Source organism: Actinocrinis sp. (genome assembly GCF_035653575.1).
In the GTDB taxonomy this organism is placed as follows: Bacteria; Actinomycetota; Actinomycetes; order Streptomycetales; family Catenulisporaceae; genus Actinocrinis.
Genome location: NZ_DASRBQ010000161.1, coordinates 1 through 52,351 on the forward strand (window position 1 = coordinate 1; position 52,351 = coordinate 52,351).

42 protein-coding genes and 2 pseudogenes are annotated in these 52,351 nt (G+C 69.9%); 21 read left to right on the forward strand and 23 right to left on the reverse strand.

From position 1 onward, the window contains the following. From VFA06_RS21660 to VFA06_RS21675, 4 genes and pseudogenes are all read right to left on the reverse strand, one after another. Positions 1–277 (reverse strand): annotated as a pseudogene (locus VFA06_RS21660) (hypothetical protein); the annotation flags it as partial. Then, positions 274–1,716, reverse strand: coding sequence for an alkaline phosphatase family protein (locus VFA06_RS21665; protein ID WP_324842498.1), 1,443 nt, complete (start codon positions 1,714–1,716; stop codon positions 274–276). The pseudogene VFA06_RS21660 and the gene VFA06_RS21665, both read right to left, overlap by 4 nt. Continuing rightward, positions 1,713–3,428 carry an ArnT family glycosyltransferase gene (locus VFA06_RS21670; protein WP_324842499.1) on the reverse strand — a complete coding sequence of 572 codons (1,716 nt, stop codon included), beginning with the start codon at positions 3,426–3,428 and terminating at the stop codon, positions 1,713–1,715. Before VFA06_RS21670 ends, VFA06_RS21665 begins: the two co-directional genes overlap by 4 nt. Next, on the reverse strand, positions 3,425–5,950 hold the full coding sequence (locus VFA06_RS21675) for a glycosyltransferase (RefSeq protein ID WP_324842500.1): 2,526 nt from the start codon (positions 5,948–5,950) through the stop codon (positions 3,425–3,427). Before VFA06_RS21675 ends, VFA06_RS21670 begins: the two co-directional genes overlap by 4 nt. A 384-nt stretch (positions 5,951–6,334) precedes the next feature. On the opposite strand from VFA06_RS21675, the gene VFA06_RS21680 reads away from it, so the two are divergent. The 4 genes from VFA06_RS21680 to VFA06_RS21695 all read left to right on the forward strand — a co-directional run bounded on the left by VFA06_RS21680 (position 6,335) and on the right by VFA06_RS21695 (position 10,073). Continuing rightward, positions 6,335–6,769: an ANTAR domain-containing protein gene (locus tag VFA06_RS21680; RefSeq protein WP_324842501.1), complete on the forward strand. Its 435-nt coding sequence runs from the start codon at positions 6,335–6,337 to the stop codon at positions 6,767–6,769. A gap of 407 nt (positions 6,770–7,176) precedes the next feature. Beyond that, a complete protein-coding gene (locus tag VFA06_RS21685) occupies positions 7,177–7,569 on the forward strand; it encodes an FMN-binding protein (RefSeq protein ID WP_324842502.1) in 393 nt (130 codons plus the stop codon). A 99-nt stretch (positions 7,570–7,668) separates the two neighbouring features. Further along, positions 7,669–9,732 (forward strand): hypothetical protein, encoded by a 2,064-nt coding sequence (locus VFA06_RS21690; RefSeq protein WP_324842503.1) that lies wholly within the window; start codon positions 7,669–7,671, stop codon positions 9,730–9,732. A 128-nt stretch (positions 9,733–9,860) separates the two neighbouring features. Further along, complete coding sequence (locus tag VFA06_RS21695; RefSeq protein ID WP_324842504.1) at positions 9,861–10,073, forward strand: hypothetical protein; 213 nt, start codon at positions 9,861–9,863, stop codon at positions 10,071–10,073. 119 nt (positions 10,074–10,192) lie between these two features. Here the strand turns inward: VFA06_RS21695 and VFA06_RS21700 are convergent, their stop codons facing one another. From VFA06_RS21700 to VFA06_RS21710, 3 genes are all read right to left on the reverse strand, one after another. After that, complete coding sequence (locus tag VFA06_RS21700) at positions 10,193–10,720, reverse strand: hypothetical protein (protein ID WP_324842505.1); 528 nt, start codon at positions 10,718–10,720, stop codon at positions 10,193–10,195. A 262-nt stretch (positions 10,721–10,982) separates the two neighbouring features. Further along, positions 10,983–12,008, reverse strand: a complete 1,026-nt coding sequence (locus tag VFA06_RS21705) for a hypothetical protein (protein WP_324842506.1) — start codon at positions 12,006–12,008, stop codon at positions 10,983–10,985. Between the two features lie 40 nt (positions 12,009–12,048). After that, entirely contained in the window at positions 12,049–15,426 is a 3,378-nt protein-coding gene (locus VFA06_RS21710; protein ID WP_324842507.1) for a CHAP domain-containing protein, read from the reverse strand. Between the two features lie 175 nt (positions 15,427–15,601). Between VFA06_RS21710 and VFA06_RS21715 the strand changes: the two genes are divergently transcribed. Beyond that, positions 15,602–16,492: a helix-turn-helix domain-containing protein gene (locus VFA06_RS21715; RefSeq protein ID WP_324842508.1), complete on the forward strand. Its 891-nt coding sequence runs from the start codon at positions 15,602–15,604 to the stop codon at positions 16,490–16,492. Positions 16,493–16,642: 150 nt separating this feature from the next. Continuing rightward, complete coding sequence (locus VFA06_RS21720) at positions 16,643–17,107, forward strand: phage tail protein (RefSeq protein WP_324842509.1); 465 nt, start codon at positions 16,643–16,645, stop codon at positions 17,105–17,107. An 8-nt stretch (positions 17,108–17,115) separates the two neighbouring features. On the opposite strand, the gene VFA06_RS21725 is transcribed toward VFA06_RS21720, so the two are convergent. Both VFA06_RS21725 and VFA06_RS21730 read right to left on the reverse strand, forming a co-directional pair. Then, positions 17,116–17,451 (reverse strand): RNA polymerase-binding protein RbpA, encoded by a 336-nt coding sequence (locus VFA06_RS21725; RefSeq protein ID WP_324842510.1) that lies wholly within the window; start codon positions 17,449–17,451, stop codon positions 17,116–17,118. Between the two features lie 276 nt (positions 17,452–17,727). Further along, entirely contained in the window at positions 17,728–19,203 is a 1,476-nt protein-coding gene (locus VFA06_RS21730; protein ID WP_324842511.1) for a nitronate monooxygenase, read from the reverse strand. 351 nt (positions 19,204–19,554) lie between these two features. Here VFA06_RS21730 and VFA06_RS21735 point away from each other — a divergent pair, with 351 nt between their 5' ends. Beyond that, positions 19,555–19,737, forward strand: coding sequence for a hypothetical protein (locus tag VFA06_RS21735; RefSeq protein WP_324842512.1), 183 nt, complete (start codon positions 19,555–19,557; stop codon positions 19,735–19,737). 192 nt (positions 19,738–19,929) lie between these two features. Further along, entirely contained in the window at positions 19,930–20,994 is a 1,065-nt protein-coding gene (locus VFA06_RS21740) for a LacI family DNA-binding transcriptional regulator (protein WP_324842513.1), read from the forward strand. A 312-nt stretch (positions 20,995–21,306) separates the two neighbouring features. Here VFA06_RS21740 and VFA06_RS21745 read toward each other — a convergent pair whose 3' ends face one another. The 4 genes from VFA06_RS21745 to VFA06_RS21760 all read right to left on the reverse strand — a co-directional run bounded on the left by VFA06_RS21745 (position 21,307) and on the right by VFA06_RS21760 (position 25,914). Next, positions 21,307–22,941, reverse strand: coding sequence for an ABC-F family ATP-binding cassette domain-containing protein (locus tag VFA06_RS21745; RefSeq protein WP_324842514.1), 1,635 nt, complete (start codon positions 22,939–22,941; stop codon positions 21,307–21,309). Between the two features lie 206 nt (positions 22,942–23,147). After that, positions 23,148–24,341 carry a M20 metallopeptidase family protein gene (locus tag VFA06_RS21750; RefSeq protein ID WP_324842515.1) on the reverse strand — a complete coding sequence of 398 codons (1,194 nt, stop codon included), beginning with the start codon at positions 24,339–24,341 and terminating at the stop codon, positions 23,148–23,150. A 152-nt stretch (positions 24,342–24,493) separates the two neighbouring features. Further along, on the reverse strand, positions 24,494–25,258 hold the full coding sequence (locus tag VFA06_RS21755) for an SAM-dependent methyltransferase (protein ID WP_324842516.1): 765 nt from the start codon (positions 25,256–25,258) through the stop codon (positions 24,494–24,496). 86 nt (positions 25,259–25,344) lie between these two features. Continuing rightward, complete coding sequence (locus VFA06_RS21760; protein WP_324842517.1) at positions 25,345–25,914, reverse strand: serine protease; 570 nt, start codon at positions 25,912–25,914, stop codon at positions 25,345–25,347. A gap of 10 nt (positions 25,915–25,924) precedes the next feature. Here VFA06_RS21760 and VFA06_RS21765 point away from each other — a divergent pair, with 10 nt between their 5' ends. Then, positions 25,925–26,221, forward strand: a complete 297-nt coding sequence (locus tag VFA06_RS21765; RefSeq protein ID WP_324842518.1) for a hypothetical protein — start codon at positions 25,925–25,927, stop codon at positions 26,219–26,221. Positions 26,222–26,536: 315 nt separating this feature from the next. Here VFA06_RS21765 and VFA06_RS21770 read toward each other — a convergent pair. Continuing rightward, a pseudogene (locus VFA06_RS21770) lies at positions 26,537–26,917 on the reverse strand (DUF5997 family protein); the annotation flags it as partial. Positions 26,918–26,968: 51 nt separating this feature from the next. On the opposite strand from VFA06_RS21770, the gene VFA06_RS21775 reads away from it, so the two are divergent. The 8 genes from VFA06_RS21775 (at position 26,969) to VFA06_RS21810 (ending at position 35,528) form a co-directional block, all read left to right on the forward strand. Further along, positions 26,969–27,715: a LysR family substrate-binding domain-containing protein gene (locus tag VFA06_RS21775; RefSeq protein WP_414639944.1), complete on the forward strand. Its 747-nt coding sequence runs from the start codon at positions 26,969–26,971 to the stop codon at positions 27,713–27,715. Between the two features lie 164 nt (positions 27,716–27,879). Then, a complete protein-coding gene (locus VFA06_RS21780; protein ID WP_349260286.1) occupies positions 27,880–28,215 on the forward strand; it encodes a metalloregulator ArsR/SmtB family transcription factor in 336 nt (111 codons plus the stop codon). A 124-nt stretch (positions 28,216–28,339) separates the two neighbouring features. Then, positions 28,340–28,834 (forward strand): oxidoreductase, encoded by a 495-nt coding sequence (locus tag VFA06_RS21785; RefSeq protein WP_349260287.1) that lies wholly within the window; start codon positions 28,340–28,342, stop codon positions 28,832–28,834. Next, on the forward strand, positions 28,831–30,858 hold the full coding sequence (locus tag VFA06_RS21790; protein WP_324842522.1) for a proton-conducting transporter membrane subunit: 2,028 nt from the start codon (positions 28,831–28,833) through the stop codon (positions 30,856–30,858). The genes VFA06_RS21785 and VFA06_RS21790 overlap by 4 nt, the downstream gene beginning before the upstream one ends. Next, on the forward strand, positions 30,855–31,799 hold the full coding sequence (locus VFA06_RS21795) for a respiratory chain complex I subunit 1 family protein (RefSeq protein WP_324842523.1): 945 nt from the start codon (positions 30,855–30,857) through the stop codon (positions 31,797–31,799). Before VFA06_RS21790 ends, VFA06_RS21795 begins: the two co-directional genes overlap by 4 nt. 29 nt (positions 31,800–31,828) lie before the next feature. Beyond that, entirely contained in the window at positions 31,829–32,482 is a 654-nt protein-coding gene (locus VFA06_RS21800) for a hypothetical protein (protein ID WP_324842524.1), read from the forward strand. Further along, entirely contained in the window at positions 32,482–33,981 is a 1,500-nt protein-coding gene (locus tag VFA06_RS21805) for a proton-conducting transporter membrane subunit (RefSeq protein ID WP_324842525.1), read from the forward strand. Before VFA06_RS21800 ends, VFA06_RS21805 begins: the two co-directional genes overlap by 1 nt. Beyond that, positions 33,981–35,528 (forward strand): NADH-quinone oxidoreductase subunit C, encoded by a 1,548-nt coding sequence (locus tag VFA06_RS21810; RefSeq protein ID WP_324842526.1) that lies wholly within the window; start codon positions 33,981–33,983, stop codon positions 35,526–35,528. Before VFA06_RS21805 ends, VFA06_RS21810 begins: the two co-directional genes overlap by 1 nt. 54 nt (positions 35,529–35,582) lie before the next feature. Here VFA06_RS21810 and VFA06_RS21815 read toward each other — a convergent pair whose 3' ends face one another. Next, positions 35,583–35,978 carry an STAS domain-containing protein gene (locus VFA06_RS21815; protein ID WP_324842527.1) on the reverse strand — a complete coding sequence of 132 codons (396 nt, stop codon included), beginning with the start codon at positions 35,976–35,978 and terminating at the stop codon, positions 35,583–35,585. 110 nt (positions 35,979–36,088) lie between these two features. Then, complete coding sequence (locus VFA06_RS21820; protein WP_324842528.1) at positions 36,089–36,532, reverse strand: Hsp20/alpha crystallin family protein; 444 nt, start codon at positions 36,530–36,532, stop codon at positions 36,089–36,091. Positions 36,533–36,605: 73 nt separating this feature from the next. Here VFA06_RS21820 and VFA06_RS21825 point away from each other — a divergent pair, with 73 nt between their 5' ends. Next, the gene (locus VFA06_RS21825; RefSeq protein WP_324842529.1) at positions 36,606–37,304 is read left to right on the forward strand and encodes an HSP18 transcriptional regulator; all 699 of its coding nucleotides are present in this window, start codon (positions 36,606–36,608) and stop codon (positions 37,302–37,304) included. A gap of 612 nt (positions 37,305–37,916) precedes the next feature. Here VFA06_RS21825 and VFA06_RS21830 read toward each other — a convergent pair. Both VFA06_RS21830 and VFA06_RS21835 read right to left on the reverse strand, forming a co-directional pair. Then, a complete protein-coding gene (locus VFA06_RS21830) occupies positions 37,917–38,471 on the reverse strand; it encodes an NUDIX hydrolase (protein WP_324842530.1) in 555 nt (184 codons plus the stop codon). Between the two features lie 562 nt (positions 38,472–39,033). Next, positions 39,034–41,661, reverse strand: coding sequence for a glycosyl hydrolase (locus VFA06_RS21835; RefSeq protein ID WP_349260285.1), 2,628 nt, complete (start codon positions 41,659–41,661; stop codon positions 39,034–39,036). Between the two features lie 274 nt (positions 41,662–41,935). On the opposite strand from VFA06_RS21835, the gene VFA06_RS21840 reads away from it, so the two are divergent. Further along, positions 41,936–44,968 (forward strand): glycoside hydrolase family 2 TIM barrel-domain containing protein, encoded by a 3,033-nt coding sequence (locus VFA06_RS21840; RefSeq protein WP_324842532.1) that lies wholly within the window; start codon positions 41,936–41,938, stop codon positions 44,966–44,968. A 69-nt stretch (positions 44,969–45,037) separates the two neighbouring features. On the opposite strand, the gene VFA06_RS21845 is transcribed toward VFA06_RS21840, so the two are convergent. Genes VFA06_RS21845 through VFA06_RS21860 form a run of 4 tightly spaced genes read right to left on the reverse strand, consistent with a single transcriptional unit; the run spans position 45,038 to position 50,539 of the window. Beyond that, complete coding sequence (locus VFA06_RS21845) at positions 45,038–46,591, reverse strand: bifunctional 3-(3-hydroxy-phenyl)propionate/3-hydroxycinnamic acid hydroxylase (protein ID WP_324842533.1); 1,554 nt, start codon at positions 46,589–46,591, stop codon at positions 45,038–45,040. Further along, positions 46,588–48,474 (reverse strand): acyl-CoA synthetase, encoded by a 1,887-nt coding sequence (locus tag VFA06_RS21850; protein ID WP_324842534.1) that lies wholly within the window; start codon positions 48,472–48,474, stop codon positions 46,588–46,590. The genes VFA06_RS21845 and VFA06_RS21850 overlap by 4 nt, the downstream gene beginning before the upstream one ends. Further along, complete coding sequence (locus VFA06_RS21855; protein ID WP_324842535.1) at positions 48,471–49,409, reverse strand: fumarylacetoacetate hydrolase family protein; 939 nt, start codon at positions 49,407–49,409, stop codon at positions 48,471–48,473. The genes VFA06_RS21850 and VFA06_RS21855 overlap by 4 nt, the downstream gene beginning before the upstream one ends. Next, positions 49,406–50,539, reverse strand: coding sequence for a VOC family protein (locus VFA06_RS21860; protein ID WP_324842536.1), 1,134 nt, complete (start codon positions 50,537–50,539; stop codon positions 49,406–49,408). The genes VFA06_RS21855 and VFA06_RS21860 overlap by 4 nt, the downstream gene beginning before the upstream one ends. A gap of 97 nt (positions 50,540–50,636) precedes the next feature. Between VFA06_RS21860 and VFA06_RS21865 the strand changes: the two genes are divergently transcribed. After that, entirely contained in the window at positions 50,637–51,266 is a 630-nt protein-coding gene (locus tag VFA06_RS21865) for a TetR/AcrR family transcriptional regulator (RefSeq protein WP_324842537.1), read from the forward strand. Positions 51,267–51,360: 94 nt separating this feature from the next. On the opposite strand, the gene VFA06_RS21870 is transcribed toward VFA06_RS21865, so the two are convergent. Beyond that, positions 51,361–51,834: a GNAT family N-acetyltransferase gene (locus tag VFA06_RS21870; protein ID WP_414639945.1), complete on the reverse strand. Its 474-nt coding sequence runs from the start codon at positions 51,832–51,834 to the stop codon at positions 51,361–51,363. A gap of 103 nt (positions 51,835–51,937) precedes the next feature. Here VFA06_RS21870 and VFA06_RS21875 point away from each other — a divergent pair. Then, positions 51,938–52,351: TetR family transcriptional regulator C-terminal domain-containing protein (locus VFA06_RS21875; protein WP_324842539.1), on the forward strand; the 414-nt coding region annotated here is incomplete at its 3' end.

Below are 52,351 nucleotides of genomic sequence, written 5' to 3' on the forward strand. Positions count from 1 at the left end.
GCGGTGGTGGCGGAGGAGGAGGGGGTGGTGGGGGCGGAGGTGGTGGAGTCGGCGTGCTGGTTGCCGTATCGCTCGGGATCGGGCCCGGCGACGAGGTGTCGGTGACGGTCGGCGCCGGGCTGCTGGTGTCCAGCGGGATGACGATGCCGCCGCCGGACGCGGTCGCAGTCGCGGGCGCGGGCAGCAGCACCAGCAGCCCGCCGACCAGTGCGGCGACGCTGGGCACGATCGCGACAACGGTGCGTCGTCTGCGGCGAACGATGCTGCGGGGCGTCATGACTCGGCCCCCTCAGTAGTCTGCGATACGGAGGCGGGCACCGGCTCGGGTTCCGGCTCGGGGGCTCCGGCGGCGACGTGGCGGCGCCTGATGCCGGAGGCCGCCGCGGCGATGAGGGCCAACGCGGCCAGCAGCGCGGCGACGAGGTAGGCGATACGCGCCGCGCCCGTCCTCGGCTGCGCGGCCGGGGCTTTCGCCTGATTCACCGTCGGGCTGAACACGCCGGGCAGCAGCGCGGCCTTGCGCGGACCCGCGGAGAAGTCGAGGACGGCGCCGAGGTCCGCAGCGGACGCGTCGCGCGCGGCCAGCGGTTGCAGGCGCCAGTTGGCCTCGATGAACCGCAGCGCGCTGGTCGGATCCAGCTGCCTGTGGTCGATCCGGCCGACCGGGGCGTAGGCGCTGACCAGGACGGCGGGCACCCGAAGACCCAGCGTGCCGGTCGGCGTGCTCGGCGGAGGAATGTGGTCGTACCAGCCGCCGGACTGCTCGTACGACCACAGGAAGGCCGTCGAAGGCCAGTACCGGCTCACCATCAGCTGGTTGATCATGGTCTGCAGCAGCCGTTGCGCGGTCGGGATCGAGCGGGCAGAGCGTTCGTCCGCTCCGGAGGTTGCCACGTACGCGACCGCCGGCAGGGTGCCGCGCTCCAGGTCGCGGTAGTACTCGCTCAGATCGACGATGTGGCCGCGCAGCGCCGGATCGTCGACGTACCGGGCGTAGTCGAGCACTGGCACGCGGGTGGCCTGGTCGTCGGTGCGGCCGGCGACGATGGTGCGGAAGGTGTGCGCGGGGTTGTAGTCCTGCACGTAGAACTTCCAGCTCACCCCGGCGGCTTGCAGCCGGTCGAAGATCGTGGCCTGATTGCCGAAACCGGCCGCTGGGATCCGCTCCCCCGTCGTCGGCGCGCCCGCGCCGGAAATCCAGTAGGAGCGGTTGGTGACCGAGCCGAAAGCGGCGTCGGAGAAGAAGTGGTCGAACAGCACGTACTGGTCCGCCGCCGCCCATGAGGTCGGCAGGTCGGCGCGGTCGTAGTAGCCGACCGCGCTGGTGCCGTCGCGGTTCTGTTGTTCGTACGCTGAGACGAAGGCGTCCATCTTCCCGCCGTCGAGCTGAGTGGCGATCAGCTGGCGGCCCGCGGCCAGAACGGGAACCGCCTTGCCGTGCAGCGGGAAAGGCTTCACACACGCCGCGGTCGGTCCGGTCGTGCCCAGGCTCTGGCAGGTCCTGGCCGGCAGTCCGTCCGCACCGGGGTAGGTGCCGAAGTAGTTGTCGAAGGTCCGGCCGCCCTGCATCACGTAGACGAAGTGCTTGATCGGCGTGGTGGTGGATCCGGCGCTCGCAACGGTGCCGGCGGCTTGGGCCGCGGCGGCCGGCCCGCCAGTCCCGGCGAGCGCGATCGCCGCGGCGAGCAGCGGAATGAGGCCTCTACGACGCATCATGGATGCACCTCGTACACGATGATGACCGGTACCGCGCCCGGTCCGCTCTTGCCGCTGACCGGCACGGTCGCGGTGTACACCGCGACGCCGTGGTACTTGTCGATCAGCTTCTTGATTTCAGCCGCGTAGTAGGGGCTGCGCCCCGCGGTGAACGAGTCCCACACCAGGTATTGGTAATCGCCGCTGCGCACGGCGCGGTCCGGGTTGGCCACCGGTTGGTAGACGGGATTGCGGTTACGCGGGTCGGTCGACACGGACAGCGCGCTGACTTGATGGTGCCCGTAGAACTCGAGGACGTTGGCGATCGAGGGCCCGGCAGCCAGCAGCCGCGCGCCGATCGGGGTGTTGGCGCCGATCCACTGCCCCGTCGCGCGTCCTCCCGGCAGGCCGCCGGTACCGGCCAGAAACGCGGTCGAGCCGGAGGGCGTGATCCGCTGCCAGGTCGGCACCGCCAAGCTCACCGTGGCAGCGATCCCGCAGGCGATGGCGCCTGAGGTGAACGCGAGGCCCGAGCGCGACCGCAGGCCGCCGCGCGCCTTCAACGCCTTGGTCCACAGCGCCGCGATCGGCCGGCCGGCCAGCACGGCGAGCGCCGGGGTGGCCGGCAGCAGGTACTGGAAGCCCTTGACCGGCCAGATGGTGAAGAACGCCAGCGGGACGGCGACCCAGGTGACCAGCAATCGCTCCCGCCAGCTGCGTTGCGGCCACAGCCACACCAGGCCGGCCGCGGCCATGAGGAGCACCGCGGGCCCGATCACCCGGGGAAGGTCGGTGAAGTAGAACCACAGCGGATGGTTGGCACGCCGCAGCAACTGCCACAGCAGGAAGTCCTGTCCGGTACCGGAAGCCGCGGCCAGGCGCAGCGCGATCGGATACGTCGCGAAGACCACGACGAACACGCCGAGGCCGAGCGCGTGGTGGCGCAGCCGAAGCCGGCCCGCCGCGCCCATCGCCCCGAACGCGTAGACGCCGACGAGCAGCACCACCGCGGTCTCCTTGGCCAGCGCGGCCATTCCGAGCATCGCCCCGGCGGCGGCGATCCAGCGCCTCGGGTCGGAGTCGGCCGCGCGGACCACGCAGTACAGGCCGAGCACCGCGAAAGTGGTCATCGGTCCGTCGAGCAGCACCTGCCGGCTGACCATGACGTGATACGGCATGACCGCGAGGATCGCCGCGGCCGCGAGACCCGCCGTGGCGCCGTACAGCCGGGCGCCGAGCAGGTAGGTCAGCGCGACCGCGGCGACTCCGAACCCGGCGGCGACCGCACGCGCCGCCCAGTCCGTATCGCTGATCCGTAGCGCCTCTCCGACGAGGAACTGCACCAGGATCGGGTGTGCGCGGAAGACCGGGAACATCCCGATCAGCGCGTGGTTTCCAGCCAATGCCTCCGAGCTGCCGGTGTAGACGGCCTCATCGCTGTTGAGGCCGACGGCGGCGAGCGCGTCGAAACGAAGCAGCGCGGCGACCGCCAGCACGAGACAGAGCGGGAGCGCGCGCAGACCGAACCATCGCGCGCCGAGGCGGCGGCGCGCACGCGGCTGCGCGTGCTCCGGCCCGGGCCCGGACGGTCGGGGGGTTGAACCGTCCGGGTGCTCATGGCCGCCCTCCGGTGCCGTCTGGATCGGCGGCACCGGAGACGGACGGGGCAGGTCGAGCTCGCGGATCTCCCGTGCGCCGAGACCCGCGGAGAAGGCGACGCCGCGCCAGTTCACGCCGCGCTCCGGCTTGAGCCCGGTTCCGCCACCACCCAGCGCGGCCAGGCCTGCGTGCGCTGACGTTGCGGTTCGCCCTCGCCGCCGGCGACCGCGGCCAGTTGCGGCACCGGCACGGACCCCTCGCCGACCTGCGCGTCGTGAATCAGCGCCGGAATCTGGTCGGCCCACCCGAAGGTGTCGGAGGCGAGCACACGGGTGCGCACGTTGCTGAGGAAGGAGGCGAGGATCTCGCGCTCCATGGCCCGCAGCTCCTGATAGCCGTGGCCGCCGATGGTGATGGTCGGCGCGAGGTACCGGAACGGCGGGAACCCGTAGGCGTCGTCGGTGTTGGTGAGCATCTGCTCAAGCGCGTGTTCGCGGTCGAGGTCGGCGAGCTTGGGCGCGCCGCGTTCGATCACGAACAGCTCGCGCACGTGGGCCGTCGGCGCGAAGGTGCAGCGCACCAGTCGGTCGGCGGTGTACTTCGGCGGCGGCACCAACCGCTGAGTCAGTGCATTGATACCCATGATCGGCAGGTTGAACCGGCTGAGCGCGACCGCGAAGGAGCGGCCGGACTTCGAGTGCAGCCGGCTCTGCAGCTGCAGGTGGCGCCATTCCTTGCGGGTAAGGTCGTCGGCGTTGACCGCGCGCAGCGTGTGCGAGCTGATGGTCAGCGGCTTCGGGAAGCAGTGCGCGGTGCCGTCCGGGTCGATCACGGTCATGTCGTCGGACAGGAACCGGCCTCCGTGCTCGCGCAGCAGCCGCAGCACGGTCCCGGTCTTGCCGGTGTCGGTGAGCGCGGAGAGCATCACGCCGACACCGTCGATCTCGACGCAGGCCGAGTGCAGCAGCATGCGCCCGCGCGAGACCATGACGAACCGCAGCAGCGCCTCGAGGATGTTCGTGTAGACCACGTGCGGCGAGCGGGCCAGCAGCGGACCCACCTCGATCGCGATCGGATCGCCGAGGTCGATGCGGAAATTGGCCCCGGCCCGGCCCAGGTGCTCCTCGTAGTTGATCACCGTGGGGCCTGGTCGCTCGGTCATCTCCGCGCGCCGGCGCGGCGAACGCCCGCCGATGTGCCCGACCCGCACCGTGATGTCGAGGTCGTGCTCGCCGGTCCACTGCGCCCGGAAGAACTCCAGCTCCGGCAGCAGGATCTGCGAGCCGATGCGCACCAGGCCGGCCACGTCGTAGCGGTAGGCCAGGTAGCGCGAGTGCTTGCGCACGGCGTGCACGTGATCGTCGGACGCGGCCGGCTCGGCGCACTCGCGCGGCTCGCGCGGCGCCGCCAGGTCCACCAGCAGGTGCACCGGATCGCGGGTCTTCTCCGCGCCGCTGCCGTAGATCACCCGGTCGCTGATGAGGAACCGGAGCAGGAACAGGGCCACCAGCGTCACGGCGTTGGCCGTCAGCAGTCCCATGCCCCAGACGATGAGCAGCTGGAGCACCGGAAGGCGCCCGAGCAGCAGCAGGTTGTTCATCAGATAGAAGCGCACCGCGCGGCCCCCGAAGGTGCCCTGCCCGCGCCCGCGGTACACCAGCGCGTCGATCAGCAGGAAGTTCCACGTCGTCGAGCACTGCGTGGCGAGCGCGGCGGCGAGCAGGTGGTGAATTCCCAGCGTGTGGAAGCAGAACCAGAGCGCGGCGGTGTTCACCACGATGCCGCTCGCGCCGACCGCGCCGAATCCGGCCATGCGCGCCAGGGCGAGCCAGGTGGCGCGCCGGCCCGAGGGGCGCTGGCGCAGCTGCCCGGCCAGCCGGGCCTTGCGCAACCGCGCCAGGTGGCGCGCGAAGGCCAGGCCTTGCCGCAGCGTCGCCTTCGTCTGCCCCGCGTACCGGGGCTCGAAGCGGTACGACGCCTCCGCCACGCGGGCGCCGGGATGCCGGACCAGGATCTCTAGGAGGATCTTGAAGCCGAGCGGGTTGAGCCGGTCGAGGTCCACCGCGGTGCGGCGGAAGGCGAACAATCCGGAGAGCGGATCGCTGACCATGGCCAGCCGGCGCGGGAACACCGTCTTGGCGAGCCGGGTGGACGCGCCGGAGACCAGGCTGCGCAGCGGGCCGTGCAGACCGTCCCCGGCCGTTCCGGCCCCGGCGTAGCGGGTGCCGACCACGATGTCCGAGTCGTGCCGCAGCGCGGCCGCGACCAGCCCCGCGGCGGCCTGCGGCGGGTGCTGCAGGTCACCGTCCATGACCAGCACCCAGTCCCCGGTGGCGTGTCGCGCTCCCGCGATCACCGCGCCGGACAACCCACCACGGCGCTGCCCGAGCGGCCGGGTCAGCAGTTTGACGGCCACCGGACAGTCGGACGCGGACCGTGCTATCGCGGCGGCCGTCTCGTCGTCGCTGTCGTCCACGAACAGAATCTCGGCCCGCAGCCCGTTCAGAGCTCCACCGAGCCCGCCGAGCAGGGCGTCGATGTTGTCCTCCTCGTTACGTACCGGAATCACGACCGTTACCTGAAGGTCCTGATCCGGTACGACGGCGTTGACCGGAAGCGGCTGCGCGACTTCCGGAGCGAGCGGAGGGAACTGCAACAAGGCAGCAGAAGACGTCGGAAACACGTGGTACCCCCTCTTACGGCATCGACTGAATGCGTTGCCGGGATACCGACGTCAGGTTCCCGCGAACCACGCCTGGACGGGCACGCCAGGGGAAGGGACCGATCGCGTCGCGCCCAAACGCGGACGGCGCGCGGCACGTCTCCGGCGCCGGTCCGCCGCGAGGCAGCGGTCCTTGATACTTCCGACGGTAGCAGAGATGGACCAGTAGTGAACAAGGAGTGAACGGATCGCTCTCGAAATTTATCGTTGCGCTCCGTGACGCCCCTTGGCGAGCTAACCTGAACGAGCGAGAATCGTCACGCACCGTACTGACAAAGCCAGGGTGGGATGTGTCAACGGCGGATTAAGGGGGGCAACATGTACGGAATTGAACAATTCGACCATGCGCCCACGCAAGTGGACGAGATCGTCGCGGCGGCGCGAGCGGTGGCCTCCACCCTCGAGCAGCTGGCCAGGTCATTGGGAAGAGGCGCGGTGCCCGGCGCCGACGGACCCGACGGTTCGCCGGAACGCTGGGAGGCGCTGTGTGAGGAGAACCGGCAGCTACGCGAGGCGCTCGACAGTCGCAGCGCGATCGAGCGGGCCAAGGGCATCCTGATGGGCAGGTTCGGCTACGACGAGCAGGAGGCCTTCGCGCTCCTGGTCACCACCGCCCGGCGCCGGCACCGCAAGGTGCGCATGATCGCGAGCGAGCTGCTGATGGGGGCGTGTTTCCCCGAGATCGAGCAGTCCGTCGTCGCCCAGGCGGTGTACCGATCCGACCCTGCCGCGACGGTCTCCGACATCGTGTGACGCGCGGGTCGCATCCGCTGTCCGGCCGCTTCGGCGGACGGAGCGTGCCAGGCGCAGTTGCGGCGTGCGCGCACTCTTGCGGCGCGCATTCAAGCCAGCGCGCATTCTAGGCAGCGCACTGGCGGCGCACATTCAAATTCAAGTCGGCGCACAACTTAGGCAGCGCCCTTTCGAGGCGCCCCGCATCCCGCTCCCCGTTCGCGCGGCGGCGCGGCTGCCGGCCTGCGCCCTAGGGCCGATGGTCCCCGGCGGCTAGGGACCAAAGGCCTGAGAAATATCCCGGAACGTAAAGGCTCAATCAACACTCTTCCGTACTCGCCGAAGTCGCGAACCGGCGCGGGCATCGTGTCGTGCCCGACGGTGCCGCATCCGAGCCGCACCCGCGAACGAGAGTTGAGGGATCACCCGTGCGTCGTCTTGCCGCACTCGCCGCCGCCACCGCACTCGCCCTGCTTGTCGTCATCCTCGGCAAGGGCGAGGCCAAGCCCGCCGAGGCCGCCGCCGTGGTCCGCTCCGGCGACACCGTCACCGTGACCGGGCCGAAGATCGCGCTGACGCACGGCATCGTGCAGGTACGCGTCACCATCACCGGCGGGCGCATCACCGACGCCACGGCGCTGTCCCTCCCGCACGACAACCCGCACTCCTGGGCCGGCTCCAGCGGCGCCGCGGTCAAGCTGCGCGCCGAGGTCCTCACGATGCAGACCGGGAAGATCCACATGATCTCCGGCGCCACCTACACCTCCGGCGGCTACATCCGCTCGCTGCAGGCCGCGCTCGACGCCGCCGGGCACAACTGACCAGCACCGCAGAGCGCTGACACCCGCCCCGGCTGTTGAGTACGATGACTGCGGACCTCCACCGCGAGCGAATGTCCATTCACTGATGGAGGACGCAGCGTGCAACCCACAGAGTTCGGCGACTTGACCGAGTCCGAGTCGCTGCTCTGGAAGGCGTTCGCGCGCGGCGCCTGGGTTGATCTGCGCTCCGGAGATCCCGAGATCGACCCCGTGGCGAACGTCGAGGGCTGGGGCGCGCAGCGCGCGATTCGCGCCGAGGTGATCCGGGCGCTGCTCCTGGGCGCGGAGGAGACGAAGCCGGGTCACTTCCCGGCCCTGCGCCTGCGCGGCGCCCGGGTGATCGGCCGCCTTGACCTGATGGGCGCGACGGTGCCCTACGCCTTCGTGTGCGAATACTGCAGCTTCGACGACGAAGTGCGGCTGGTCGAAGCGAGCATGAAGACCGTGCGATTCGTGGACTGCGCGCTGCCTTATCTCAATGCCACGCGACTGAACGCTGAGGGCATCGTCAACCTCTACCGCTCGGCCGTGCGTGACGTGCTGCGCCTGGACGGAGCACGCATCGTCGGCGAATTGAGCCTGCGCGAGGCGGTGGTCGGACCCGGCACCGACGAGTTCTGCCTGTCCGCCGACGGGCTCATCGCCTACGGAGACGTCGCGTGCACCGACCTCGTGTGCCGTGGAGCCGGCCAGATGCGCGGCCTGCGGACCGACGGTTCGCTGGACCTGACTGGCGCGCGATTCGAACCGCGCTCCCCCGGCCTCGGCCTCACCCTCGGAAACGCAACGGTGAGCGGGCGCCTCAAAGCCGAAGGCCTTGACGTCGCGGGCGAGCTGCGGCTGCGGCACGCCAGGGTCGCCGGCAGCGTGAACTTGACCGGCGCACGGCTCGACAATCCCGGTGGCAGCGCGTTGGGCGCCGGCGGGCTCACCGTCGAAGGCGGCCTGTGGTGCACCGGTCTGCGCGCCAACGGCGAGGTGCGGCTGCCCGGCGCGCGGCTGAGCGCGAATGTGGCGCTCGCCGACGCCGAGTTGACGAATCCCGGCGGCCTCGCCCTCAATCTGGACCATGCGACCCTGGGAGCGCTCGAAGCGCGTCGGCTCACGGTCGCCGCCGGACAGATCAGCCTTGTCAGCACCCAGATAGCGGCGACGCTCGACCTGCAGGACGCCAGGCTGGATGGCGGATCAGGGGACACGCCCGCGTTCGTGGCCGACACCGCGAGCATCGGCGGCACGGTCAAGCTGGACCGAGTGCGCGTCACCGGCGAGATGGACATGCGCACCTGCAAGATCGGCGGGCGCGTGCTGATGGCGTCCGCGCGTTTATACAACCCGGGCGCCGTCGCGCTGCGCTTCACCCGCACCGAGGTCGCCGCCGACGTGTTCTGCGACGGCATGACCGCGACCGGACGGGTGCGCTTCACCGGCGCTCAGATCGGGCGCCGTCTCGAACTGCGCGGCGCTCGTTTATCCAACCCCGCCGGCACCGCGCTCGACGCGAGAGCGCTCACCGTGGCCGAGCTCTCCCTGCGCCCGGCGGAACCGGTGCAGGGAACGGTGAACCTGAGCCATGCACGCATCGAACGCCTCATCGACGACCCCCAGCTATGGCCGGAGCACCTCAATCTCGACGGCCTGACTTACCGGGCACTCGAACCACGCCTTCCCGCGCGCGAACGGCTCGACTGGCTCGCGCGTTACCCGCGGGAGTACCAGTCCCAGCCGTACGAGCAGTTGGCGGCGCACTACACGAGCACGGGGCAGTCCGCCGAGGCCAGCCACGTCCTCTACGCCCGAGAGCAGCGGCGGCGCAAGGCCAAATCGGGGCTCGGGCGTATCGGAAGCCTGATACAGGAGATCACCGTCGGCTACGGGTACCGGCCCTGGCGGGCGGTCGCCTGGCTGGCCTTCCTGCTCGCGGCCGGCAGCATCGTGTACGCCGTCACTCCCCCGCCCCCGCTCCAGGGCGGCGCCGCACCGCACTTCATCCCCGCCATCTACACCCTCGACCTTCTGCTGCCGGTCGTCGACCTCGGACAGAAGCACGCGTTCAACCCGTCCGGCTTCGGCCAGTGGTTCTCCTACGTTCTCATCGCCTGCGGATGGGTCCTGGCCACCACGATCGCCGCCGGCGTCGCCCGCGTGCTCAGCCGGCGATAGCGCCAAATGCGGCTTCAAGATGGCGTGACTTCCAGCGCGATGTCGAGCGCGCGGCCCGCGGCATGCGGCTTGCGCGCAAGGCGACCGTGCAGAATCCTGAGAAGCGTTCACCGATAAGGGAGGGACCTGTGGACAGAAAACCGAGCCGGCACCGCGCACGCCGCGTGGCGTCGTTGACCCTCATCGCAGCGGCGATCTCGCTCGCCGCTCCGGCAATGGCCTCCGCGGCCGTCCACTCGAACGGCATCCAGGGCTCCGGAAGGGCTGTCGTCAGCCCCGACGGCATTCAGGGCACCGGCCACGCCGTCCACATCGACGGCATCGAAGGCACCGGCAAGTAATCGGGTTCGCCGACTCCTGCGCACCGCGCATTCAGCCGCGAGCACGCGACACAGCGCCCGCCGACGCGACCACGTCGGCGGGCGCTGCCGCTCGTCAGCAGGTTGTCACTGGCACGAACTCAGCCGATGCCGGTGGTCTGCAGCGCGGTCGTCCAGTTCGTGCGTATGGCTGAGCGCGCGGCGGCCAGGGTGATGCGCCCTGAGCAGACGGCGTTCTTCAGCTTGGTCTCGATGCCGTCCTTGGTGTACGAGGTCTCGGTGCCGTAGTGCGGCTCAGGCCACAGGTTCGCCGGGTCGCGCGGAGACCCGCCCAGCTCCAGCGGCACGAAGTGATCCTCTTCGTAGTCGGACATGCTGGTGTCCGAGTATCCGTAGTCGATGATGCCCTGAGCCTTGAGGGAGTTGGTGTAGGAGGTGGGCGGCCGCACGGTCGCGGTCCAGCCGGACACGCAGATCGTGGAGTTGATGGTCGACTGGGTGACGTCCGGGTTGTAGGAACCGGGGGTGCAGACCGGATCGGGCAGCGGCAGGTATCCGGTCGAGCAGGTGCTGGCGTGGGCGGCGCCGGCGCCCGAGAAGATCAGGCCACTGACGCTCAGGGCGAGGGCGCAGCCGGTGGCCGTGGCGGTGCGGCTGAAAAAGCGCATGCAGTTCTCCCGCGAGTCGGGCCCGGCGTGGGTTACCGGGGCTCGCGTTCATGACACTGCGGCGCAGCCCGGACAGATAGGCGAGGCGGGTAAACTTTTGCCAGCATTCTGCGATCATCGCCGCGGCGGACACGGCGCGGCGCCCGCGAGTGTCCTTGCGTGGACCGTCGCAGGCGCCTTCCACAGTCACCTTCCGCAGTCACCTGGTCACGGGATCCGCCCGCCCCCGTGCGGCGGGCGGGTCCCGTGACGCAAGCGGATCTCAGATGCCTACATAGTCGAAGGTGGGCCGGCCGTTGGCGGTGGAGTCGGCGAAGGAGTCGTACATGCCGGAGGGGATGTTGCTGCCCGACGGCACGGCGGTGATGTCGACACCGGAGGTGGTGGCACCGTCATCCGTCTGGCCACCGGCCGAGACGGTGTTGCCGTTCATGGTGACCGAGACCACGTACACGCGGTTGTTGGTGCCGTGGTACGTCAGTCCGCCTCCTCCGCCCGGCTGGTTGTAGGAGAGCGTCAGGCCCACGTCGTCAGTGGACTTGTACTGGCAGAAGCAGGTGTGGTGGGTGAGGTTGCTCGAGCCGGTGTACTGGCCGGCCCACAGGTTCTGCCCGGAGCCCGTTCCCGGCCACGCGACGAAGATGTTCGAGCCGTCCGTGGTGAGCGCCGGTCCCGCGGTGGCGGTGTCGTTGAGCGTGACGGTTCCGCTCGTGGAGGTGGAGCAGAGGTTCGACGAGAGTTTCAGGATGTTGACGTGGCCGGCCGAGTCGAGGCCGGTCCAGGTCAGGTAGACCGTGGAGCCGATGGCGATCAGGTACGGCGAGTGGTGCGAGTACTGATTCAGCGCGATCTCGCAGGACAGCGTCTTGGTGCCGACGTAGTGGCCCAGGATCAGCCGGCCGTTGATGTCGGTCCAGGCCACCAGGATCTGGCTGCCCGAGTACCCCGGTACGCTCGCCGCGGTGACTGAGGGGCCGGTGTGCGCGTAGGTCTGCTCGCCACTGAACGTGTTGACGCTCGCCCAGCCGTTGAAGGCTCCTGACGAGTCGAAGGACAGGGCGCCGATGTTGAGGGTGTGGCCGGTGTCGGTGCCGGCCCAGCCCACGTACAGCGTGCCCCCGGCGTCGGCGATTCCCGGGCGGGCGTCCGTGGCCTCGCCGTCGGCGAAGGCCGAGGCCTTGGTCGAAGCGACGCCGACCAGGGCGAACGCGATCAGGAGCGCGGCCATCAGGGTGCTCATGGCGCTGCGGCCGCGTCGCGGTTCGGGGAGCGCGGGCGTGCGGATCATGTCTCTCTTTCCTCGTGCGGCGTGCTGCGGTTTCCCGGGATCAGCAGTTCCCGGTGGTCAGGCGGACGGCGTCGGCGGCGGTGTAGCTGGGGGCGCCGGCGGTGGTGGTCGGTCCGGTGTCGTCGAGGACGACGGTGAGCTTGCCGGAGGTGCCCGGGTTCAGCAGCCCGAGGTAGGTCCAGCCGGTGGTGGTGTTCTGGTTGATCAGGGAGCTGAAGGTCGCCGTGCTCGATGTGCCTTGGAAGCCCTGGTAGTGCGCCGCGGTGTTGTTGGCGTAGTTGTCCGGGATGTACGCGCAGGCGTGGTAGGTGGTGTTGGCGCTCAGCCCGCTGGTGAACGTCCAGGTGGCCTTGGACACCGCGGTGGTGCCGTTGGTGTGGGTCCACTTCTCGTAGCCCAGGTCGCCGTGGCCGAAGCGGTTGTACCAGTCGTTGGTCAGCGAGAACTGCGTCAGCGGCGAGCCGGGGCCGGCGGTCAGGGCCGGGTAGGTCGCGCCCAGCACGGGGACCGGCGGCGGGTTGGCCGGCGAGCACGAGGTCTGCACGAACGACATGGTGTCGGCGGCGACGTAGGCGTCCCCGCTGACGAGGCTGCGGTCGGTCAGGATGACCGTCAGGTGTCCGGAGCCGTCGGCGCGGTACACGCCCAGTCCGGCGAAGCCGTTGGTGTATCCGTTCTCGTCGACGCTGACGACCGGCGCGGAGCTGCTCGCCGAGCCGATCGCGTACTGGGCCTGATAGCTGTTGGAGTGGCCGTCCGGAACGTAGGCGTAGATCTCGTAGCACGCGTTGGGCGCGACCGTCGCGCTCCAGGTGGCCGAGGAGCTCGGCGTCATGCCGTTGGTGAACGTGTAGTACGAGGTGCCGAGCTGCCCGCGGCCCGGGTCGGCGGTCCAGCCGCTGGACAGTTGCGGGTTGCCGATGGTCTGCGAGGACCGCACCGCGCCGCTGCACGAGGACTGCAGAAGGAAGCGCATCGCGTCCGCGGCGACCTGGCCGTTGCCGCTGCCCTGATCGGTCAGCGTGACCGGAAGCGTCCCGTCGGAGCGGGCTTGGAAGACGCCCAGCTCCACGTAGGCGTTGGTCGCCGCGTTCTCGTCGACCGGCACGAGCGTGGTCCCGAACTTCTGGTCCGCCACGGTATAGAGCGCCGCGGCGTTGTTAGACCAGTTGTCCGGCACGAAGGCGTCGACCTCATAACAGGACCCTGACGTGAGCGGCGGCGACCAGGTGGCGGTCGAGTCGGCGGAACCCTTGTGCGTGTTGGTCCACCGCTCGTTGCCGATTTGTCCGTGCCCTGAGTCGAGGTACCAGCCGTCCACGGTGTTCTGGTAGTAGGACCCGGCGAGCGTGAAGCTGGAGCCGTTGCCGCCGCCGTCGGGGCCGTAGGTGTTGTGCGGGTAGTGGAATGTGGGCGACGGCGTCGGGTGCGGAGGATAGGTGACGTTCGAGGCGGGCTGGGCGAAGTGGATGTACCCGCTGGGCCACGGCACGTGGAAGGCGGGCAGGTTGAAGCTCGTGTCGTCGGCGCCGGCGCGGTTCATGTAGAGCGTGGAGTACCCGCCGTTGGAGCGCAGGTTGTAGTTCTCGATGGTCACCGAGCCGTCGAGGTAGACGTCGGTGACGAACCCGACGTGGCCGACCGGCATGGCGCTGCTGGCGGCCCACCAGGCGATCGCGCCGGGGGCCGGGTTGTCGTCCACGGTGATGCCCAGCGATCGCGCCTTGGTGCCCCAGTCCTTGGCGTCGCCCCAGTTGCTGCTCGGCGCTCCGGCTCCGGCGTAGCCGACCACGGGGCTGATCCCCTTGTCCGCCGGGCTGAATACGGCGTTGGGGATGCTGGCGGAGGACGCGCGCGCGGTTCCGCCGAGCGTCTCATAGACCTTCCACGCGGCGAACGAGTCGCACTGGCCGTCGTACTCGTGCCAGGGGTCCGTCAGCGCTTGGCGGTCGTACTGTCCGAGGCCGTCGAACGGGTAGTCGTTGCCCGCCATGACGGCGTGGCCGATGGAGTACGTGGTCGGTGTCGAGGTGAGCAACTGCGCTATCTCGGTCAGGGCCCGCGGCGTGGGCACGGCGGTGTTCGCGCCGAGGTTCATATCGCCGAGCGGGTTGTTGGACGGCGTGCTGGTGCACGACGCGGCGCACACGAAGGCCTTGGTCGTGCCGCTGCCGTCGTCGTTGAGGTAGAAGGGGCCAGGTACGTAGACCCCGACCGCTCCGGAGCCCCATTCGTGCCCGTACTGGGTGGCGGAGTCGGCGGTGTAGGTGACCTCCGTGTTGAGCACCTGCTTGTCCACCATGCCGTACAGCACCTTGATATCAGCCTTCATGCCGAGCTGGCTGCTGGACTGGATGATCCCGTCGCCGCTGGTGTACGGATTCGTGCCGCTGCCGCCTTCGGTGCAGCTGGGGTGGATCAGGTTGCCGAGGTTCCCGATCGCGGTCGAGTCGTTTCCCGCGGCCTGCGGATTGCAGCTCTGCGATCCGCCGACCAGGCCCCAGAAGGTGCCGGCCTGCGCGCCCTGCGGGTCCTGGTGCCCGTCCAGGTAGTTCATCAAGGCACTGCCGACAGCCATGTCCTCGACCTCGGTCGAGTCCTGAAACACGCGGGCGTTGGTCAGGTACCTTCCGTCCAGCCCGCCGTGCGGAGTGGCCACGGTCACCACCCGGTCGACCCACAGCGGCGTGGGCGGGAAGGCCGCGCTCGACCCGGACTCGGCGATCGCGTCCCGCACGACCAGACCGCCCATCGAGTGCGCCAGGATGCGCACCGGCAGCGACTTGGCGGTGAACGTGTCGTAGATGTACCAGGCCATGCGGCAGGCGACGTGGCGGATCGGATCGTTGGTCGTTCCGGTGTCGTCGACGGTCACCGTCGTCGTCACGCCGCCGGTCTCGTCGACGGTGACAGTGTGCGTATGCGGGATGGAAACGCACTTGTCTGACGGGGAGTCGGAGCCGTCAGCGGTGGAGCCCACGTCCGACGCGTCGGTCACCGCCCCGCCCTGCCCGTAGCTGGTCCCGACGCATCCGTAGTTTGACTCGCCGTTCTGCGAGACCTGGTTGGTCTCGTAGGTGTAGTAGCCGACGCTGCGCACGTCGGTGAAACCGCCGGTGGACGAGAGAAAGTTGCTCGCGCTCGCCAGCCCGTGCGGCCCCTGCGGAGGGTTCGTCGTGTCCGTACTGAGTGTCGGCGTCCACGCCGAGAAGCAGCTGTCGTTGTAGCCGTGGACCAGCAGCAGCGGCTCGCTGGACCCGCTCGCGGCCGGTTGCGCCACCGCGAGCGCGCCGGCCCCGGAGCGCGCGGCGGCGTGCGTCGAAGAGGTCGTCGACGAAGGCGACGCCGCCGTGGCGACGAGCACGGCGGCCGACCCCAGGACCACCGCGCGCCGAATCCACTCAATCGCCTGTCGCATGCTGATCCCCTCCACGTGGCCGGACAGTTCCACAGATGTACGCGTACTTACTCCTGAGCGTGAAGTGCTCGGTGCGACGGGGTGTGAACGGAGTCGTCCGAACGCGACCACCTGCGCGTTCGGCGAGCGTTCGGGATCTTGCGAACGTGGCAGAAACCTGAAACGGTATGCCGGTATGACGGTCTCTCCCGAGCCGCGGCCCCCGGCGGGCGCGGCGTCGGACACACCCGCGGACGCTCCGGCCGGCACTCCCGCCGCGCGCTTCGCGGCGGCGCTGCGCGAACTGCGCACCCGCGCCGGATCGCCGAGCTTCCGGGAGATGGGGCGCGCGGTCAACTACGCGCCGAGCACGCTCTCGGACGCCGTCTCGGGCAAGCGGCTGCCGACCCGCGCCGTCGTGGAGGCCTTCGCACGCGCTTGCGACGCCGATCCGCAGGAATGGGGCGAGCGCTGGGCCCGCGCGGTCGGCGAGAACGCCGGCCTGCCCGCGGCCGGGGAACAGCCCGAGGCCGTGATCGATCCGCCCGCGGCCGCGCCGGAGCCCCCATCCCGGCGCGGCCGGACCGTCCTGCGCGACGCCGCGCTCGTGGTGCTCACGGCGGCCATCGCGGCCACGGTGACCTGGTTCGCCTCGCCCCGAGACGCCGGCTCCACCCCCGCGGCGGCCACAGGCCTCACCGCGACCCCGTCAGCCTTCACCACTCCCGCCGACGGGCAGGACCCGGCCGCGGTCGGATGCGGCACGGACACCGTGGTCCTCGGCGAGAGCCAGGTCAAGATCGGACCGGCCGACTCCGGGACGCTGGAGCTGAAGTACTCGCCGCGCTGCCAGGCAGGCTGGGCCAGGTTCTACCTCAACCCGAACTCGACACCGGTGTTCGCCGAGGTCCGCGTGCAGGCCTCGGACGGCCGGGCCAGCGCCTTCGCCTATCTGGCTCAGGGCACCATGCCGGTGTACACCGACCTGCTGCACCCCGGCGGCGGCTGCCTGAAAGCCTCGGTGATCGTGCACCCGCAGAACCAGGATCCGATCACGGCCGCCACTCCCTGCCTCCAGGGCCGGTGACAAGAAGCCGCGCGATAGCGGAAGCGCCTAGGGCAATCGATCAGGATTCGAGAAGCCGGGCCGCGCGCCGGGACGTAGCGTGAAGTCAGCACAACCGCTGAAGCCACGCGAGCCGCACCGGCACGTGAAGACCGTTATCGGGAGGACGCAATGTCATACACCGTGGACTTCGAGAACGTATCCACCGTCGGCCTGGACTCATCCCCCGTCGCGAAGGCGCTCGCGGGTCTGCGCGCCAACGAGGCGCGCTACTTCCGCAACAAGTACGGTCACGTCTTCACCGTCAGCCCCGCGCAGGAGGAGCCAGAAGCGCTCGAATGGGTGAACGACATCCTGGCCAAGGAGCGTGACATCGTCATCTCCTCCCGCCCGCTCGAGGTGACCTCCTTCGAGGTGGACGGCATCAAGATGGCCTACGTCTTCTACGAGTCCGGTCTGTCCATCAACGTGATGTACGGCCTGGAGGACGGAGCGAAGCGCGCGGTGGGGTTCAAGCTCTCAGAGGGCATGGAAGTGCCCGAAGAACTCGTCTCGCGGTTCAAGTTCGCGCGCCAGAACTCGAAGCTGGCCGGCGTCATCCGCGGCTCGTTCTTCGTGATCAAGGGCGAGTACTGAGCCCGCGCTCAGGCGGTCGAACGCAGCCTCGCCAGCGCCTCCGCCAGCAGGATCTCCGCCTCGGCCTCGCTGCGCCGCTCGCGCACGTACTGCAGGTGCGTCTTGTACGGCGCGATCGGAGCCTGCACCGGAGGGTTGTCCTGATCCCGGCCCGCGGGCAGGCCGCAGATGGAGCACTCCCACACCTCCGGCACCTCCGCCGTGTCCGCGAACCGCAGCTGCGTCACATGGCCGACCTCGCACCAGTAGGTCACCGCGACGCGGGCGGCCACGTTGCCGCGCTCGCTCTCGCCCATCGGGCCGGAACCGACCCTGCTTCCGCGTACACCGCTACTTCGGGCCACAGCCGCGATCTCCTGTCACCGGGAACCGTCGAACACTGAACCTGCGCCGAACCGATCCGCATGATCACGCCGGTCCAGCCCCGAAACCCGGCCGCTTCGACCCGCACGCCGAAACCGCCGACCCGAGCACTGACAGCGGCCGATCTCCCGGCCGTCCGCAGCAGCCTACGCCCTCCTCGCGGTCGGCTGTCGAATGCGAGGGCGCCCGACGGCCGCCGAGACGGCTCCAGAAGATCCACAACAGGTCGCTGACCAGCGCTGTTTCTCGGCCGCGGGTCACGGCTTGGGCGTGACAGCCACTTGCCGTTTGTTTCCGAGAAGGTAGGCGACCGCGTCGCGGGCCGTGTAGGTCTGGCCGTCCGGAGCTTGTGAGAGCAGGGCGCGCACGCCGGTGTAGTCGGTTCCGGAGGTGACGATCGGCGGTTCGGTGTATCCGTCCGGACGTTGCTGGGCCAGGCCGGCGGTGGCCAGAAGGGCATTGCACAGGCAGCGGCGTGCAGCGGCGTTGGCCGATCGCCCGCCATGGCGTTCGGTGTAAATCGCGACCGGCTCTGATGGGCAGCGGTACCCCACGCTGCCGTCGGGCTTGCGATAGGCGCTGCGCAGGACGCCGAGATCGCACAGGCGAGGGCGTTGCTGGTAGGTCTGCTCGTCCGAGAGCGTGCCGGGCAGGTCGGCCACCTTGAACGGGAAGCCGGTGGGTGAGACACGGTCGTCGGTGCGTACTCGCTCCCGTCCCTCGGCCGCCAGGGCCAGCAGGCGCTGCTTGCAGTGCGGTGCCATCCCCGACTCTTGGCACAGAGCGAAGAGCGTCCCGACCTGGACGCCGCTGGCGCCGGCCGCCAGCGCTGCGGCCAGTGCGTTCGGAGTGCCGTACGAACCGGCCATCCAGTACGGCACACCGAGCGCGTGTAGGGCATCGGGCGCCACTTCGTCGCGTTCGTCGTAAAGCGGCTGTCCGCTCTCGTCGAAGCGGCGCGGTCCGCGCGGCGGGGCGTTGTGTCCTCCGGCGCGGTACCCCTCCACCACGAACCCGTCGGGTCGGGTGACCGGATTGGCGGCCAGCGCGGCGGCGAGGTCCACGGACGCGACGATCGCGTCCAGCCGAGGTCGGCGCAGCACCGGCGGAGACGGGCCGAACAGGTCGCGCGGATCGAAGCGGGCGGCGAATTCCCCGTCCTGCGTAGTGGCGCCCTGCACACGCACCGAGAGCGAAGCCGGCTCACCGGCGGCAAGCCGATCCAGCAGCCCGGGAAGCTCCGCCGGGTTGCCCGCGCCGACGAGCACGTGATCCACGCCCGCCAGCAGCGCGCCGTAGCAGGCGAACGGCAGCGGCATCTCGATCTTGCGCAGGTAGTTGATGCCCACGATGCCGTCGTGGCCCTCCTTGGCCAGGAACACCTCGACGAAGTTCGCGGCGATGGTCAGCTCCTGCAGCGCGCGGCCGGGCCGCAGCGTGAAACGCGGCGTCGGTCGAAAACCGCCGTCGTGCCCTGCGTCGGCGGGCCGGTAATAGGCACCGACGATGCGTTGCGCCGCCTGCGGAAGCGGAAAGTGTGCCAGCGCGCGCCGCACGTGCCCGCCGGGATCCCCGCGTTGCAGCCGGCGGGCGCAGACCACCTCCAGCGCGGTTCCCGACACCACACCGAGCTGACCGGTCATCGAGACCGCGCGGGCCAGCGGCCATCCGGAGACGGCCACACCCATACCACCCTGGATGATCTTCGGGCCGGCTGCGTTCCTAGTACTCACGGTCGTCCTCCTTCGGCCAACCTACGCAACCGTAGGTTCGGCTTGCCGGGAGTATTTCAGCAGGTCCGAGCGCGCAATAGGGTATTAAGCCTTCTGACGTTCCCGCCGCGCGGTGATGGTCTTCAGCCGCACGGCGGCGACCTCGTCGAGGCGCGCCCCGCGGGAGGCCTTGATGAGCACCACGTCTCCGGCGGCGAGGTGGCCCCGGATTCGCAGCAGCCTGATCTCGGACCTTGGCGAGTGTGTGACAGCGTTTCAGATCCGCGTGGCGCAGCCGGAGGCGCGCGGGACCGTGGGACGCGCGAGACCGCACGGCACGTCTCATCTGTCGTCACTCCGAGGGAGAGAACGATGGCTCTTCAGCTCCGGATCCGCACCGCCCTGCTCGTCATCGCCCTTGCCGCCGGCGCCGCGGTCGCGGGACTCGCTACCGCCACCGCCTCCGTCGCGCAGGTCACGGTCACCGCCGGCGGAATGGGCCCGCACGGCAACTTCGCCATCCAGCCCGACCCCGTCGTCATCGTCGACCGCTGACAAACCCGCGAAGTCTGCGCTCAGGCCCCGGCCGCACCGCCGGGGCCTGATACGTCCGCGCGCTCCAGCACGGCCCGGCGCGGACCGGCACCGCGCCCGCACACACGCAGACCGGCCGCGCTTGCAACTCCCGCCGAAAGGCGTACTGTATCGATACAGAAGCGCTGGATCGATACAGAAGGGCGGACGGCCGTGAAGCCGACACTGCAGACCGTCGCTGACGCCCTCGGCATCTCGCGCAGCACCGTCTCGAACGCGTACAGCCGGCCTGACCAGCTCTCGCCCCAACTGCGCGAGAGGATCCTGGAGACCGCGCGGCAGCTGGGCTACTCCGGGCCGAATCCGGCGGCGCGATCGCTGCGCAGCGGACGGGCCGGCGCGATCGGCGTGGTCTTCAGCGACGCGCTCTCCTATGCCTTCACCGATCCCTACGCCGTGCAGTTCCTGCGAGGGCTCGCGCAGACCGCCGAGCTTTACGACACCGGGCTGCTGCTCATCCCGGTCTCGAAGGACGGCGAGGCGGCGGCCGCCGTGGTGAACAACGCGGTGGTCGACGGCTTCTGCATCTACTGCCTGACGGACTGGCACCCGTCCCTTCAGGCGATCCGGGCGCGCGGACTGCCGATCGTCAGCGCCGAGCGACGCGACCCGGACAACCCCGACGCGCGCTACGTCGGGATCGACGAGGCCGCGGCGACACTGGCGGCCGGGCGGCACGTCACCGGGCTCGGCCACCGCCGCATCGCACTGATCGCGGACTGGATCATTCCAGAACGCGAGACCAGGCCGGTGACGGTGGCCGATCCCGAGAAGCTGCCCTACTACGTCACCCGAGAGCGCCTCCTCGGATACCGCGACGCGCTGGCCGAGGTGGGAGTCGGCTGGCCGCAGATCCAGACGGTCAACGCGGCGCAGAACAGCCGGGAGGCCGGGGCCGAAGCGGCCGGGCACGCGCTGGACCGCGCGCCGAGGCCGACGGCGATCCTGGCGGTCACCGACATCCTGGCACTCGGCGTCCTCGACGCGCTCAAGGCCCGGGGACTGCGGCCGGGCAAGGACGTGTCCGTCATCGGGTTCGACGACATCCCCGAGGCCGCCGCCTCGCGCCTGACCACGATCGCGCAGCCCGCGCTGGAGAAGGGCCGGCTCACCGGGACCCTGCTGCTCGATCCGCCCGCCGACCCGGCCGAGCGCCGGATCCTGCTGCCGACCCGGCTGCGGGTCCGCGCGTCCACCGGGCCGGCCCCCGATCAGTGAAAGTGACGAAGAGAGGAAGAGAGAAGGAGAGGCAAATGGACCCCATGGGCTTCATCCTCGCGACGCGCGCAGCACAGCGCGACTCGCACTCGGCCCGCCCGGACGCTCCGGTCATCGCCCCCAGGGCGAGGCGCCGGCGCGCTCACGCACCGCGCACCACCTCGGTACGCCGGGCCACCGCCGCGTCCCTGCGCAACCTCGCGGCGCGGATCGAGCCGCGCCGCGACGCTGAAACGTGCAGGCCAGCGACACCTTAGTCACCCGCTGGGCCGTCCGCCGCCGAGTCGGTCGGCCCGGTTCCGGCGAGATGTATCAACTCATTGGCAGCCCATCCAACCGCCCGGCCACAAGGTCGAGCCGCCGTTGGACCTTGATTTCCTTCAGGAACCGTTCGTCGTGGCTCACCACGACGAAAGCGCCCTGATATGCGTTCAACGCGTTCTCCAACTGGGCGACGCTGACCAGGTCAAGGTTGTTCGTCGGCTCGTCCAGCAGGAGCAGATGCGGCGCCGGATCGGCGTACAGCACACACGCCAGCGTCGCGCGAAGCCGCTCACCGCCGGACAGAACCCGCGCCGGCAGGTGGATGCGCGCGCCGCGGAACAGGAACCGAGCCAGAACGTTGAGCCGCTGTGCGTCGGGAAGTGACGGCGCGAACGCAGCGAAGTTCTCGGCGACGCTCTTGTCGTCATCGAGCAAGTCAAGCCGCTGCGACAGGTAGGCCACGCGCCCGTCGGCGCGGCGGATCGTCCCGCCGTCGGGCGCCAAGTCGCCGTGGATCAGTCGCATCAGCGTCGACTTGCCGGCGCCGTTCGCACCGGACAAGGCGATGCGCTCCGGCCCGCGGATGGTCAGGTCGACCCCGTCGCCCGCGAAGACCTCGGTGTCACCGAAGTGCTTGCGCAGGCCCTCCCCCACGAACAGGGTGCGCCCGGCCGGCACACGGGTGTCCGGCAGTTCAAGCGCAATGCTCTGATCCGAGCGCACGGCCTTGGCGGCCAAGTCAGCACGCTCCTTCGCCTCGCTGACCCGCGAGGCATGCATGGTCTGCGCGATGCCCGCGGCCTTCTGGGCACTGCGTTTCATGTTGCCGGCGACGATCTTCGGCAGGCCGGCGTTCTTGAGGTTCCTCGCCGCATTGCCGGCCCGGCGCTCCGCCCGTTCGCGGGCCTGTTGCATCTCCCGCTTCTCGCGCTTGAGCTCCTGCTCGGCGTTACGCAGTCCGCGCTCGGCCGCCTGCCGTTCTACGTCGACAGCCTCCTGATAGGCACTGAACCCGCCGCCGTAGAACCGGATCTCGTCGCCGTCGAGCTGCGCGATGCGGTCCATCCGGTCCAGCAGCTCACGGTCGTGGCTGACCACCAGGACGCAGCCGCGCCAACCGTCGAGCACGTCATAGAGCTTGCGGCGTGCGGCGAGGTCGAGGTTGTTGGTCGGCTCGTCGAGCAGCAGCACATCAGGGCGCCGCAACAGCTGCGCGGCGAGCCCGAGCGACACCACCTGGCCCCCGCTGAGCGCGCCGAGCGGTTCGCGGAGCGAGACCTGGCCCAGCCCGAGCCGCTCCAACTGCGCCCGGACTCTGTCCTCAAGGTCCCAGTCCTCGCCGATGGTGGCGAAATGCCGCTCGTCGGCGTCCCCGGACTCGATCGCGTCCAGCGCCGCGACCACCGCAGCGACGCCGAGCACGTCGGCGACCGTACGGTCCGCGATCAGCGGCAGATCCTGCGGAAGATAGCCGAGCGTCCCCTCGATGGTGATCGAGCCGGCGGCCGGGGTGAGCTCGCCGCTGATCAGCCGCAGCAGCGTGGACTTGCCGGCGCCGTTCGGGGCGACCAGGCCGACCCGCTCCGCCTCGAGGCTGAAGCTGAGGTCCCGGAAGACCGGGGTGTCGTCCGGCCAGGTGAACGACAGGCCGGAGACGACGACGGGAGATTGTGACTGTGACATGAGCGTGCCCTTGCGCGGATTCCCGCGCGGCGATGCGTCGAGCGCGGGGTGACAGACGGGAGGACGAAGCGGCGCCGAGCTGCGGATCGTCGATCAGAACGCGCTCGGGGCCCGGACATCTCAGCTGGAGATGTCGTCGTCACTCAGCATGTCGGACTCCTCGATCGGGGGCGCCCAGCACCGTAACACGACCTCAGGCGAGAGCGTTACGGGTTTTCCGCGGCTGCCAGCCGGTCGATCAGCAGGCTGGTCATGGCGCGCACGCCGTGGCCGATCGCCCGCTCGTCAGCGGCGAAATCAGGGGCGTGCGGTGCGCCGTTCATTCCCGTCTCCGCGTCCGCGACGCCGAGATAGAACTGTGCGCCCGGAGCCTCGTTGAGGAACAGCGCGAAATCCTCGCAGTTGAAGGGCCAGGATGCCCGAGCCCACAGGACGGACTGCGGCCCCAGCCGAGCGCTCAGAAACCGGCCCGCGGCCGTGCTCAGCTCCGCTGAGTTGACCATCGCGGGGAACGGATCGCCGGGGACCTCGACCTCTGCGCCCGCGGCCGCCGCGACCCGCTTTACCTGCGCACGAAGCTCCGCAAGCCGCTCCTGCGGCCAAACCCGCAGCAGCACATTAACGACTGGTTGGCCGTCGGGCGTCCGCCCAGTCCACTGAGCTACGGACACTGATTCCTGCATCGACGCGGCAAGCTCGGGTTCCAGCAGCGCACGGAAGCGCGCGTTGTACTCCGCGATGCTCTGCGGGAACCCGACATCGCCCAGCTGCTCCATCTCGGCGGAGAGGGCGGCAACGGCCGAGTCGTCGCCATTCGGCAGCGCGATCCGGATGTGGTCGAGCCCGGGCAGGCCGTATCCCGGGGATACGCCGATGGTGCCGCAGGGGAACGGGCTGCAGTGCAGTGCATAGAACTCACGCGGCCTGAGCCGTTGCACCAGGCCGGTTTTCAGCATCGCGCGTGCTCCCTGCAGCGGCTCCTCGGCCGGCTGGAAGACAAACACGAGCCGGCCGCGTATCGGCTCAGAGCCCTGAGCCAGCGTCCGGGCGACGCCCACGCCGATCGCGGTGTGCAGGTCGTGCCCGCACAGGTGCGCGACGCCGGGCACGCGTGAGGCGAAGCCCTCGTCGAATACCCGGTCCGACACCGGGAATGGCAGCACGTTCGTTTCCGCGTCGACGGCGTCCATGTCGGCCCGATACGCCACGGTCGGACCGTCCGCGGAGCCATCGAGCACCGCGAGCACTCCGTGTCCGCCGACCCCGGTCGTCACCTCGAGCCCGGCCGCGCGCAGCTGCTCGGCGACCAGCCCGGCCGTCTCGCGCTCCGCTCCGGCAAGCTCGGGGTGGCGGTGAATCTCCCGGCGCAGCTCGATCAGTTCCTCGTCGAGATTCGTCACCGGCAAACCTTGCGCACAACCTCCGCTTCGGCGCACCGCGTTTATCAGCCCGCCAGTTTGCCAGCCGCGGTCCCCGGTGGCTTGGGATGGATGTAATGAGCGGCCGCGTCTGGGCCCTCGGCCACCAAGCACCGCAACGCGCCCTTGGGGCGCTATCGCTTTCTTGCGGCCAGCAGCGCGAAGGAAAGCAGCTCGCCGCCGTCGACGTTGAGCACATCGATCCGGGCGAGGTACTCGGCCAGCTTCTCCGGCCGGTATTCCGCGCAAGCCCGCTCCCAAGCCAGCCAGTCCTGCCAGCCGTGCTCCTGCAGGCGTGCGCAGATCACATCCACCTGCTTCGTGATCTCCCACTGGAAACGCCACCACTCGGGCGTGTGCCATGCCATCGCCTCCCACCCGAACAGCCTCTCGATGTGCTCCGGGATCGCACCAAGCTCGCGCACCTCCCGGCTCATCGCCGGCGTGGCCATCCCCACCTGCCCTCCGGGCCGCAGGAATCGCAGCAGGTAGGGCAGGTAGGAGTCCGCAGTCCCGAAGTATTCGAACGCGTCGATGCTCACGATCGCGTCGAAGTACTCCTTCCCGAACGGCAAGGCGTGCGCCTCGGCCCGCACCGCGGTGACCCGGTCGGCGACTCCCGCCTCGGCGAACACCGCCGCAGCGTCCTCGGGTGCGATCCACAAGTCCGCGGCCACTACCTGCACCCCGTACTCCCTGGCCAGAAACACCGAGGTGGCACCCTTGCCGGAACCGAGATCGAGCACCCGCATCCCCGGCTTCAGCTCCAAGTCCCGGGCCAAGTCCTCCAGCATCCACAACGGGTTCGGCCCCATGTCCAGCCCGAGCAGCCATGCCGGGTCGTATTTGGACGAGAGCGGATACCGCTCTGGGCACACAAGGTCCTCTATCGCAGTCATAGTTGACAGACCCAAGTGGGCCGCGGACGGTACCGCAACCGATTTACGAGTCCTCTTGCGGCGAATGCGCTCCACGCTCACGCGCATTAGCTCTTTGATTCAGCCTCGGCGAGCAGCTGGCTGACCCAGGTCGTGAAGTGCACCGAGTACGAGACGTCCGGGCTGTCCCCGCCGGTTTCGTAGCCGCCGATGACGCCGTCTACTGTGCCAAGACCGGTCTTGGAGTTCACCTCCGTGAGGAACGGAGATCCACTGGTGCCGCCCGGGTATCCGTCGCAGTCCCACCGCAGTTGCGTGGATGAGAACTCTGATGTGTAGTTCGTGCAGGTGATCGGCTCGTCGGTGTCCGAAGGATAGCCGATGACAGTGGTCAGAGCCGTGTACGCCTGGTCGACCGCGAGCGTGTCCGCGCCCACGACGCTCTGGATCGGCGTGCTCGACCCGCCTTTGTGCACCACGACGAACGCCACGTCATAGTTGGGATCCTGGTCGGAGATCCACTGCTGGGCGACGTAGACCGCTGAGACGTCCCAGACGCCGTACGGCATGTCGCCGTCGTTGTAGTCGGGGACGAATGCCAAGCCCGTCTTGGCCCCGGAGCTGGAGTACACGCAGTGCGCCGCGGTCACGACGATGTCGCCCTGCGGGCTGGACACCACGCTTCCGGTGCAGTGGTGCGACGTCAACGACCCGTTCGAGGTGCCGAACAGCGTGCCAACCTGCGCAGCCCCGGAGAAAGTCTTTCCCTGGAGGGGGTTCGACACGCTCATCGCGTTTGAGCTGGGGCTGGAGCTCGAAGTCGGGCTCGAACTAGGGCTGGGGCTCGCACTCGGGCTGGAGCCGGTGCTGGACGCGGACCTGGAGCTGAAGCTGGACGACACGGTCGGGGTCGGAGTCGAGGACGAGGCCGCCGACACCGAACTCGAGCTCACCAGCTTGAGCCGGCCGCCGACTTTCGCGTAGGTCGTGGCGCCGACGCCGGCCGTGAGCAGCAACGCGGCGCATCCGACTGCGGCAACGCGCCGGTGGGACCTGCATCGCGGCTTGCGAACGTGCAGCATCCACGCAACGTACGAATGCTCCGCTAAGCGGATCTGATGCGAGCCTCAGAGTCAGATGAGATTCGGCACAGGTTCCGTTCACGTTGACGGCTGCGCTGTGGCGAGACCCTCAGTAACGCGCTCTGCCTGCACGCGCGCGCTGTCCTGAGGTCTGCTTCTTCCCGGCCTGCCTTTTCCCGGTCTGCTTCGGCGCCGCCTGCTTGGTCGCGGGCTCGCCTTCGGAGCGCTGCGCGTCCCTCTCCTTGATCCGTGCCGCTTCCTTGCGGACCTCGGCCTGGGTGGCGCGTTCGCGCTGCAGCCATTCGGGGAGCTCCGCTTTCAGCGCCTCGATCTGCTCGGTGGTGAGTGGTTCGGTCACTCCGCCGCGTGCGAGGCCGGCGATGGAAATGCCCAGCTTGAGAGCGGTCACCTGGCGGGGGTGGGGGCCGTTTCTGCGCAGGTCCCGCAGCCACGCCGGCGGGTCGGCCTGCAGCGCGTTGAGCTCGTCGCGTGAGACGACGCCCTCCTGGAACTCGGCCGGGGCGGCCCCGAGATGGATGCCCAGTTTCTTCGCCGCGGTCGCGGGCTTCATCGTCTGCGGGGTCTTGTGCGACTTCATGGGACAACAGTAGCGACCGCGGGCGGCGGTGACGGCCGGTAACCTGGCCACGTGACAGGCATGCACGCGGCCGCTTCGTTCCGCCTCGCGTACGTCCCGGGCGTGACCCCCGGAAAGTGGGCGCGGACCTGGGGCGAGCGGGTGCCCGCCGTGCCGCTCGAACTCATCGCGGCATCCACGGCCGACGCGGTCACCGCCCTGCACGACGGCGCCGCCGACGCCGCTCTCCTGCGACTGCCGATCGATCGCAGCGGCCTAAGCGCGATCCCGCTGTACACCGAGACGAGCGTCGTCGTGATTCCCAAGGACCATGAGGTGGCGGCGGTCGACGAGGTCACCGTCGGGGACCTCGCCGACTACGTCTGCCTGCGCCCCCTCGACGACTGCCTCGGCTGGGAGACCCCGCCGGGGCTGCCCGCGAACGAGCGCCCCGCGACGACGGCCGACGCCATCGAACTGGTCGCTGCCGGAGTCGGGCTGCTGGTCGTCCCGCAATCGCTCGCGCGCCTGCACCATCGCAAGGACCTCACCTACCGGCCGGTCACGGACGCCCCGCAGTCGCGCGTCGCGCTCTCCTGGCTCGAAGAACAGACCACCGACCTGATGGAGCAGTTCATCGGGATCGTGCGAGGGCGCACGGTCAACAGCTCACGGGGACGTCCTGCTGCGCCGGCCGCCGCGCAGGCGAAGCCGAAGGCCAACGCATCGGGCAACGCACGCAAGAGCACCGCGGGCGGCAAGCCGGGTTCCGGGGCCGCGAGGAGCGCCGGGCGCAGCAAGCCGCGACGCCGGGGCTGAAGCCGCGGGGTGTCTGAGCGCCGCATCACCGACCCTGGCGCTGTTGTCGAGTTGAAGATTTCTTCATTTTCATTAGATGATGACCGCGACAGGTGGCGAGCGTCTCGACCGGGACGCTTAAGACCGCCCTGGAACCGACAAAACGACGACGGGACGTGAGCGCTGTGCCGGTGCCGCTGTACGAGGCGAAGGCAGAGTTCTTCCGGGTGCTGGGGCATCCGGTGCGCATCCGCGTGCTCGAGCTGCTGTGCGAGGGGCCGAAGCCGGTGCGCGACCTGCTCGCCGAGGTCAATGTCGAGGCCTCCAACCTCTCCCAGCAGTTGGCGGTGCTGCGCCGCTACGGGATCGTCACAGCGACCCGAGAGGGCTCCACGGTGGTCTACGCGCTCGCCGGGGCCGACGTCTCCGAGCTGATGCTGGCCGCGCGCCGGATCCTGACCGAGCTGCTGGTGGACAAGCGCGAGCTGCTGGCCGCGCTGCAGGAGACGGACGCCGAATGATCTGTACCTGACCCTCGACCGTGGACCTGGCCCTGCCGCGTTTCTCCCCGTCCCGTCCCACCGGGCGCACGAGCACAGGTCCCGTTGTGTTCATCCTCGCCTCAACCGATGAGTGGGAACTGCTGTGCTCAGCCTGTTGCGCAAGATCGCCGCTACGGGGCGGGTCGCCGAACCGGCGCCGCCACCTCCCGAGCCGGCGCCGCCGGATCTGGCGGGCCGCGTGAAGGCGCTGCGCGGTTCGGCGCAGGTGCGCTGCGTGGACGCGGGTTCGTGCAACGGCTGCGAGATCGAGATCGGGCAGGCGTTCGGTCCCGTGTATGACGCGGAGCGCTACGGGGCGCGGATCGTCGCGTCGCCGCGGCACGCGGATGTGCTGTTGGTGACCGGTCCGGTGACGCGCAACATGGCCGAACCGCTGCGGCGCACCTACGCCGCGACGGCCGAGCCGCGGGTGGTGATCGCCGTCGGAGACTGCGCGATCGACTGCGGTGAGTTCGCGGGCGGGTATGGCGTCGAGGGCGCGGTCGGCGACGTGGTGCCGGTGGATCTCTCGGTGCCGGGCTGTCCGCCTGCTCCGGATCAGATCGTGGCAGCGCTGCGCCGGGTGACCGGCCGGTGAGCGTGAACCTGGTCGGCACCGCCTTGGCTACGTCGGCGGGCTTGTCCGGCATGGCTGCGGCGGCCGCGCTGTGCAGCCCGGTGCGCGTCAGGGTCCCGATGGTCGGGGTTCTCAGTGCACTGCTAGGGGCTGCCGGGTTGGTCGCCGGTGGCGCGGCGCTGGCAGGGCACGGATTCTCGGTGCGGATGCCCGATCTGCTGCCGCTGGCCGGGATCTCGCTTCAGGTGGATGCGCTGTCAGGGGTATTCCTCGCAGTCACCGGCGCGGTGATCATTGCGGCGTCTGTCTACGGGATCGGCTACGCCGCCGGTCCGGCTCGCGGCCGGCTCGCGCAGGCGTTGTGGCCGCTGTTCGCCTTCAGCCTGCTGCTGGTGCCCGCCGCGGCGAGCGTGTCCACGCTGCTGGTGGCCTGGGAGTTGATGGCGATCGGCTCGGTGCTGCTGGTGGTGTCCGGCGATCCGGCGGACGGGCGGGTGCGTGAGGCCGGTGTTTGGTACGCGGTGATGACGCACCTCGGGCTTGTCACGATCCTGATCGGGCTTGTGTGGTTGTCCGCCGCCGCGCACACCGAGACCTTCGCCGGTCTGCGTCTCGCCGCGGCCGGGGTCTCTCCGGCAGTGCGCGGCGGTGTGTTCGTGCTGCTTCTGCTCGGGTTCGGGTCGAAGGCGGGCATGGCGCCGCTGCACGCGTGGCTGCCGCGGGCACACCCGGAGGCGCCCAGTCCGGTCTCGGCGCTGATGAGCGCGGCGATGGTGAATCTGGGTGTTTACGGCCTGATCCGGTTCGGACTTGATCTGCTGGGTGGCGGCTCGCGCTGGTGGTGGCTGGCCACGCTGGTCCTCGGCGCGCTCTCCGCGGTGTACGGGATCGTGCAGGCCGCCGTGGCGAACGACCTCAAGCGCCTGCTGGCGTACTCCACGGTCGAGAACCTGGGCCTGATCCTGGTGGGCGTCGGCGCGGCCGGGGTGTTCGAGGACTCAGGGCACCCGCTGCTCGCGGCCGCGGCGCTGACCGCCGCGCTTCTGCACACCGCCACCCACGCCGGATTCAAGACTCTGCTGTTCCTGACTGCGGGATCGGTGCTGCACGCCACCGGCACCCGGGACCTGGACGAGCTCGGCGGCCTGCGCGCCCGGATGCCGGTGACCACGGCGCTGTTCGCGCTCGGTGCGCTCGGCGCGGCGGCGCTGCCCGGAGGCGCCGGGTTCCCTTCCGAGTGGCTGCTGCTGCAGTCCCTCATCCACGGGCTCGCAGTGCCCGGCATAGTGGTCGTGGTGGTGTTGCCGGTCGCGGTCGGCGCCATCGCGCTGTCCGCGGGCCTGGCCGTGGCCACCTTCGTCAAGGCTCTGGGTACCGGATTTCTCGCCAAGCCGCGCAGTGCTGCGGCCGAGCACGCGCACGAGGTCTCCGGGACGATGCGCGCGGGAATGGGAGTGGTGGCCGCAGCGTGCGTCGCGCTCGCGGTGGTGCCTGGCGCGACCGCGCCGGCTCTCATGCGCGCCACCGCTGCCGCGCTGCGCGGGCCCGGCACGTCTCTTGCGCTCGGCGCGACGCGGCAGTTGACCGCGCTGGGCTCGACGCTCTCTCCGCTGCTGGTTGTCGCGCTCACGCTTGGCGCCGTGCTGCTTCTGCGCGCGGGATTGACCCTGGTCTCCGGTAGGAAGCGGCGCAGGGCGCCGGTGCCGCTGTGGGACTGCGGCGCCCCGCCGCTCACGGCGCGCATGGAGTACACCGCGACCTCGTTCGCGGAACCGTTGCAGCGCGTATTCGATGACGTACTCGCGCCGGAATCAGACATCGACGTCACTCCGCACGCCGAGTCCGCGTACCTTGTCGAGCGCATCGCCTACAGCCGAGCTGTCCCGGATCGGGTGGAGCACCGGCTCTACAACCCGGTGCTGCACACGGTGCGCCGCGCCGGGCGCGCAGCGCGAGCGCTCGCCGACGGCAGTGTGCACCGCTATCTCGGCTACGGCTTCGGCAGCGTCGTCCTCCTCCTGATCGTGCTGGCGGCCGCCCAGTGATCGCCGCGCTCCTCGTCTCTCTCATCCAGGTTCTCATCGTGCTGCTCGGCGCGCCGCTGCTGGTCGGTGCCATGCGCCAGCTACGTGCCGTGATGGAGGGTCGCGTCGGGGGCGGAGTCCTCCAGCCGTGGCGCGATCTGCTGAAGTTGCTGCGCAAAGCGCCGCAACGGCCGGAGGGAACCGGTGCGGCGTTCCGGCTCGCGCCGCTGCTTGGCGTGGCCTGTTGCGCGGTCGCCGCCGCAGCGATCCCGCTGATCTCCACCCGTACCGGGCTGGACGCGGCCGCGGATCTGATCGCCGTGGTGGCGCTGCTGACCCTGTCCACCGCCGCACTCGCGCTGGCCGGATTGGACACCGCGACCGCGTTCGGCGGGATGGGCGCGAGCCGCGAGATGACGATCACCGCGCTCGCGGAGCCGGCGATCCTCACGGCGGTCTTCGCGCTCGCCGCGAAGGTCGGCTCGACGAACCTGCCCGCGATCGTGGCGACGACGCTCGGCCACGGCGCCCGGCTGGCCTCCCCCGCGACGCTGCTGGCCGCGGTAGCCCTCGGCGTCGTGGTGCTCGCGGAAACCGGCCGGCTGCCCGTGGACAACCCGGCCACTCACCTGGAACTGACCATGGTGCACGAGGCGGTGGTGCTGGAATATTCGGGCCCTGACCTCGCCCTGATCGAGCTGGGCGCGGCGATGCGACTCACTGTGCTGCTGGGCCTGTGGAGCTCGCTGTTCGCGCCTTGGGGCGTCGCCACGAGCGCCGGCCCGACCCGGCTGCTTCTCGCGCTGGCCGTGTTCGCCGGCAAGACGCTGGCGCTCGGAGCGCTGATCGCGGCCGCCGAGGTGTTCATGGCCAAGCTGCGCCTCTTCCGCGTGCCGGAGCTGCTGGCCGGCTCGTTCCTGCTCGCGGTGCTCGCCGTGACCGCCTCCTTCTTCCTGGCCTGACGTGACCACCTTGCCGAAAGTTGCCCCCGATGAGCGCTGACGCGCAGCTACTCGACCTGGCCGCGGGCGCGTTCCTGCTGGCCGCGGTCGCGATCCTCTGGCGCCGCGATGTGAGAGCACAGACCGCGTGGCTAAGCCTCCAGGGCGCCGCGCTGGCCGCGATCGCGGTGATCCTCGGCGCCGATCAGGCGCATCCCGAGCTGTACGCGGTCGCCGCCGCGGTGGGCCTGCTGCGGGCAGTGGTGCTGCCGGCGCTGGTACGCCGCGCTGTCACCGCACGCGCCGAGGACCGCGAGTCCGCTCCCCTGATCAACGTCGGCGCCTCTTTGCTGGCCGCCGTGGCGCTCGTGCTGCTCGCCTACGCGGTCGCCCAGCCGCTGGTGCGGCTGGAGGCGACCACCGCCGCGCGCGCCCTGCCGGTCGGCCTCGCGGTGGTGCTGATCGGGCTGCTCATCCTGGTCACGCGGCGCAAGGCGCTCTCCCAGATCGTCGGGTTCCTGTTGCTGGACAACGGAATCACCGCGATCGCGTTCCTCGCCGCCGCCGGAGTGCCGATACTCGTCGAGTTCGGGGTCTCCTTCGACCTGCTGCTCGCGGTCCTGGTCCTGCGGGTGCTCACCGCGCGGATGCGCGCCGTGTTCGGCGGCAGCGATCTGGACGAGATGCGGGAGCTGCACGACTGATGGACCGCACTCTCACCGACGCCGCCCTGCTCCTTGTGCCGATCGCGGCCCCGTTGTTCGCGGCCGCGGTCTACGCCGTGGCCGGATGGGGCCGGGCCACCGCTCACCTCGGCACCGCCGCCGCGGCCCTGATCCTCGCCTCCGGGATCGCCGTCGCGGTCAGCGTCGCCCACGACGGTCCGCTCACCACGTTGGGCGGCTGGCTGCACGCCGACGCTCTCTCGGCGTTCCTGCTGCTGGTCATCGGCTCCGTCGCGACGTTGGCCTGCGCCGCCTCCCCCGCGTATCTCGCCGCCGAGCGCGCTGCCGACGAGGGAGGCTCCAGCCGCCGCTACGGCGCTCTGGTCTCCTGCTTCCTGGCCGCGATGTGCCTGGGCACGCTGGCCGGAAACCTCGGCCTGGCGTGGATCGCGATCGAGGCCACCACGATCGTGACCGCTTTCCTGGTCGGCCACCACCACACCCGCGCCGCTCTCGAAGCCGCGTGGAAGTACACGGTGATCTGCTCGGTCGGTATCGCCCTGGCGCTGCTCGGCATCGTCGTGCTCTACGACGCCGCGCGCCACGCTGGACTCTCCGAGGCCACCGCCCTGAATCCAGCGGCACTCACCGCCCACGCCCGCGCGCTCGATCCGGCGGTCACCCGCATGGCCACCGCGTTCATGATCCTGGGCTTCGGCGCCAAAGCAGGACTCGCGCCCCTGCACGCCTGGCTGCCGGACGCCCACAGCCAGGCCCCCGCCCCTGTAAGTGCTTTGATGTCTGGGGTGCTGCTCGCCGTGGCCTTCAGTCAGATCCTGCGCGTCAAGCAGATCGCCGACGCCGCGCTCGGCCCCGCGTTCAGCAGAACCCTGCTCTTGATCGCGGGTCTGGCCACGCTCGCCTTGGCTGCCTTGCTGCTGCTCGCGCAACGCGACTACAAACGCATGCTCGCCTACTCCAGCATGGAACACATGGGGCTGATCGCGGTGGCCGCCGCGATCGGCACCCGGCTCGCACTCGCCGCGCTGCTCCTGCACATCGCCGGACACGGTCTGGCCAAGACGGTCGCGTTCACCGCCTCCGGCCACCTGTTGCAGGCCGAACGCACCACGCGGATCGCGCAGATCAGGGCCCTGGCCACGCGCCGCCCCGCGCTGGCCGGGATCCTGGCCGCCGCGCTCCTCGCCCTGCTCGGCCTGCCGCCGTTCTCCCTGTTCGCCTCCGAACTGGGCATCGCGCGCGCAGGATTCGCAGCGCACCTGGGCATTCCGGTCGCCGCAGCGTTCGTACTCGCCTTGGTCGCCTTCGCCGCCTTGGCCCGGCACACTGCCGCGATGCTGCTCGGCGACGACGAAGCGCCGGCCGCCGGCGCTCCTCCCAAAACGGCAGCAACGGCCCGGCTCAGCCTTGCCGCGCGAACCCCACTGATCACCGGCCTGACCGCAGTAGCCGCACTCGGCATCACGGCGTGGCCTATCAATACCCTGCTCAACCTCGCAGCGCAGGGAGGCCGTTGATGGCCGACCTCGGATTCCTCGCGCAAGGCGAAGCCATCGGACGCACGCGCATCACCGTGCAGACCGATTCAAAGGAGCTGCCCACCCGCGCAGCCGCCCTGCTCGAAAGCGGATATCGCCTCGCCCTCGCGCACGCCTCCGACCGTGGTCTGCATGACCCGCGCGGCGAGGCGATGCATGCGGTCTACCTGTTCCTGAAAGCAGGCCCGGATTCTCGCGTCGAACTCGCGGTGCCGCTCGACCCTGCGGCGCCCGCCGTGCCCAGCCTGGCCGCGCTCAGCTTCCCCGCCTCACGCTTCGAACGCGAAATGCGCGACCAATACGGCGTCCAGCCGCTCGGCCACCCACTCCCCCGGCCCCTGGTACGCCACCCGGCCTGGCCCGAGAGCTGGCACCCGATGCGTGCCGACGCCGGACCGCGCCCGCCCCTGGACCCCGATCCGGCGCCGTTCCCGTTCCTCGCCGTCGAAGGGCCCGGGGTCTACGAGATCCCAGTCGGCCCCGTGCACGCCGGGCTGATCGAACCCGGGCACTTCCGTTTCTCCGTCGTCGGCGAAACCATCCTCAAGCTCAAAGCCCGTCTCTGGTACGTACACAAGGGCATTGAGAAACTCTTCGAACACCGCACCGCTGCCGCCGGGCTACCGCTCGCCGAGCGCGTCAGCGGAGACACCTCGGTCGGCCACGCCCTGGCGTACTGCCGCGCCGTCGAGGACGCCGCAGACGTCACCCTCGCCGCCCCCATCGAAGCAGCGCGTACATACCTGCTCGAACTGGAACGTCTCTACAACCACGTCACCGACCTCGGCGCACTGTGCAACGACGTCGGGCACGGAATCCTGAACGCGCACGCCGGACGCATCCGCGAGCAGCTGCTGCGGATAAACGCCGATACCACCGGTCACCGGCTGCTGCGCGGCGGCATCGTCCCCGGCGGCGCCCGCCTACGCTCCCGCCCGGACCAAACGCGCCTGCGCGCGATCGCCGCCGACGTCGCGCAACTCGTCGATCTCGCACTAGGCCACACCGTCGTGCGGGACCGGTTCACCGCCACAGCGCCCCTCAGCCTGCAACAGGCCCGAGAACTCGGCACGCTCGGCTACGTCGCCCGCGCCAGCGGACTGGACACCGATGCGCGCCACGAGCATCCGGCGCACCCCGACGTCCCCCGCCCTGCGCGCGTGCTGGAACCGGATGGCGACGTGCTCGCCCGCTTCCAAACGCGCGCCAAGGAGTTTCAGGCGTCAGTGGACTGCATGGGTCTGCTCTGCGACCTGATTCCTGCATCAGGCCTGAATGAATCCCTCGACGACCTCGCCACCCAGGTCCGGGGGCGCTCCGGCGTCGGCATCGCAGAGGGCTGGCGCGGCACCATCGTGCACCGGATCGCATTCGCCCCCGACGGCACCCTCGGCCGCGTGAAGATCGCAGACCCCTCCTTCTTCAATTGGCCGGCTCTCCCGGTCGCCCTCAGCGGCGCGATCGTCCCCGACTTCCCGCTGGTCAACAAGAGCTTCAACCTGTCCTACGCCGGAAACGACCTGTAGCCGCGCCCACCGGCCGGCCCCGCCTCCCACCGGTGGACGCGGCGGTCTGGCGGGTCATGCAGCAGCGGCCAACGGCGTCGGCTGAGTCGCGCCGGGACGAGCCGCCAGCGCCACCGAGAAGGAGTGGTCTTGGCGGGGGAAGAGACTGTACATGCCGGTGGCTTTCAAGGCCTTGGCCAGCAGAGGACGTACGCCGCGCAGCGTGGGCGGCTGACGGCGCGTGCGAACGGATTCGCGGTATAGGGCGTGCAGAGCGCGCAACGCGGCGCCGTCGTAGAGCATCGCACGGGAGAGGTCCACGATCAGGTGCTCGTGGCGGGTGAACTCGGCGAGTAGGCGTTCGCGCAGCTGCCCGGCGGTGGCGAGGTCCACCTCGCCGCGCACGTGCAGGACTCTGGCGCCGTCCGGATCTCTGCCGACTGCGAACTGGAGAGTCGATGCGGGGGTCATTGTCCTTCACCTGCTATGCCCTTCGCCCGTCCCGAGATCTCGGGGCGGGCGAAGGGCGAGTGCTCTGGAGTCCGGATAGACCAGCGGGAACCGAGGCCCGCGGCGGCGGGTCAAGCGGTGATTTCCTTGCGGTCCGACTCGGCGGACGTGATCTCGATCTTGCGGGGCTTGGCCTTCTCCGCGATCGGGATGCGCAGGGTCAGCACTCCGGCGTTGTAGTCGGCGCTGATGTGCTCCGCGTCGAGGGTGTCGCCGAGGAACAGCTGCCGGGAGAAGACGCCCAGGGGCCGCTCGGAGAGCTGCATCTCCACGTTCTCGGTCGTGTGGGCGGGGCGGCGCTCGGCCTTGACGGTCAGGACGTTGCGCTCGACGTCGAGTTCGATGGCCTCCTTGGCCACGCCGGGAAGGTCGAAGCAGACCACGAACTGGTCGCCCTCACGCCACGCGTCCAGCGGCATCGGGTTCGGGCGCGACCAGGTGCCGGCCTGTGCGGTGCCCAACAGCTGCGAAGTGAGCCGGTCCAGCTCACGGAACGGGTCGGTGCGCATCAACATGGTGAACACCTCCAGATTCGTCGCAACGGTGTCGACGCGCTTACAGACACTGTTGTAGCATGTCGTCGAAACGATGACAACCCAGGACGTCATCCGGAAGGCTGACATGCAGAACCCAGCTCAGGACAGCGAGCCGTCGCAGGTCACGGCCGCCGCGGCATCCCTCGAACGCATCGGCGCCGCCGTGCACGACGCGCACGCCAGCCGGACCACGGGCGCGCGGCCGGCCAACTCGGCGCAATTCCTGGTCGCCCTGACGCTGCTGCGCGAACTGCGCACGCAGATCGCCGCATGGGAGCCCGAGCTGATCGACGCCGCCCGCAGCCACGGAGCCAGCTGGGCTCAACTCGCCCCGGCGCTCGGCGTCGCAAGCCGGCAGGCCGCCGAACGCCGCTATCTGCGCCTGCGCCCCTCCACCGCCGACGGGGCGAGCACTGGGGACGCGCGGGTGGCAGCCGAGCGCGACAAGCGCGCCGCGGACCGCGCGGTGCAGCACTGGGCCCGCGACAACGCCGCCGACCTGCGTCAGCTGGCCGGGCAGATCAGCGCCTTGCGCGACCTGCCCGACGCGGCGCAGACTCCCCTCGCCGGGCTGCGCGCGGCGCTTGGCCAGAACGACGCGGCCGATCTGCTCACCCCGCTCGCCGAGACCCTCAAGCACCTCACCGCCGACCACCCGGCCCTGGCCGCCGAGGTCCGGCAGGTCGAGCGAGACACCGCGGCGGTGCGCCAGGACATCCACGAGCGCCGTCGCGCAGACCCGGGCCAGTGACCTCTGCCGGACACCGGACAGACCGCCACCGCTCACCGCGTCATCCTCTCAGCGACGCCATCCCTTGTCATCTTCCAGATGACGCGCTATACCGGTGTCCAGAGTCAGATTGAGACGATCCTTCCCCACGGGAGGTGATGCTCGAGATGAGGGGCGCGACGCGGGCACCGGACACCTTCATCGACCTGATCTGCGGCGATGACGAGCTGGTACGCGCCGAGTTCGACGCGCTGATCCGCGAGTGCTGGCCCGGCGATCCCCCCGGCCCGCCGCTGCATCCGCCCGCCTCGCGCCCTCACGGCACCGATCGACCGCGCGGCAGCGCACCGGCCCCTGCTATCACCGGCGCGCCCGCGCCCCGGCACCTCGCCAGCCAGCGGGCTCCGCCCAGGCGGCCCAAACCTTCGCATCCCGATCTACCTTATCCGGGCCTTGATCAGGTCGGCGACCAATGTCGATGGTCGCGCGCGACACCGGCGGTCGTAGTCGACGGACTCCGGGTTGATCAAGGCCCGGATCGCGATCACAGTCGTGGCCTTCGTACGCCCCGTCGATGCCGGGGCCCTGCCAGCCGAGAGCCTGCCACCGATACCGATAGAGGGCGAAGACCCCTCATTCGCGCAGCAGCGCCAGGAAAACCCGCGCCAACTCGTCGCGCGAAGACGCGGCTGCCGCCTCATCGAGCGTCGCCAGTCGCCACGCGACCTCATACCCGTCGAGGTCGGTCCACGGCTGTCCCTGGTCCCCGTCCCGCTTAGTCGCGGTAGCGGTGAACACGACCTGCAGAAAATCCGGGTACGGGCCCCGACCTCCAGGCGGCAGCGGACGTAGATGCGTCAGCCGTAGCCATCCCAGTTGCCGCAGGCTCTCGCGGTCGATCAGCCACCCGGTCTCCTCGTGCACCTCACGCGCGGCGGTGTCCGCGAACGACTCGCCGGCCTCCCGCCGCCCACCCGGCCAGGGATGCTGAACTCCGTCGGCGTTCTCGCAGACCACGACCTGCTGCCCGACCCGCACGATGCAGCGCACTGAGGAAATCAGCTCAAGCGGTAGCTGCGGCGTCGTGGTGTAGGCGCTGATCCGCAGAGGCAGCTCGCCCCATATGGCCTCAATCGCCATGACGGGCTCAGCCTCGCGCAACGCCGCGGAGAGAAGAGGATGCATCATCACTCGATATCCGATTCGGCCGCGCACAGATCTACGGGCCCTGCGAGAGCAGCCTACCCTCCTCACTCGCACATCTCGCTACCGCCTTGAACCTCACGTAGGCGGAACGCACGCTGACTGCGGTGCGTCTAAGCCCCGAGGAGGATGCGCGATGAGGTGCGCTCGCACGAGTGTTGTCTCGCTGGCCGTGGTCGCGGCCATGGTCTGCGGGCTGTCGTCGTGCTCGTCGGGCGGCGGGCAGGGAGGCGGAGGGCGGCCACCCTCGACCGGTTCTACTCCGTCCAGCAGCGCCACGGTCGCCACGACGGGAGGACCCAGTGCGGTGCCGAGCGCGGTTTCCCCGCCGGCGGTTCGAGTGTCGTCGAGCCGGCCTGCCCCCGCACCCTCGCTGAGTTCGGGGGCCGATCCGCAGAACCCGGTCGATCGGCGTAAGCCCACGCCCCAGCCGACCGGGTAAACGCACCGCGGGGTGGTGGCCGCCGGAAGTTCCCGGACGGCCACCACCCCGCGGCAGTCATTCAGAGGTCACGCAGCTGCCGGATCCGGATCTTTGGGTTCCGGATCAGAAGCCTCCCCGCCTGCGCGGGATCTCCAGCGACCAGATGCCCCGGCCGTGGGTCGCGGCATAGATCTTGCCGTCCGGACCGATCTTGACCTGCAGCGTGGCGTTCGTCGGCAGGTTCTCGCCGAGGACCTTCCACTCGGCCGAGTGCGCGCCGCGGTAGAACACCGCCAGGTCGGTGGCCAGTACCAGCGAGCCGTCCGGCAGGATCCGCACCGAGTTCGCGGGCACGTCGGGCAGGTTCGCGGAGATGTCACACCAGGTGACCCCGCCGTTCCAGCTCTCGAAGATGTGCCCGACGCCGGCGCCGGGGCCCTCGGTCCACTTGCGGGAGAAGCCGTTGACCGCGAGGTAGACGTGGTCGGAGTCGTGCGGGTCGATCTCGAGCCCGGCCAGGTAGCGGTTCGGCACGGTGCCGTTGACCGGCAGGTTCAGCTGGTGCCAGCCAGTTCCGTCGGCCTTGCCCACCGCGATGCCGCGGGTGAAGCCGGGGCCGTTGCAAGAGCCGCCGCACCACGCGGCGTAGATCGTCCCGCCCGACGCGGCGACCGCGGTCGCGACGTGGCCGGCGCCGAGGTCGTAGACGTCGGTCCAGTCCGAGGTGGACCGGATCGCGAAGCCCTTGGTCTGCACGGCCACGTGCTCGCCGCCTGCGACCCACACGTTCGGGTTCTTCGCGTCCGCGGTGAACGGCGCGATGAACCGGGCGTTGCCGGTCACTCCGTCGTTCGGCGGAACGCTGTACTCGGTGGCGGTCGACGGGTCGGTGCTCACGTTCGCGCCGCAGTCGTTGGTCACCCACATCGCGAGGTTCGTGTACTCCTCGGCGATGTTGCAGCCGTTCGCCGGGTCGACGAGGGTGTCGCCGCCGTCGCCGCCGAAGTTGGAGCCCATGACCGGCTCGGTCGGGCGCAGGATCGACTGGCCGTTGTCCTGCAGACCGCCGGAGACGTCGAACCCGGCGCTCTTGGTGTCCTTGCCGACGCCGACCGAGTAGTACTGCAGCACGTCGATCGTGCCGTCGTTGAGCGACTGCCAGTCGGTGGCGTGGCCGAGGGCGTCGACCGAGCCCTTCACCGGACGCTTGTAGGCGCCGCCGTCATTGCCCACGACGACGTAGCTCTTGCCGTGGTAGCTGCCGATCGTCACCGCGTGCTGGTCCGAATGGGTGGTCTGCGGGCAGGTTCCGGACTGCTCGCTGGGATCGATCGACCAGCAGGCGAAGGTGAAGTTCCAGTACGGGCCCACGGTCTGCCAGCTGGCGCCGGCGTCGTGGGACTCGTAGACCTCTTCGAGGCCCGCGTACAGGTGGCGCGGGTCGTTCGGGTCGACCTGCAGGAACTGGTTGTACCAGGCCTGGACGCCGGGGTTGTAGGTCGCGCCGGTCTCCGCCGAGCCCGAGGCCTCCAGCTTGGCCGAGGTGGCCACCAGGGTCCACGGGCCGAACGGCGAGCCGCTGTCGGACACGTAGATGCCGCCAAGGGTGCTCTTCGGACTCGTGATCAGGGTCGGGTCCTGGTTGATCGCGTAGTACTTGGAGCCGTCCGCGGACCGGGCGAAGGTCACCGCGCCGACGTTCGCGGCCGCCGTGGGCAGGTCGCCGAGCGAGGTGGTGATCCGGGTCCACACCCCGCCCTGGCGGGTGTAGAAGCCGTTGTAGGTGTCGCCGCTGCGCCAGCCGATGGCCAGCACGACCTTCGACGGGTCCTTGGGGTCGGCCGCGATGTCGTTGGCGATGTTCTTGTAGATCGCGGAGGGGTCGGCCGCGAGGGCGCCGCCGGGCAGATATGCGGGGTTCGGCGCGAACGCGAGCTTCCACGGGCCGGACAGGTTGCTCGCCGAGTGCGTCCACACGCCGCGCGTGGTCGCCGCCCAGACGGTGTCGCCGAAGATGCGCAGCTTGCGGATGCTGGTGGATTCCAGCTCGCTGCCGCCGACCCGGTCGCGCGGGGAGAACGTGCCGTGCTCGGGATCGCGCAGGACGTACACGCCCGATCCGGTGAAGGTGTCGCCGGCCGTGTTGGCCTCGCCGGTGGCGTACCAGAGCTTGCCGTGCGCGTCGAGCACGAGATCGCCGGTGGACTCCGCGGGCAGCTTGTCGGAGATGGGCGTCCAGTGTCCGCCGCCGACGCTGGAGCGCCACACGCCGCCGTTGGCCGCGCCCGCGTAGACGTGGCCCTCGTTGTCCGCGGCGAGCCCGGTGATGCGCCCGGTCACGTTGCCGGAGCCCGCCGAGGAGTTGGAGTCGTAGTCCCGGTAGATCGGATCGTCGGAGTTGTACGGCTTGTTCGTGACCTGCTGCCAGTCGCCGCCGGCGTCGTCCATGGACTTCAGCTGGGCGATCGCCGCGCCGTAGGCTCCGGGGGCGACGATCCCGGGCGCGCTGCGCGCCTGGAAGTACTGCTGGTCGGCCGAGGTCGGGTCGTCGACCCCGCCATCCGGATTCCCGGGCGGTCCCCCGAGCGCGTTCGAGCGCACGAAAGCGTTCTGCTGCTGCCCGGTGACGTGCGGACGGTTGTGCGATCCGCGCGGCGTAGCAACCGCGTTGGCCGACGACCCGATCAGGGCCAGAGCGGCCACGGAGACGACTCCGATCGGGAGCAGCCTCCGCTGTATATGAGTTCTCATACGGTTAGGTCCCCACCTGTTCAACCCGAATGGCACGACACCCAAGATTCGTGCACAGATATGACGACGAGGTTAGAGCGGAGATCAGCAACCTGTCGAGAGGTCGCGAATCCGCCGAGGACGAGGCCTGATTTCGCCCGTATTCGGGGTGTATTTCGGGACCAACGCGTTTATGTGACCACGGCTAAGAAGGCCCTGCCGAGGTCCCTTCCCGCACGTTGATTTCGATAGTACCGTCGCGCCCGGCCGGTTCGTGATCTAGCTGGGGGCACCCGTGACCGAGCGATACTTCGAAGAGTTCTCACCTGGTAGCGGAGCGCTACGGCCCCGTGCGGCACTCGATTCGGACGCCGCCAGCGTGCAGTTGGGCGGGAAATGGGCGTTTCGCTTCTCACCGACGCTGCAATACGAATCGGACGGGTTCGAGCAGGTCCAGTTCGATGACGCGGAATGGGACCGCCTCGAAGTGCCGTCGCACTGGCAGTTGCGCGGTTACGGTCAGCCGGCGTACCTCAACATCCCGTATCCGATCCCGGTGGATCCCCCGTTCGTCCCCGACGAGAACCAGACCGGAGACTACCGGCGCACGTTCGACCTGCCGCCCTCGTGGGCGGGAGCCGCGGCGGTGCTGCGGTTCGAGGGCGTGGATTCGTGCGCGCGCGTCTGGCTCAACGGGGTGGAGTTGGGGGTGACTCGCGGCAGCCGGCTGCCCGTGGAGTTCGACGCCTCCGCAGCGTTGGTGCCCGGGCGCAACGTGCTGGCAGTACGCGTCCATCAGTATTCGTCGGGCACGTACCTGGAGGACCAGGACATGTGGCGCATGTCGGGGATCTTCCGCGACGTGGTGCTGCTGGCCCGCCCTACCTCGGGGATCAGGGACGTGTTCGTGAACGCCGACTACGACCCGGCCACCGGCGGCGGCAGGCTGAGCCTCGAAGTCGATGCTCAGGGCCCGGTGACCGTGAGCATCCCAGAGCTCGGCCTCAGCGACGAGCCGGTTGGCGGGCCGTTCGAGTTCGCGCGGGTGCGGCCGTGGAGCGCCGAGGACCCGTACTGCTATGGCGCGACGATCGCCAGTGGCGACGAGCGGGTACGGCTGCGCGTCGGCTTTCGCACGGTGGCCATCACCGACCAAGGCGTGCTGACCGTCAACGGCGAGCGCATCGTGCTTCGGGGCGTGAGCCGACACGAGTTCGACCCCGACCGGGGCCGGGCCCTGACGCGCGAAACCATGCGGCGCGACGTGGAGCTGATGAAGCAGCACAACATCAACGCGGTGCGTACGTCGCACTATCCGCCCCATCCCTATTTCCTCGATCTGTGCGACGAACTGGGCCTGTGGGTCGTGCTGGAATGCGACCTGGAGACGCACGGGTTCGAGTACACCGATGCCACGCGGTGGGAGCGCAATCCGTCGGCCGATCCGCGATGGCGCGCGGCCTACCTCGACCGGATCGAGCGGACCGTGGAGCGGGACAAGAACCACCCGAGCGTCATCATCTGGTCGCTGGGCAACGAGGCCGGTGACGGGGAGAACCTTGAGGCGATGGCCACCTGGGTGCGCGAGCGGGACTCCTCCCGGCCGGTCCACTACGAGGGCGACCGCATGGCGCGATACGTGGACATCTACGGCGAGATGTACCGCACACCCGCGACCGTCGCACGGATCGGTAGAGGCGAACTCAAACCCGGCGAGTGCTTCTATCCCGCTGCCGAGGGCGAGGGCGACCCGGCAGACGATCGGCGCAACCGGATGCCGTTCGTGCTTACCGAGTTCGGCCACGCCATGGGCAACGGCCCCGGCGGACTGACCGAGTATGCGGAGCTGTTCTGGCACTATCCGCGGGTCCAGGGCGGCTTCATCTGGGAATGGATCGATCAGGGCCTGCGCACGCGCGACGCCGTGGGCCGGGAGTTCTTCGGCTACGGCGGCGATTTCGGCGAGGACCTGCACGACGGCAACTACATCTGCGACGGCCTGCTCTTTCCCGATCGCGTCCCGTCGCCGGGGCTGGTGGAGTACCGCAAGGTCATCGAACCGGTGCGCATCGGCCCTGGCGCCGAGCCCGGCGTCATCGAGATCGAGAACCGCTACGACTTTCTGCGCCTTGACCACCTGCGCCTGTCCTGGTCGCTCAGTCACGATGGCGAGCCGGTCGCGTCCGGGCCACTCGCGGTCCCTGACCTGGCACCGGGCCAGCGCGCTGAAGTCGCGCTGCCGGAATGGATCGTCCCGGCGACGCCGGATACGGGTGAACGGTGGCTGATGGTGCGCGCCGAACTCGCCGAGAAACGTCCGTGGGCGGAGGAGGGGCACCTGGTGGCGTGGAACCAGTTCCAGCTGCCTGCCATACAGCAGCCCGTAACAACGCGGCTTTCCGGCCCGCACGTGCCCGCCGAGTTCAGTGGCGGACAGATCACACTCGGCCAAGCCCGTTTCGATGCGCGCACGGGCACGCTGGTCGGCTTCGGCGATCGACCTATCACCGGGCCGCGCCTCGGGCTGTGGCGTGCCCCGACCGACAACGACCGCGCTTGGGGGCAACGCGACGCGGACTACTGGAGCGCGCGCGGCCTGCACCGGCTGCGCCACCGCACCGTGAGCATCGAGGTGGCCGACGCCGCATTGACCGTCGTGGTGCGCAGTGCTGCGGCGGCGTTGAGCTGCGGCTATCTGACGACATATCAGTGGCGGTCCGACGGTGAGCGGCTGCATCTGCGTGTGGCCACCGAACCGGTCGGCTACTGGCCGCAACGCGAGGACACCTTCGATGAGGCGATGGTCGACGCTGACCTGCCGCCGCAGGATTACGCCGAGCTCGTGCGCCGCAACAAGGCTCCCTCACTCGGCCGCGTCGGACTGGACTGGGTGCTGCCCGCCGATTGGACGCGTGTGCGCTGGTTCGGCGCGGGCCCGACGGAGGCATACCCCGACTCGCGGCGCGCAGCGTACATCGGGCGCTTCGAGGCGAGCGTGCAGGAGTTGCAGACCCCGTACGTGCGGCCTCAGGACAACGGCAATCGCGCAGAGGTGCGCTGGGCGGAGGTGACCGACAGCGCCGGCGCGGGCGTACGCATCGAAGGCGAGCCCCTGTTCAACTTCGCCGCCCGCCCCTGGAGCGATAGGCAGCTCGCCGCTGCCCGTCATCAAAGCGATCTCGAGCCCGAAGGGTCGATCTTCCTCCGCACCGATCACGTCGTGCAGGGTGTTGGGTCCGCCGCCGTGGGTCCCGGCGTGTTGCCCCAGTACCGCCTCGAAGTGCGTCCGGCCGAATTCGCGCTCACCCTTGCGCCGCTGTCCGCCTGACGCCGACATCCGCGCCGCCCTCTCCGGCACTACGGTGGACCGATGCGGAATCGGGCGGCGCGGGCGGAGTCAGCCAGTCATTGAGCGAAGCGGCGGCGAACTGCTTGCGGGGCCGGTCGGTCGCGTCGTCGCACCGAACGCGGGCAGCGCCGCGAGCGCCGCCGCGGGATTTCGCCCCGCGCACAGCACCGTACCGTCCGGCCGGACCGCGGCGGCCCGTGCGCGGCCGGAGTCGAGCCAGGATCGCAGCTCGGTGCCGGGCTGCGCGATGACGAGCCGGGCGCCGCGTCGCACTATCTCGGCTTGTTCTGCCGCGGTCGGTTCGGCGCTGAGCACGAGGACGAAGCGGCCGTCGGCGACGTCGTCGAGCCGGTGGCCTTCGTCGGTGACCGGCGCGTTGGGTGAGAGGGTGCCCGCGAGTCCGCCGCGCAGCACCGTCGACCATACGAGGTCTGATCGCCGCAGCGCGGGCGTCTGGCTGCTGAGCACCAGCTTGCTGATACCTGGCGTCCAGCCGAGGCGTGGGACGATCACGGCGCGCAGCGCGGTGCCTGTTCGGCCGCCGCGGGTCATCGCCGAGCCGACGAGCTTGGCCATCCGGATCATCGCGCGGGCGTGGGGTTTGCGCTCCGCCTGGTAGGAGTCGAGCAGGCGCTCGGGGAATTCGCCACGCAGCACCCCTGCCAGTTTCCAGGTCAGGTTCATCGCGTCGCGTAGTCCCGCGCCCATGCCTTGGCCGATGAAGGGTGGGGTCAGGTGGGCCGCGTCCCCGAGCAGGAAGATGCGCCGTTCCCGCCATCGCTCGGCGATCTGCGCCCGGAAGGTGTACTCGGCCGCACGCACGAGCGTGAGCCGGTCGCGTGCGACGTCGCGAGTCCACGGCGCGGTCAAGTCGAAGACCCAGTCGGCGATGTCCTCGCCGTCCGCGTTCTCGCCGGGCCGCAGCTGGAACTCCCAGCGATAGCGGCTCGCGCCGATCCGCATGAACGTGGCGGCGCGGCGAGAGTCACAGACCTGGTGCACCCCTTCCCAATGGTCCAGTTCGGCGTCTGTGGCCAGGTCGATGACAAGCCAACGCTGCGCGAACCGCAGATCCCGCATATTCACGCCGATCATGGACCGGGTCAGGCTGTTGGCGCCATCGCACCCGAGGACGTAATCGGCGCGGATCGCGCTCGCGACGCCGGTCGCCGTGTCCAGGAACCGGACAGTCACCGCTTCGCTGTCCTGCTCGAGCCCGGTGACTTCTGCGCCGCCGCGCACTGTGACGCCGCGGCGTTCCAAGTTGGCACGCAGCAACCGCTCGAGTTCGGGCTGATCGAACATGTTGGCCGCCGGGAAGCCGTGCCTGCCGCGGTGGGTTTCGCGCCGGAATTCGGCGAGCACCCGCAGGTTCGGGTCGAGCAGCCGCAGCCCGAGGGCCGGGCGCGAAATCCGCGCGAACTGCTCGCCGATGCCGAGCCGCGCGAGGATCCGGTACACCTCGTCGTCGAGATGCACGGCGCGCGGCCGGGGATAGATCGACGGCCAGCGTTCCAATACGGAGCACTCGACGCCGTATTGCGCGAGCAGCGTCGCCGCGGCCAGACCGGTCGGCCCGGCGCCGATGACGACCACGGTCACGGCTCAACCTCGACGCGCCAGCCGAGCGCGTACCGGGACAGGACCGCTTCAGCGGCGGCCTTGTCGCCGTCCGCGCCGAGCACGACGCACGCGGCGACGGATCCGTCCTCGATCGAGGTCTGCACTTCCCGAACCCCAGCCACGTCCGCGAGCGCGCCGCGCAATTCGGTGCGCGCGGCGTCCACGCGCAGGCCCGCCTTGTACAGTTTGCCGACCGCGGTGAGCGGCAGCGCGTCGAGCACCGTCACCGTCTTCGGCGCGGCGGCGCGTTCGGCCACGTGGGCGTACGCCCAGGCGCGCAGCTCCTCGCCGGCCACCTCGCTGCCCGGCGCAAGCACCACATAGGCCACCGGCACCTCTCCGGCGTGCGGATCGGGCCGCCCGACCGCCGCGGCGCCGACGACCTGCGGATGGGTCAGCAGCGCGTCCTCGATGATCGCGGGGTCGATGTTGTGCCCGCCGCGGATGATCAAGTCCTTCGCCCGGCCGCGAAGGTACACGAAGCCTTGGGCGTCGACGAGCCCGAGATCGCCAGTGTCGAGCCAGCCGTCGACCAGCTTGCCGCCCGCGTCAAGGTGGTGGCCACCGACTCCGCGCGCGCTGACGTATCCGGCGAAGACCGTCGGCCCGCTGATCACCAGAACGCCGACCTCGCCCTCGGGCCGACGCGTCCACGTCCCGTCCGCCTCGATCCGGACGGCCGCGATGCGCTGGTAGGGCAGCCGCTGGCCGACGGAGCCCGCGACCGGCAGATCGGGGAAACTGCGGGCGCTCGCGCAGGTGGCCTCCGTGAGCCCGTAGCCTTCGCCGAGAGGCACGCCAGTGTGCGCCTGGAAACCCGCGCGCACCGCTTCAGCCAGCGGCGCCGCACCGACCATCGCCATGCGCAGGCTGCTGATATCCGCGTCGACAGGGCACTGCGACAGGACGGCGTACACGGTCGGCACGGCGCTCATCGCCGCGATCCGGTAATGCTCGACTATGCGCCAGAATTGGGCGTATAGCGCGGGCTCGCGGTAGCCCATCGGACCGGCCCACACCACGCGCTGGCCCTTGAAAAGCGGGGTCAACAACGTCACGATCAGCGCGTTGACATGGAAGAGCGGCAGGCCGGCGAAGAGCACCGAGTCCTCGTCGAACACCTCGTTGGCCGCGAGCATCCAGGCGTTGGCGACCTCGTTGGCGTGTGTGTGCGCCGCCAGTTTCGGCGCGCCGGTCGTGCCCCCGGTGTGGAAGAACGCGGCGAGCTCCGCAGGGCCGGGAGGGGTGCCTTCGAACGCGGCCGCGTCCTGCGCTTCCGACGCGACACTGAGATACTCGACGAACGTGCCGGCGATTCTCGGCAGGGCCGCCGCCGGGCCGGCCGCTCCGGTCGGCCGCAGGACCAGCACCGCGTCAAACCAGCCGCCCGCCGCGAGCGCTCTCGCCTTCTCCCACGCATCCGGGTCGAGCTCGGGTCCGGCCGCCAGCAGAACCCGCGCCGCCGACCGGCGCAGCAACTGGCGCAGATGTTCCGGCGACAGCGCGGCATTGAGCGGTGCGGCGATCCCGGCCAACTGCGCGGCCAGCATCGCGGGGATCAGCTGCGCGCAGTTGGGTGCGAGCAGCGCTACTGCGTCGCCGCGCCGAACACCGAGCTGTCGCAGCGTATTAGCCACTCGGTGCACGTCGGCCAGCAGTTCGGCGTACGTGCACTGATACGGCTCCCGCCACCTGGTCGCCTCCGGCAGCACCGTCAGCGCGGTCCGCGCCGGCCAAAGTCGAGCGGCCCGCGCCAGCAGCTCGTACGTGGATCCGGGCAGGCCGCGCTCGGCCAGCGGCACGGATTCGATCGCCGCGACGTCCGCGGGGCCGGCGTATCGCGGCCACAGGTTCTCGCTCATCGCTCCCACCGCACAGCCGTGCGCTGCTCACCGAGGTCGATCGCACCGTCGTCCGTGGCCACCCGCGCCTGGATAAGGTCACCGTCGCGCAAGTACTTCGGGTTCCTCTCCTGGCCTTTAAGGAACACCTTCCATTTCAGCGCGGTGGGCAGCAGCGAGCCGATCAGCTCGACTGGCTTAGGTGGAGCATTGAGCGCCGTGCCGACCGGCGTCCCGGTGAGCAGCAGGTCGCCCGGGTCGAGCCGCTGGAAGCGCACCAGCGCGCGCAGCGCGGCCGCCGGCTGATAGAGCATGTCGGCTGCGAGCATGTCCTGACGGACGCTCCCGTTGACCATCAGCTTCAACCGCAGGTCTGTGAACCGTTTGAGTTCGTCCGCGGTCAGCAGCGCCAGGATCGGGCCGACGGGCGTGAACGTCGGGTAGGACTTCGACTCGTAGAACTGCGTCTTCGGCAGCTGGATATCGCGCGCCGAGACATCGTTCGCGATGACAAGGCCGGCGACGTAGTCGGCGAGGCTCTCCGGCGCGACCTGCGTACCGACCGGCATCCTGCGGCCGATGACCAGGCCGATCTCAACCTCGTAATCCAGCAGTCTGACATGCGCGGGCCGCAGGACGTCCTGGCTCGGGCCGCTGATCGAACCGGAGGATTTGCGGAAGAACGTGAGCGGTACGCGCCGTGGATCCAGCCCGGAGTCCTTGGCGTGCGAGGCGAAATTCGTCATCTGCGCCACCACTCGGCACGGTGCGGTAACCGGCGAGACCGGCGTGAGACGGTCGAGTGGCACCGTGTCGGTGCGCCCGACCGCGGCTTCGATCGCGTCGCGGTCCGCCAGAAGTTCCCCGGTCGTCTGTGCCTTGGTCTCGATCTGGGCCGCGCCCGCCGCGGTCACCACCCACCACGCCCCGCCGGTACGCATAACGCTGATACTCATGACCTCGCCACCTTGATCAGGCCACGCAGGCGGCCGACGTCGAATTCGTTGTCCGCCGCGAGCGCGCCCAGCAGCGCACCCAACTCGGCGATCGCGTCCCGTCCCGGTTTGAGACCCAGGAAGTCCCGGGTCGCCGGCGGTCCCCATTGCGCCAGTCCGGACGCGGACATCGGCGCCCAGCCCGGCTCCAGGCTCGCGTCGAAAAGGTCCCCGTCGGTGTAATGCTCGACCAGGAATCCGTCCGGGTCGCGCCAGTAGTCGAAGATCTGGCTGCCCTGGATGTGCCGGCCGATCCCCCAGGAACGCCGATAGCCGTGATCGGCCAGGTATTCGCCCCCGGCGGCAAGCGCATCGAGATCGGCGACCTGGTATGCCGAGTGCACGTAGCGGTTCGACGGCCCGAGGGTGAGCGCGAGCGTGTGATGGTCGGCAGGCGTCGCGCCGCGGTCGCAGCGGATGAACGCCATGACCGGTCCGCGCTCGCGTTGGCCGGCGAAGAACAGGAAATCGCTGACGAGCAGGCCGAGCATCTTCAGGTACCAATCGAGGGTTCGGCGAAATGCGGTCCTCTGCAGCACAACGTGCCCGAGCCGCTGCACCGCCGCCGGCTCTCGCGGCGGACGCTGAGCAGCGTTGATGCGTGCCACGTGCCGACCCGCGTTGATCGGGAGCGGTCGCTGATCGGGCAGCGCAGTGAGTTGCAGCGGATCACAGACCACGCGCACAAGGCCGCCGCCCGGGTCCCGCAGGTCCACGCACACCCCGCCCAGGCTCTCCGGCAGCCGCGCCACCCGCGCGCCGGTCGCCGCGGCGAGCCGAGCTACGTCGTCGCGTTCGGCCACCCGGAACGCGGTCCCGACGAATCGCGATCGACGTCCGCGCCTGACCACCACGCACGGCGCGCTGGGCTCCCGACCGCGTAGATGCAGTTCGTCGGCCTCGCGCAGCGCGACCGCGAAACCGAAGTCCCGTGCGAAGCGCTCGGCGCGCGCCAGGTCCGGCTTCTCGAACTCCAGCCAGGCCAGATCGTGCACCTTCACTACCGGGTCGGCGGCTCGGCCGGGATGCTCCCCCGCCAGCGCGCCTTGATCGCTGTGCAGATCGGTGTGCGGGTCGCGAAGGTCGCTCATGGCCTCTCCTCTAGGTTGATGGAATCATCAATCTAGATAGAGCCATCAGTCAAGAGTGATGAAGTCATCAGTTCTGCGATGCCCTAGACTCGAAGCCATGTCAGACGTCGCGGCCCCGGTCTCGCGCTTCGAACGGCGCCGGGCGAACACGCGCAGGGCGCTGATCGCCGCCGCGCGGCAGATCCTCGCCGAGACCGGCGAGAGCACCGCGAGCATCCAGCAGATCGCCGAACGAGCCGACGTCGGATTCGGCAGCTTCTACAACCACTTCGAGACCAAGACCGCCCTGTTCGACGCCGCCGTCGCCGACGCCCTCGAGGAACTCGGCCGACTGATCGACGAGCTGACCGGGACGATCGAGGATCCCGCGGAGGTTTTCGCCGCCAGCGTCCGGCTCACCCTGCAGCTGTCCGCGCGCCACCCCCAGATCACCCAGATCCTGCGGCTTCGCGGACTGCAGCACGTGCACTCCGAAACCGGCCTCGCCCCGCGCGCCCTGCGCGACCTGGCCAGGGGACGCGACAGCGGCCGCTTCCAGATCGACGACCCGATGATCGCGCTCAGCGCCATCGGCGGCGCGATCATCGGCCTGCTCCAACTCAACGCCGTCGCCGACCTCGACGCCCGAGCCGGCGAGCAGATGGCCGAGCTCATTCTGCGCATGCTCGGCCTTCCTCAAGACGAGGCCCACGCGATAGCCACCCGACCGCTGCCCGACGTGCCCTAACAGCACGCCGGCCCGCCAGATCACGAGGTCTGGCGGGACTGTCGTGCTTCGCGGCTTTACTCGGCGCAGCTCGAGGCGGAAGCGCGCCTCGCCGTCAGCTGCCGTGCGGCCGTTCGAGAACCCGCGCGAAGCACACGGACTGCTCGGCGCCCACATACGGGCCGAAATTCTCGATGCGCTCGTAGCCTTCGCGCTCGTAGAACCGGATCGCCTCGGGCTGCAGGGTCCCGGTCTCGCACACCAGCCGGCGCACCCCCGCATCACGCGCCCGCGCCTCAAGATCACGCAGGATCGCCCTCGCCACACCGGTTCCGCGGTATCGCGGCTCGACGTACATGCGCTTGAGCTCTGCGACGCCCGGCTCAAGGAAGCGCAGTCCGCCGCAGCCCACCGCGACACCCTCGCTCGTGCGCGCGGTCACGAAAACCGGCACGTCATCGGCGCTCGGCGGCTGTCCCGGCTCGTGATCGTCGTTGCCGTAGCGCGCATCAAGCTCCGCGCGCTGAGCGGCCCGCAGAAGCACCGCGTCTGGCGTGTCCCAAGCCCTTCGGCCCACTGTGACGTCGATGACGTCCATCGTCTCCATACCGCCCCTCGCTCCGGAACAAGCATTACGGTAACATCTGTTACGGAAACTGTCACGACGTGATCCACTATCCGCAGAGGCGGTTATGTCCCGCAGTCGCGATCTACCGGCGCACCAACACCGTCTCTCGGCCGCCACCTGGGCGGTGCTCGCGGATGAAGGGCTCACTGGACTGACCGTCCGCGCAGTGGCCGAACGCGCTGGCTGCACCACCGGTCTGGTCATGCACACCTACTCGGACAAACGAGCGCTGCTGAGGCACGCACGTGAACTGCTGCACCAGCGCACCGCCGCGCGCGCAGATAAGGCCGAGGCCGAGGCAATGGCCGACGGCGCGACTCCGGAGCAGCGCCTGCGAGCGGTCCTGGCACAGGCGGCGACGCTCACGGACGACAAGCGGGAGGAAGCCCGCGTGTGGATCGCGTTCACGGCAGCCGCCGTCGCAGACGCCGAACTCGCCGAGTTGCACCGCGCGCACAACCGGGCATTCGTCCAGCGC

What these genes read in the sequence shown, in the direction of transcription:
- VFA06_RS21665 (WP_324842498.1), bottom strand. Translation starts at nt 1,716, where the DNA reads ATGATGCGTCGTAGAGGCCTCATTCCGCTGCTCGCCGCGGCGATCGCG.
- VFA06_RS21680 (WP_324842501.1), top strand. Translation starts at nt 6,335, where the DNA reads ATGTACGGAATTGAACAATTCGACCATGCGCCCACGCAAGTGGACGAG.
- VFA06_RS21700 (WP_324842505.1), bottom strand. Translation starts at nt 10,720, where the DNA reads ATGCGCTTTTTCAGCCGCACCGCCACGGCCACCGGCTGCGCCCTCGCC.
- VFA06_RS21705 (WP_324842506.1), bottom strand. Translation starts at nt 12,008, where the DNA reads ATGATCCGCACGCCCGCGCTCCCCGAACCGCGACGCGGCCGCAGCGCC.
- VFA06_RS21710 (WP_324842507.1), bottom strand. Translation starts at nt 15,426, where the DNA reads ATGCGACAGGCGATTGAGTGGATTCGGCGCGCGGTGGTCCTGGGGTCG.
- VFA06_RS21715 (WP_324842508.1), top strand. Translation starts at nt 15,602, where the DNA reads ATGACGGTCTCTCCCGAGCCGCGGCCCCCGGCGGGCGCGGCGTCGGAC.
- VFA06_RS21720 (WP_324842509.1), top strand. Translation starts at nt 16,643, where the DNA reads ATGTCATACACCGTGGACTTCGAGAACGTATCCACCGTCGGCCTGGAC.
- VFA06_RS21735 (WP_324842512.1), top strand. Translation starts at nt 19,555, where the DNA reads ATGGCTCTTCAGCTCCGGATCCGCACCGCCCTGCTCGTCATCGCCCTT.
- VFA06_RS21745 (WP_324842514.1), bottom strand. Translation starts at nt 22,941, where the DNA reads ATGTCACAGTCACAATCTCCCGTCGTCGTCTCCGGCCTGTCGTTCACC.
- VFA06_RS21755 (WP_324842516.1), bottom strand. Translation starts at nt 25,258, where the DNA reads ATGACTGCGATAGAGGACCTTGTGTGCCCAGAGCGGTATCCGCTCTCG.
- VFA06_RS21800 (WP_324842524.1), top strand. Translation starts at nt 31,829, where the DNA reads ATGAGCGCTGACGCGCAGCTACTCGACCTGGCCGCGGGCGCGTTCCTG.
- VFA06_RS21805 (WP_324842525.1), top strand. Translation starts at nt 32,482, where the DNA reads ATGGACCGCACTCTCACCGACGCCGCCCTGCTCCTTGTGCCGATCGCG.
- VFA06_RS21810 (WP_324842526.1), top strand. Translation starts at nt 33,981, where the DNA reads ATGGCCGACCTCGGATTCCTCGCGCAAGGCGAAGCCATCGGACGCACG.
- VFA06_RS21815 (WP_324842527.1), bottom strand. Translation starts at nt 35,978, where the DNA reads ATGACCCCCGCATCGACTCTCCAGTTCGCAGTCGGCAGAGATCCGGAC.
- VFA06_RS21820 (WP_324842528.1), bottom strand. Translation starts at nt 36,532, where the DNA reads ATGTTGATGCGCACCGACCCGTTCCGTGAGCTGGACCGGCTCACTTCG.
- VFA06_RS21825 (WP_324842529.1), top strand. Translation starts at nt 36,606, where the DNA reads ATGACAACCCAGGACGTCATCCGGAAGGCTGACATGCAGAACCCAGCT.
- VFA06_RS21830 (WP_324842530.1), bottom strand. Translation starts at nt 38,471, where the DNA reads ATGATGCATCCTCTTCTCTCCGCGGCGTTGCGCGAGGCTGAGCCCGTC.
- VFA06_RS21835 (WP_349260285.1), bottom strand. Translation starts at nt 41,661, where the DNA reads ATGAGAACTCATATACAGCGGAGGCTGCTCCCGATCGGAGTCGTCTCC.
- VFA06_RS21850 (WP_324842534.1), bottom strand. Translation starts at nt 48,474, where the DNA reads ATGAGCGAGAACCTGTGGCCGCGATACGCCGGCCCCGCGGACGTCGCG.
- VFA06_RS21855 (WP_324842535.1), bottom strand. Translation starts at nt 49,409, where the DNA reads ATGAGTATCAGCGTTATGCGTACCGGCGGGGCGTGGTGGGTGGTGACC.
- VFA06_RS21860 (WP_324842536.1), bottom strand. Translation starts at nt 50,539, where the DNA reads ATGAGCGACCTTCGCGACCCGCACACCGATCTGCACAGCGATCAAGGC.
- VFA06_RS21865 (WP_324842537.1), top strand. Translation starts at nt 50,637, where the DNA reads ATGTCAGACGTCGCGGCCCCGGTCTCGCGCTTCGAACGGCGCCGGGCG.